A 57,671-nucleotide genomic window follows, 5' to 3' on the forward strand; every position below is an offset into this window, starting at 1 on the left:
CACCATATGGCGGGGCGCAAAATTCCCGCGCCGCCCTCGCCGGGCGGTTGATCCCGATCATCCTTTCGCATGAATGTCCGACATCGCGATATGGGAAGGCAAACGGCGACGATAACTCACGCTACACTGAACGGCATCAGTCACCGCGCCGGATATCACAGGAGACTCGCCGATGATTACGCTGGATGCGCAGCAGACCGCGCAGGCATTGCCTTATCCCGAGTTGGCCAACGCCATCGAGACGATGTTGACCGAAATGCGCAGCGGCAGCGCGCACGCACCGGAGCGGCTGGTATGCCACGTTGGCGATGGCGACGGCCGTGACGGCAGGCCGGGTGGCATCTTGCTGGTGATGCCGGCCAGCAACCGCGACATCGCCATGACCAAGCACGTCAATGTGCATGCCGGCAACGCGCGCCACGGGTTGCCCGCGATTCAGGGCGAAGTGTTGGTGTATGACGCCAATAACGGCCAGCGTCTGATGCTGCTCGACGGCCCCGTGCTGACCAGCCGGCGCACCGCCGCCGTATCCTTGCTGGCGGCTCGCAAATTCGCGCCGCGCCCGCGCGGCCCGGTATTGATCGTCGGCGCGGGCGTGCAGGCGCGCGCGCACCTCGAAGCCTTCGCGGCCGGCCTGGAGAGCCGCCACTTCATGCTCTATTCGCGCACCCGCGCGAACGCCCGGGCCCTGGCCGATCATGCCCAGACGCTGGGCGTCGAAGCCACCGTGGTCGATTCGGTCGAAGCGGGCCTGCAGTCTGCCACGGTGGTCGTTGCCGCAACCACCAGCACCACTCCGGTACTGCCCGACAGCGGCGCGATGCGCTGGCGCGACGACATCTTTATCGCCGCCGTCGGCGCGTTTCGCCCGGACATGCAGGAGCTGCCGCCGCAGTTGTGTCGCGACGCCGCGGTGCGCGGCACGCTGGTGATCGATACCTGGGAAGTCAAGCACGAGGCCGGCGACTTGCTGCACGCGGGCATCAACTGGTCGCGCGCCGTGCCGCTGGTCGACGCCGTGCTCACCCCCGACCGCTTCCGCGCCGGCGGCCCGGTCCTGTTCAAGAGCGTGGGATGCGCGCTGTGGGATCTGGCGGCGGTGTTGTGCGCGCGGCGGTTGGAGGGAAGTTCTTGACGCCGCCAGGGTCGAAGTACGCAGCGGTCTGGAGATGCCCGCTTGTTTCAGGCGTTCCCTCCAAGGGAGGCGGTGGCGCAATTTGCCGCGCATCGGAGGCCCTTCAACACCAATCGAAAGATGCTGTAGACGGTTTCTCCGGCAAACTTTCCGTCCTGAGCCGCGGTAAGAGCCACCGGGCTTGACGCGCAGCGCATCGAAGAACACCATCGGGTACAGCGGCTCAAGCGGCCGGACTGTTATCCGCTACCTTGGTCAAGACTTTTTCGGTTTGCGAGGCTCCCGGGCATGCCGGCGCTGGCAGCGAGCAGACATTCCAGAAGGACGCTGGCTGCGGCGGGCGCTCCACGAGGGTTTGGTTGCAAAACACCGATCTCGCGATGGAACGATTGCTCGCCCAATGGCACCACCCTGACCTTCTTTGGCAGAGGAAGGTTTGCGGCTGCCAAGGGAATCAGCGCTACGCCCATCCCAATGGCAACCAGATTGATCAACCCCGCGATTTCGTCGAGTTCGATCGCATCGCAAACAGTCAGCCCTTCGCGCCGAAGAAACCTCTCCACCGAGCGTCCGCCAAAGGATGTGCGCTCGTAGCGCAGGAACGGATTTTCCCGAAGGATCTTTCGCCAGTCATCGCCCTTGACTTGGTTCGGCACGAGCAGGACATAGGGCTCGCGAATCAGCGGTTGCCAGGTCATATCCTGAGGCAATCCAAACGGAGGCTTGATGATGATCGCGGCATCGATCTGTCCGGTATCGAGCGCGTCCATCAGAGAAATGGAGAGCCCCGGTATGACGTGGATTCGCAGGAAGGCAAACCGCACTCTCAAAGCGGCTAATGCACGGGGAAGCAAAGTCGCGTGGACAGAAGCAATCGCTCCTATCCTCATCATGCCGGCGACCATGGTCTCGCCAGGCAACTCCGCAAGTTTGTCGTAGAGCGCGCAGATTTCTTCGGCTCTCGGCAGTGTCGCTTGGCCTGCGGGATTCAGGATTGCCGCCCGCCCCGTGCGCTCGAACAGCGCGAATCCCAGGGACTCTTCCAGCCGCTTGATCTGGCTGCTGACCGCGGATTGGGTCAGGCCGATGCGGTCGCCTGCGGCCTGGAACGTCCCAAGTCGGCATACGGCGATGAAGGTGCGCAGTTCGGTGAGCATCGAGCATTCAGAAAATTGATGGAAAGCACAAAAATATATCGATATACATGTTCCTGGCAAGTCCGTAAATTCAACTCCTACTGGAGATATACATGAACTTACTTGCCGCCTCGTTGAACGCAGTCAAGCCATCCCCGACGCTCGAAATCGCCAAAAAGGCTGCCCAGCTGCGTCGTGAAGGGGCGGATGTGATTGGGCTTGCCCAGGGCGAGCCCGACTTCCCGACGCCGCAGCACATCGGCGTCGCCGCCAAGGATGCAATTGAACGAGGCCTCACCAGATATACCGATGTAGATGGAACTCCGGAGCTGAAAGCGGCAATTGCCCGCAAATTCCTCCGTGAAAACGGTCTGGAATACGAGCGCAGCCAAATCAGCGTCGGGGCGGGCGCAAAGCACGTGATCTTCAATGCATTGAGCGCGAGTTTGAATCCCGCCGACGAGGTGATCATTCCCGCGCCCTACTGGGTTTCCTATCCCGACATGGTGCTTCTCGCGGGAGGAAATCCCGTCGAGGTGCCGTGTGGCCCGGACCAGGGCTACAGGCTGACGGCGGCCCAACTACGCGCTGCCATCACGCCCCGCACCAAGTGGCTAATCCTGAACTCTCCCGGCAATCCCACGGGCGCCGGGTACTCGCGGGAGGAGCTCAGGGCTCTGGCCGACGTCCTTCTGGATTTCCCCAACGTCTTCATCCTGACCGACGACATCTACGAGCACCTTCGCTATGACGGCTGGGAGTTCAATACGCTGGCCAGGATTGAGTCGAAGCTGTATCCGCGGACGCTCACTGTCAACGGCGTTTCCAAAGCCTACGCGATGACCGGCTGGCGCATTGGCTACGCCGCGGGCCCTGAGCTCCTGGTTCAGGCCATGGCGAAGATCCAGTCTCAGAGCACAAGCAATCCTTGCTCGATTGCCCAGCATGCCGCACTGGCCGCCCTCGATGGTCCCATGGACTTCCTGCGCGCTCGCAATGAGGTCTTCCGGGAGCGCCGCGACTTGTGTCTCGAAGCCTTCAATGCCATCGACGGCCTCGAATGCCGCAGGCCCGAGGGCGCCTTCTACCTCTTTCCGTCTTGCTCCGGCTGGATCGGTCGAAAGACACCTGACGGGCAGCGGCTGAACAACGACATTGCCGTAGCCAGATTCCTATTGGAAAAGGCGCGGGTAGCCGTCGTTCCAGGTAGTGCGTTCGGATCGGAGGGCCATTTCCGGATTTCGTTTGCAACAGACACCGAGCAGTTGCGTCAGGCATGCAAGCGGCTTGCCGCAGCGGCCAAGCAAATCGACTAGGGGCATCAAATGGATCTGGGTCTCGAGGGGAGAAGAGCGCTGGTCCTCAGCGCCGGTGGCGGTATCGGCAGCGCGGTCGCGGTAGCGTTGGCTCGAGAGGGCGCGGAGCTATTCCTCGCGGACATCAATGAGGGTGCGCTCGCAGCTGCGGTTCGGAGGGTTGAGGATGAAGGTGGCGTCGCTCATTCGTACGTGTTCGACCTCGCTTCGCCAGAGCAGACTTCCGAGGCGATGTCCAAGATGCTTTCTGCGGCCGCTTCCATCGACATTCTGTTCAACAACACCGGAGGCCCCGCACCTGGACCAGCCGACGGGCAGCCGCGTGAGTCCTGGGAAAAGGTCTTCGGCGCCATGGTGCTTCCTGTCATCGCCATTACCGACCGGGTGCTGCCGGGAATGCGTGAGAAGGGGTGGGGGCGGATTATCACCACGACTTCCTCCGGCGTGGTCGCCCCGATTGCCAACCTTGGACTGTCCAATACGGCGCGGCTCAGCTTGCTCGGCTGGTCCAAGACGCTGGCGAAGGACGTCGCGCGAGACGGCGTAACGGTGAACGTGCTGGTGCCGGGGCGAATCGGCACAGCGCGCACGCGCTTCCTGGACGGTGTGAAGGCGAGCAGGGAGCAGCGCGACGTTTCCCTGGTGGAGCTCGAGAGCGCGGCATCCATCCCTATAGGCCGGTATGGCCGTCCTGAAGAATACGCTGACGTCGCCACCTTCCTCGCAAGTGAAAAGGCTTCCTACATCACTGGCACAGTGGTGCGCGTGGACGGTGGCCTTATCCAATCGATCTGACTCACCATTTCATGAAGGAGATCGCCATGACCCCCCTTGATCCCGCCATCGTCAAAGCGCTGTCCAATGTCACGACGGCGACCCTCACCACCATCCTGCTTAAAAAAGGCCTTCGCAACGTCTGGATCCGCGGCGCGTTTCCTCTGGCGAAGGATGTTCCCCGCGTGGTTGGCCGTGTATTCACGGTGCGCTTCGTTCCGGCACGTGAAGACCTTGCAACACTCGAGTCCTGGGCTTCGCCGAAGTCTAGCCGCGGCGCCATTGAACAGATGCCGGCGGGTTGCGTCGCCGTGGTGGACGCCATGGGCGTCAAGGATGCCGGCGTCTGGGGTGACATTCTTTGCGCCCGCATGGCCAAGCGGGGGGTGCGGGCAATGGTTACGGATGGAGTCGTACGTGATCTGGCTGGCGTGCTCGGCACCGGCCTGCCCGTCTGGTGCAGCGGTGCTGCGGCGCCGCCCTCGGTCGCAGGCCTGACCTTCGTGGACTGGCAGCAACCTGTTGCCTGTGGCGGCGTAGCGGTATTTCCCGACGACGTGATCGTGGCCGATCAGGACGGTGCCGTCCTCATTCCAAGCGCTCTGCTCGACGATATCGTCGATGCCGCCGTGGAACAGGAGCGTTTTGAAGGTTGGATCATGCAGGAGGTGAATGCAGGTGCAAGGCTGCCCGGCCTATATCCGCCAAGTGACGAAAATAAGGCGAAGTATCAAGCTGCCTGCGCGAAGGACTGAACGACGCGGATCGGCCACATCCGGGCCGGTTTATGGGTTGGAGTCTGGTGGGTTCGGGCTCGATAATCGCTCGGTTGCAAGTTTCGTTTTCCCGCGGTAAGCCTCAGTCCCGGAAAGGATGTGCATGAGATTGGTTCCAAAAAAGGCCCTTGCGGTATCGCACGTGGCATTCGAAAACCTGGGGACATTGCGCCACGTTCTGTCGGGGCGTGGCTTCGAAATCGACGAGATCGACGCGGCAACCGTCGATTGGGATGCCTTCGACGCGACGCAGTTCGATCTCGTCGTCATCCTCGGTGGCCCGTTGGGCGTCGCTGATGAGCCCTCCTATCCATTCCTCACCAGGGAAATCGCATTCATAAAGCAATGCGTCGATACGAGCGTTCCCCTGATCGGCGCCTGCCTGGGCGCGCAACTGATTGCCCGTGTGCTTGGAGCAAACGTGACGCCCATGGGTGTCAAGGAAATCGGCTTTGCAGCCGTGGAGCTGACGGAGGCCGGGCTTGAGTCTGCGTTGCACGGGCTAAGGTCTACACCGGTCCTGCATTGGCACGGCGATGAGTTTGAAATCCCCGAGGGTGCGCTTCACTTGGCCAGAACGTCGATCGGACGCAACCAGGCATTCGCATTTGGCAAGCATGTTCTTGGACTGCAGTTCCATCTCGAGGTCGAGTGCGCGGATATCGAGCGGTGGCTGGTCGGCAATTCGGGAGAGCTTGTTCAGGAAAAGATCGACCCGGCTGTCCTGCGTGCGCAGGCCCTGCGCTACGGGAACGAGTTAGCCGCCGTGTCCGCCGTGGTATTCACGCGGTGGCTCCGGGACCTGGGTCTATAGCGTCAGCACTGGCTCTGGCCGCCTAAACCCACGCCGCGCCAATCCAGGAGTTCCGGACCAGGCAGGATCAAAGGACACAATTCATGCGCAGAATAAATGTAGCAATTACGGGCTTTGGCGGCATCGGCCGCAAGGTTGCCGAACTCTTGCTCGATCGCCAGCCTCACTATCGGGCAAGGTACCAGTTCGACGTACGCGTGGTCGGTGTTTGCGGCTCATCTGCAGGCCTGATCGATGAAGCCGGCCTGGACAAAGCGCGTCTTGGCAACCGGGCCGCTTATACCAAAGGCTTGACCGGATCGGCCTTCGTCGAAAGCGTGCCTGCCGATGTCTTATTCGAATCGAGCCCAACGGACTTTCGCACCGGGGGTGCCGCGCTGTCCTATATATCGGCGGCATTGCAACGACGGGTTCACGTTATTGCCATCTCCAAAGGAGCGCTGGCATTGGCCTACACATCGCTGAGCGACGTCGCAGCGCGCCAGAAGGTCGCATTGAAGCTTAGCGGGGCGGCTGGCTCGGCGCTTCCCACCATTGATTTGCTGCAGTACAACCTGGCAGGATGCAAAATTTCCTCGGTTGCCGCGATCGTGACCGGCACCACCAACGTGATCCTCTCGGAGATGATGGACAAGGAGTGCTCGTTTGGCGAGGCACTATCGGAGGCACAGCATCTGGGGATTGCGGAGTCGGACCCCTCCCTCGATACCGACGGTTGGGATACCGCCTGCAAGATCGCCATCGTGTGCAACGCGGCATTCGGCACAGCGATCAAGGTGCAAGAAATGCCTCGACAGGGAATCAGTGGCGTAACTCTTGAAGACGTGCGACGTTGGCGAGCCGGCAATGTCATGCCGCGCCTTGTCGGGGTCATCGAATCGGTCGGCGCGACTTACGACGCCTCGGTGAGGTTGGAGCTATGCGACGAAACACACCCGTTTTTCCGGGTGCACGGAAGAAACAAGGCCATTCGCGTGTCCACCGATTTGATGGGTGACTTCGTCATCGTTGGCGGCGGCTCCAATCCCTACGGTACCGCAGGTGCGGCTCTAAAGGACTTCGAACACGTCTTGCGCGATCTGTATCGGCCCGTGGAATAGCCCGTCATCGGGCTGAACGGGGTCGAACCATCGAATTAGTGTCGGACGACTGGGCGTGGGATATCGGCCCAAGGACCGGACGGGTGACCGCGAAGGCGCGCTGCAACTCGAGTGAACACTTGAAATGGTTTCTACCGCGGCCTGCGCCCCATCAGCACGGCGCTTGAACCGACGGTCCGATTTTCAGAGGTCATGGCTCCAAAAAGCGTTCGACCAACCGCGCCCAGTATGCCGCGCCGATCGGCAGGTTCTTGTCGTTGAAGTCGTAGCCGGGGTTGTGCACCATGCAGCCGTCTTCGCCCTCGCCGTTGCCCAGCCGCAGGAAGCAGCCGGGGCGCTGCTGCAGCATGTAGGCGAAATCCTCGCTGCCCATGAGCAGGCCGGTGTGGGGCACGACCTTGTCGGGGCCCACCAGCTCCTGCGCGACCTGAATCGCGAATTCGGTTTCGCGCTCGCTGTTGACCACCACCGGATAGCCCATGATGTACTCGATCTCGGCGCTCGCGCCATAGCTTTTGGCCTGATCGTGGACCAGCTCGGTGATGCGCTGCCTGAGTTTCTCGCGCACCGCGGGGCTGAACGAGCGCACGCTCAGCTCGAGCTTGGCGCTGTTTGAAATCACGTTGTTGGCGGTGCCCGCCTGCAACACGCCGACCGTCACCACGGCCGGCTCGGTGGGATCGATGTTGCGCGCGACCACCGTTTGCAGGGCCATCACGACGCTGGCCGCGGCCACCACCGGATCGACGGTCAAATGCGGCCGCGCCGCATGCCCGCCGACTCCCTTGATGGTGATGAACACCTTGTCGCCGGCCGACATGAACGGGCCGTCGCGGAACAGGAAGGTGCCCGGCGGCATGCCCGGATGGTTGTGCATGCCGAATACGGCGTCGCACGGGAAGCGCTCGAACAGGCCGTCCTCGATCATCGCCCGTGCGCCGCTGTTGACGCCGTGCTCTTCGGCCGGCTGGAAGTACAAATGAACCGTGCCGGAAAACCGGCGCGTATTCGCCAGGTACTGGGCTGCGCCCAGCAGCATCGTGGTGTGGCCGTCGTGGCCGCAGGCGTGCATTTTGCCGGGGTGCTGGCTGGCGTAGGGCAAGCCGGTTTCCTCCACGATCGGCAGCGCGTCCATGTCGGCGCGGATGCCGATGCTGCGCTTGCCGTCGCCGGCTTTCAGGGTGCCGACCACGCCGGTCTTGCCCACCCCGGTGGTGACCTCATAACCCCATTCGCGCAGCTTTTGGGCGACCAGCGCGCCAGTTTCGACCTCTTCGTAGGCCAATTCGGGGTGCCGATGAATCTGGTGGCGGATCGCGCGCAGCGCTTCGGCGGCATCGGTCAGATCGTTCACTTCACAGAAGGATTTTTTTGCGTCCATGTCGATCGGGTCCTGGCAGGAGTCCAACAGTGGGGGGAAACGGGAACGCGCGGCGCTGGGATGTCGCGCGCCGTGATGCCCGGCATGGGGCAAGTCTAGAGATTGTCGCCTCGCTTGAGAAGCCGGCCGGCATCGGTGACGGGCAAACGCTGGACATCGTCACGATTGTGTTCTAATGTATACATTCGTGTGCAAACAGAGTCGGGTGCTGCGTCAGCGCGACGCGCCACCGCGCCCACCAGGAGATCGACGTTGAATACCAAGCTCAGCAAGCCCCGACGCGAGGGCGCGAGCAGTTCTTCGGCCGCCGGGCCGTTGGGGGAGTTCGTGTACGACCGGCTGCGCGCCGATATCCGCGAGCAGCGCCTGTTGCCGGGCACGCGCTTGCGTGAAGTCGAAATCGCCGAAAAATACGGGGTCAGCCGCACGCCCGTGCGTGAAGCGCTCAAGCGCTTGGCGACCGAAGGGTTGCTGGCGCTTAGCGCCTCGCGCGGATTCGTCGTCACCGAGTTGTCCAACAGCCACGTCATGCAGTTGTATGCGATGCGCGAGGTACTCGAGGGCGCGGCGGCGCGTTTTGCCGCCGAGCAGGCCTCGCCGCTCGAAATCCAGTCGCTGCAGCAACTCTGTGCGCAGCTGGAGCACGCCGCCACGCCCGCGCAAATGGCAGCCGGCAACCGGCGTTTGCACGACGCCATCGTCGCGGCGTCGCACAACGTTTATCTGCTGCAGGCCATGGGGGTGCTGCGCGATACGCTGGAGCTGCTGGGCACCACCACTTATTCGTCGCCCGGGCGCATGGCCACGGGTTGCCGCGAGAACGCCGAGATCGTCGAGCGCATTGCCGCGCGCGACGCGGACGGCGCCGAGCAGGCCGCGCGCCGGCATATCCATAACGCCAGCCTGCTGCGGCTGAAGATGCTGTTCGGGCAGGAACCCGCGTCTGCCCCGGACTCGGCGGCGCCGATGCGGCCCGGGCAAATTGATTGAAAAATCGGGTTTTGGGGGGCATTCAGGGATGGTAGATGTATTGGTCATCGGCGGCGGCAACGCCGCCTTGTGCGCAGCGTTGATGGCGCGCGAGGCGGGCGCCTCGGTGCTGCTGCTGGAGGCTTCGCCGCGCGAGTGGCGTGGCGGCAATACGCAGCACACCCGCAATCTGCGTTGCATGCACGACGGCCCGCAAGACGTGCTGGTCGACGCCTATCCGGAAGAGGAGTACTGGCAGGATCTGCTCAAGGTTACCGGCGGGCAGACCGACGAGAAGCTTGCGCGGCTGGTGATTCGGGCCTCGTCGAACTGCCGCGACTGGATGCGCCGCCACGGCGTGCACTTTCAGCCGCCGTTGTCGGGCGCGCTGCACGTGGCGCGCACCAACGCTTTTTTCATGGGCGGCGGCAAGGCGCTCGTCAATGCCTATTACCGCAGTGCCGAGGCGCTCGGCGTGCAGATTCGCTACAACGCGCCGGTCGATGCGATCGAGCTCGACGGCGAGCGCTTCGTGGCAGCCCGCATTGGCGACGAACGGATCGCCGCGCGCAGCTGCGTGCTCGCCGCCGGCGGCTTCGAGTCGAACCGCGCGTGGCTGCGCGAGGCGTGGGGCCAGGTCAACGGCGAATGGGTGGCCGATAATTTTCTGATTCGCGGCACGCGCTTCAATATGGGCGTGCTGCTCAAGTTCATGATCAAGGCCGGCGCCGATGCGATTGGCGATCCGTCGCAATCGCATTGCGTGGCGATCGATGCGCGCGCGCCGCTCTATGACGGCGGCATCTGCACGCGCGTCGATTGCGTGTCGCTGGGCGTCGTGCTCAATCGCAACGCCGAGCGCTTCTATGACGAGGGCGAAGACTTCTGGCCCAAACGCTACGCGATCTGGGGCCGGCTGGTGGCCCAGCAACCCGGGCAGATCGGCTACTCGATCATCGACTCCAAGGCGATCGGCCGCTTCATGCCGCCAGTATTTCCGGGCATCCAGGCCGACACGTTGGCGGAACTCGCGCAAGCCACCGGGCTCGACGTACCGACTTTCGTCAGAACAATCGAAACCTACAACGCGGCGTGCCGGGTCGGCACCTTCGATCACGCGGTGCTCGACGACTGCCACACCGAGGGCATTGCGCCGGCCAAGAGCCATTGGGCGCGGCCGATCGACACTCCGCCGTTTTACGCTTATGCGCTGCGCCCGGGCATCACGTTTACCTATCTGGGGCTCAAGACCAACGAACAGGCGGCAGTGCATTTCGACGGCAAACCCAGCCCGAACCTGTTCGTCGCCGGCGAAATGATGGCCGGCAACGTGCTCGGCAAGGGCTATACGGCCGGCGTGGGCATGTCCATCGGCACCGCGTTCGGCCGCATCGCCGGCACCCAGGCTGCACGCTCGGCCGGCCAACCCGCTACAACCTCTCATGGAGTAAGTCATGCAGTCGCTTGAGGCGCTCACCCGCGAAGCCGCCGCCCTGGGCGCCAACCAGATGCCGGCCGCATCAAGCGCTGACGAAGCGGAAGTCGGCCGCATCATGCAGATCTGCAATGCATGCCGGTACTGCGAAGGTTTCTGCGCGGTGTTTCCCGCCATGACGCACCGGCTCACATTCGCCAAAAACGACATTCACTTTCTCGCCAACCTTTGCCACAACTGCGGCGCTTGCCTGCACGCGTGCCAATATGCGCCGCCCCACGAATTCGCCGTCAATGTGCCTCAGGCGATGGCCAGGGTGCGTGTCGAAACTTACACCGACTATGCGTGGCCGGCGGCTCTGGGCGCTCTGTACAAGCGCAATGGTTTGACGCTGGCGCTGGCCGCCGCGACCGGCCTGGCGCTGTTTCTGAGCCTGGTGGCGCTGATCCAGGGGCAGTGGGCCAGCGGGCCGCTGGCCGCCAACTTCTATGCGATTTTTCCGCACGATACGCTCGCGCTCATGTTTGGCGCGGTGTTTTTGTTCGCCGTCGTCGCGCTGGGCATCGGCGTGCGCCGCTTCTGGCGCGATCAGGCGCCCGGCCCCGCGTCGGGCGGGGCCGCGGCCGAAGCCGCGCACGATGCGCTGCGGCTCAAATATCTCGATGGCGGGCACGGCCAGGGCTGCAATGAGAGCGACGACGCCTTCACGCTGGCACGCCGACGTTTCCATCATTTGACCTTCTACGGTTTTCTGTCGTGCTTTGCCGCGACCTGCGTGGCGACGCTCTATCACTACCTGTTCGATTGGCAGGCGCCGTATGCGCTCACCAGCCTGCCGGTGGTGCTCGGCACGCTCGGCGGCATCGGCCTGGTGATCGGGCCGGCAGGACTGCTGTGGCTGAATCTGCGCCGCCACCCGCTGCACGGCGACGCGCGGCAAAAGCCGATGGACCGCGGTTTCATCGCCTTGCTGCTGCTGGTCAGCATCAGCGGACTGGCGCTGCTGGCCTGGCGCGAGAGCGCGGCGATGGGCGTGTTGCTGGCGATTCATCTGGGGGCGGTGATGGCGTTATTCGCCACGCTGCCGTATGGCAAGTTTGCCCACGGCGTATACCGCGGCGCGGCGCTGCTCAAGTGGTCGATCGAGAAGCGGCATCCGCCCAGGCTGGGGGTTGGCGGTGAGTAGCGGCGAGTGGTGAACCGGCGGCGACGCGGGCATGCGCGGTGGCCGACGCGTCGGCGAGAAGGTGGACGCTACGAACATATTCGGCACGCACGAAATATTTTTAACGGAGACATAAGATGCAACAAGCAACGGGTCATCCCACCGAGAAGCAGATCTACAAGGTCGCCCTGGCCAGCATTATCGGTTCGGTCATCGAGCAATATGACTTTCTGGTAACCGGCATCATCGCCGCGACGGTCTGGGGCGATGTTTTTTTCAAGTTGCCGGGACTGGCCGCGATTGCCGCGGCCATCGCGGTGTACGGCATGGGTATCGTGATCCGCCCGCTTGGCGCATACATCTTCGGCAATCTCGCCGACCGCGTCGGGCGCAAGGACGCGATGGTCTATGCGCTGGTCCTGATGGGCGTGAGCACGCTGCTGATCGGGCTGACGCCCTCGTTCGACAGAATCGGCGTGATCGCACCGGCCCTGCTGATCGTTTTCCGGCTGGTGCAGGGCATCAGCTTCGGCGCCGAGTTCGGCACGGCCTCGACGTGGGTGGTCGAGCAGGCCGCCCGGTCGAAGTACCGCGCCTTCTGGGGCGCCTGGGTCGGCTTTGCAATCCCGCTCGGGCTGCTGCTCGGCTTCGGCTCGGTGATCGTCGTCAAGTCGCTGATGACGCACGAACAGTTTCTCAACTGGGGCTGGCGCATTTTCTTCGTGGTCGGATTCATCGTAGCCATCGTCGGCATCGTGATCCGAACCCGCACCGAAGACAGCTTCGTGTTCGAGGGCTACAAATCGAAGAGTGAACTCCTGGCCCATCCGGCCAGGCAGGTGTGGCGCGACATGCCGTTGCGCATCCTGCGCACGTCGCTGGTCAACGCCATGTTCAGCGGGGTCTTTTTCCTGAGCTTCGTGTTCGGCACCGGCTACATGAAATCGGTCGGCTTCACCGCCATGCAGGCCGAAACCATCGGCTTGATCGCCGCGGGCTTCATGCTGGTGTTCATGATCATCGGCTCGCTGCTGGCCGACAAGATCAATCGCCGCACGATCCTGCTGACCTCCGCCGTGGTGGCCTTCCTGTTCGCGATCCCGTACTTCTATTTGCTCAATACCGGCAACTTCATGCTCGCGGCGATCGCCGAGATCGTCGGCTTCGGGTTCGTGTTCGGTTTTGGCTACGGCGCGGTGCCGACCTTCTACACGGAAAATTTCCCGACCAAATACCGGGCGTCCGGTGCGAGCGCCGGCTATCAGGTGTCGCAGATCTACGGCGGCGGCCTGATTCCGATTCTGGCCGGCATGATGCTGCGCAAATACGGCATTCATCATGCTTACCTCTACATCGGTATCATGGTGATGTGCTACGCGGTGCTGGCGATTTTCGCAATCCTGGCCACGCCCGATACCAAAGGGGCCAGTCTCGAGGCGTAGCGGCATGGCCCGCGACATGATCGCGCGGGCAGTTCAACGAGTATTTGCCCAGCCGCCAGCAATCACGTCGATCGCTGGCGGCCTTTTTGCATCCCTGCTGTGCCAGGCGCCCCGGTGCGCGCGGTAGCCGGATCCCCGTAGTTTTCGCCCGGAAGCCGTAGCGGTGCTACGGAATTCGTGGGTATCGCACCGCATGCAAAAAACTACAATCGGAAGCACCATCCTGAAGACGCAGCGCAGTTGGCGAGGGCCGGAGCTGGACGCCGGGCACGATTCCTCGAGATGCGGCATCGGCGATGCAAACCTTCGCCACTGAGTTCAGGTGCCTCCTATGTGTGGAATCATTGCTTGCATCGGTGTGGCCGATCCGCTACTCGGGCCGCGCATGCTCGATGCGATCGGCCATCGCGGGGAAGACGAGCGCAGAATCGAGCGCATCGGCGAGCAATGCCTGCTCGGCATCAGCCGGCTCAGCATTGTCGATGCGCGTGGCGGCAGCCAGCCGCTGCACGATCCGGCGCGCCGCCTGCACCTGGTGTGCAATGGCGAAATCTACAACCACCGGTCGTTGCGCGACGATCTTTCGCACGAATTCGACTTCTCCTCCGATTCGGACAGCGAGGTCATCCTTGCGCTGTTTCGCAAATATGGCGCGGCATGTGCCGGTTTCCTCGACGGCATGTTCGCCTTTGTCGTGTATGACGAACTCACTGGCGACTTCCTTGCATGCCGCGATCGCTACGGCATCAAGCCGTTGTATTACGCCAGGACCCGGCGCGCCTGGTACTTCGCCTCCGAGGCCAAAGCCTTTGCCGTGCTGGATGAAGACATCGAGGCGTTCGACCTGATCGAGCCGGGTGCCCAGGTGGTTTGCTCGACACTGCAACGCTGGCACGAGCGGGCCGCGCCGCGCGCCAAATCCGTGCCCAGCGCAGCGATGGTGCGCGCGCTGCTCGAGGCGTCCGTCGAGAAGCATTTGATGGTGGACCAGCACATCGGGGTCGGCACCTTCCTGTCGGGCGGCATCGACTCGAGTATCGTCACGGCCCTGTGCGCGAAATATCGGCCCGAGACGACCGCCTTTACGGTCGGCGTGCCGGGCTCGCCGGATATCGCGGCCGCGCAGCGGGTGTGCGAGCACCTGGCGATTCCTCACGTGATCCGCTGGCTCGAACTGGATGAGGCGCGCGCCTTGCTGCCCGACGCGGTGCGCCATACCGAGTCGTTCAACCCGGCGCTGGTGCTCGAAGGCTTGATGACGATGCTGCTGGCCAAGGCGGCGCGCGAGGCTGGCGTCAAAGTCGTGCTGTGCGGCGAAGGCGCGGACGAAATATTCGCCGGGTATGGCGTGTTTCTGAACAAGAGTCCGGACGCGTTTGGCCGCTGCATGCGCCTGGCGCTGGACAATATCCACAACACCGAATGCCTGCGTCTGGACCGGGCGACGATGGCCTATTCGCTCGAAGCGCGCGTGCCGTTCCTGGACCCCGCGCTGGTCGAATACGTCACCAACCTGCCGATGGCCAGCCTGCTGGGAACGTCGGCCGGGCAGGTCGTAGAGAAAATGATTCTGCGGCAATCGTGCGAGGACCTGTTGCCGGGGGAGATCGTGTGGCGCAGCAAGATGGGCTTTTATCATGCCAGCGGCATCCTGCCCGTCATACAGGCCGTCGAAGACGAAATTCCCGATCAAGACTTCGAAGCCTGCCGGCAGGCGTATCCGGCCGCGCGGCTGCGCGACAAATTTTCGATGTTCCTGTTCATGCATTGGCAAGCGCTGTTCGGCGCTTTTGCCGGCGAGCACGCCTTCGAGAAGTTCGGCGCTTACCCGGTGCTGCAGGAAGTGTTCGACAACCGCGAGGCGATGTTCAGCGGCACCGGGGAGACCGAGCCGGCGCTGGCGTGAGGCCGGCTACAGCGGCAAGCTCGTGTCGAACTTGATCTCGCGCAGCACGACGCTGGTCTTGACCTGGGCTACCGCGGGCAGCCGGAACACATGGCTGTGCAGGAATTCGTCGTAGGCCTTGATGTCGGGCGCGACGATCTTGAGAATGTAGTCCGCCTCGCCGGTCGTGCTGTAGCACTCGGTGACCTCCGGGCAGGTGCTGATCTCCCGCTCGAATTGTTCGGTGCCGCCCTCGGTGTGACGCGTGAGCTGGATGTGGGCCAGCGCGCAGATATGAAAGCCGAGCTTCTCGCGGTCGAGCAGCACCGTGTAGCGCTGGATGACGCCGCTTTGTTCCATGTCCTTGATGCGGCGCCAGCAGGGCGTGGCTGACAATCCCACGTGTTCGGACAATTCCTGCGCCGAACGACGCGAGTCCGCCTGCAGCAGGCGCAGAATCTTGCGGGCGAAGCCATCGATAACGTTCATCTCGAAATTTGCCTTTTAGGAAAACGCTTATTTCTTATTGTGCTATTTTCTGAGTGAAAAAGTAAAAATTTTTCGCAGCACCCCGCATACACTTTCCTCATCGACGCAGCGGGCCGAGGCACGGCCGTGGCTGCCAATGACAATATTTCGCCCAAGCACCGGCGCGCCGATGCCGCCGCCCAGGGTGAGGAGAGACTCCCATGAATGCCCCCATGCGCCCCGCGGCGCTTGCCGCCACACCCCTCAAGCATGGCGCTTATCAGCTGTCCGACAATCTCGTCGCAACCCGCGGCCAGGTGTTTCTGACCGGCACGCAGGCGCTGGTGCGCATTGCACTGATGCAGCGCGCACTCGATCAGGCACGCGGCCTGAACACGGCCGGCTTCATCAGCGGCTATCGCGGCTCGCCGTTGGGCGGGGTCGACCAGCAGCTCTGGAAAGCCAAAAAGCTGCTCGAGGCGGCCAATGTGAAATTCCTGCCGGCCATCAACGAAGAGTTGGCCGGCACCGCCGTGATGGGCACGCAGCGCGTCGAGGCCGATACCCTGCGCACGGTCGATGGCGTGTTCGGCATGTGGTACGGCAAGGGGCCGGGGGTCGACCGCGCCGGCGACGCGCTCAAGCACGGCAACGCCTATGGCGCGTCCGAGCATGGCGGCGTGCTGGTGGTGGCGGGCGACGATCACGGCTGCGTTTCATCGTCGATGCCGCACCAGAGCGACTTTACGATGATGTCGTGGAGCATGCCGGTGCTCAACCCGGCCGATATCGCCGAGATGCTCGAATTCGGCCTGTATGGTTATGCGCTGTCGCGCTTTTCCGGCGCGTGGGCGGGTTTCAAGGCGATCTCGGAAACCGTCGAGTCGCGTGCCACGGTCGATCTCGACGCGGTGCGCACCGAGTGGGCGCAGCCGGTGGACTTCCATGCGCCGCCCGGCGGCCTGCACAACCGCTGGCCCGATCTGCCGAGCCTGACCATCGAAGCGCGTCTGGCTGCCAAACTCGACGCGGTGCGCCACTTCGCGCGCGTGAACAGCATCGACAAATGGATCGCGCCGAGCCCGCAAGCCGATATCGGTATCGTCACCTGCGGCAAGGCTCACCTCGATTTGATGGAGGCCTTGCGGCGCCTGGGCTTGACGGTGGCCGACCTGGAGTCCGCCGGAGTGCGCGTCTACAAGGTCGGGCTGGCGTTTCCGCTCGAACTCTCGCGCATCGACGCGTTCGTCAACGGCCTGCGCGAAGTGCTGGTGATCGAGGAAAAGGGGCCGGTGGTCGAGCAGCAGATCAAGCAATATCTCTACAATCGGATCGACCGTCCGCGCCCGCTGGTGCTGGGCAAGGCCGACACCGATGGCCGCCCGCTGCTCTCGGCGCTGGGCGAGTTGCGTCCGTCGCGCATTTTGCCGGTGTTCGCCGACTGGCTGGCGCGGCATAAGCCCGCGCTGGACCGGCGCCATCTGGTCGTCGATCTGGTAGCGCACGAGATTCTGTCGAACGAGGCCGACGGCGTGCGGCGCGTGCCGTATTTCTGCTCGGGCTGTCCGCACAACACCTCGACCAAGGTGCCGGAGGGCTCGATCGCGCAGGCCGGCATCGGCTGCCACTTCATGGCGTCATGGATGGAGCGCGATACCACCGGCCTGATCCAGATGGGTGGCGAGGGCGTCGATTGGGCTGCGCATTATCACTTCACCCAGCGCCCGCATGTGTTCCAGAACCTGGGCGACGGCACTTACTTCCACTCCGGTATCCTGGCGATTCGCCAGGCGGTGGCGTCCAAGGCGAACATCACCTACAAGATTCTCTACAACGACGCGGTGGCGATGACCGGCGGGCAGCCGGTGGACGGCAGCATTTCGGTGCCGCAGATCGCGCGGCAGGTCGAAGCGGAGGGCATCACCAAACTGGTGGTGGTCAGCGACGAGCCGGAGAAATATCAAGGCCACGAGGATCAGTTCCCGCGCGGCACCACGTTCCATCACCGCCGCGAACTCGATGACGTACAGCGCGCGTTGCGCGAGATGAGCGGCGTCACCGTGCTGATCTACGACCAGACGTGCGCGGCGGAAAAACGCCGGCGCCGCAAGAAAAACGAGTTTCCCAATCCCGACCGCCGCCTGTTTATCAACGAGGCGGTGTGCGAAGGTTGCGGCGACTGCGGCGTGCAGTCCAATTGCCTGTCGGTCGAGCCGGTCGAGACCGCGCTGGGCCGCAAGCGCCGCATTGACCAATCGTCGTGCAACAAGGATTTCTCGTGCGTGAACGGCTTTTGCCCGAGCTTCGTCTCGGTCAAGGGCGCGCAGCTCAAAAAGGCCGTCGGGGCCGCATTCGATCCGCAGGTGCTCGAGGCCAAGGTGGGCGCCCTGCCGTTGCCGGCCATCGCGCTGGACGACGCGCCCTACGACATCATGGTCACCGGCGTGGGCGGCACCGGCGTGGTTACGGTCGGCGCGCTGATCACCATGGCCGCGCACCTCGAAGGCAAGCGCGCCTCGGTGCTCGACTTCATGGGCTTTGCGCAAAAGGGCGGCGCGGTGCTGTCGTTCGTGCGCTTTGCCAGCCGCCCGGAGTGGCTCAATCAGGTGCGTATCGATACGCAGCAGGCCGATGTGCTGCTGGCATGCGACATGGTGGTGGGCGCCAGCGCCGACGCGCTGCAAACCGTGCGGCGCGAGCGCACGCGTATCGTCGTCAATACGCACGCGATTCCCAATGCGGATTTCGTGCGCAATCCCGATGCGCAATTGCACGCGGATGCGTTGCTGGCGAAAATGCGTCACGCCTCGGGCAGCAAGCCGCTCGATACGTGCGACGCGCAGGCGCTGGCCAAGCGCTTTCTGGGCGACACCATGGGCTCGAACATCGTGATGCTCGGCTTTGCGTGGCAACTGGGCCTGGTGCCCGTATCGCTCGCGGCGCTCATGCGCGCGCTCGAACTCAATGGCGTGGCGGTGGCGATGAATCAACTGGCGTTCGATCTCGGCCGCCTGGCCGCCGGCGACCCGGCGGCGCTGGAGGCCCTGATCGCGGCGCCGCGCGAAGCCGGCGAAGATTCGCTCGAGGCAATCGTCGCGCATCGGCGCGAGTTGCTCACGGCCTATCAGAATGCCGCCTATGCGCAGCGCTACAGCGCGCTGGTCGACAAGGTGCGCGCGGCCGAGACCCGCGTGGCCGGTGCCGGCACCGAGCGGCTGGCGCGGGCGGTGGCCCGGCAGTTTGCGAAGCTGTTGGCCTACAAGGACGAATACGAAGTCGCCCGGCTCTATACCGACGGCACGTTCCGTCAGGCGCTGGCCGGCGAGTTCGAAGGCCAGGCCGGGCGTGATTTCCGCATTGAGTTCCATATGGCGCCCCCGCTCATCGCCAAGCCCGGCAAGCAAGGCGGCGCACCGCGCAAAGTGACATTCGGCCCGTGGCTGTGGCCGGTGCTCGGCACGATGGCCAAATTGCGCGGTTTGCGCGGCAGCGCGCTCGACCCGTTCGGCCGCACGCTCGAGCGTCGCATGGAGCGCGAGTTGGCGGCCGACTATGCGGTGACGATCGAGCGCATGCTGGGCGTGCTGAGTTCAGACAACCTCGATGCCGCGCTGGCGCTGGCCGAGGTGCCAGCCAGGATTCGCGGATACGGTCACGTCAAACTGGCCAATCTGGCCGCCGCCAAACGCGTCGAAGCGGCGCTGGCCAAGCAACTGGGCATTGATGCCGCGCGCAGCCCGGCGGTGGCCGCCGCGCTCGCGCATGCGGCGCAGGGCGGCCTGGCCCTCAAGGGTATTCCGGTGGTCGCCTCGCGCTAGCAGGCGTCTCATGCTGGCGGCGGGGCGCAACCGCGCCGTCAGCGCTTGCCCACCATTTGTGCAGGGCGCACCCAGGCCTCGAACTGCTCGGCGCTGAGGTAGCCGAGCGCGAGCGCCGCTTCTTTGAGCGTAGTGCCCTCCTTGTGCGCCTTCTTGGCGATTTGCGCGGCCTTGTCGTACCCGATGTGCGGGTTGAGCGCGGTCACCAGCATCAGCGACTGTTGCAGCAAGGCGTCGATGCGCGCGCGGTTGGGCTCGATGCCGATTGCGCAGTGATCGTCGAAGCTGGCCGCGCCGTCGGCCAACAGGCGCGCGCTTTGCAGGAAGTTGTGGATCAGCAGCGGCTTGAACACGTTCAGCTCGAAATTGCCCATCGCGCCGCCGGTGTTGATCGCCACGTCGTTACCGAGCACCTGGCAGCACAGCATGGTCATTGCTTCGCACTGCGTAGGATTGACCTTGCCGGGCATGATCGAGCTGCCAGGTTCATTTTCCGGGATATGCAGCTCGCCGATGCCGCAGCGCGGGCCGCTGGCCAGCCAGCGCACGTCGTTGGCGATTTTCATCAGGCTCGCGGCGAGTGTCTTGAGCGCGCCGTGCGCGTGCACCAGTGCGTCGTTGGCCGCCAGCGCCTCGAATTTGTTGGGGGCGGTGACGAACGGCAGGCCGGTGTCGAGTGCGAGTTCGGCCGCCACCCGCACCGCGAATTCCGGGTGCGCGTTCAGGCCGGTACCCACCGCGGTGCCGCCCAGCGCCAGTTCGCATAAATGCGGCAAGGCGGCTTCGACGTGCCGCAAGCCGTGATCGAGCTGCGCGACCCAGCCGGAGATTTCCTGGCCCAGGGTGAGCGGCGTGGCGTCCTGCAGATGGGTGCGGCCGATCTTGACGATGTCGTCAAAGCGCCGGGCCTTGGCCGCCAGGGTATCGCGCAGCGCGCCGATGGCCGGCTGCAGCCGGCTGACCAGCGCGCCGGCGGCCGCTACGCTCATCGCGGTGGGGAACACATCGTTGGATGACTGCCCCTTGTTGACGTCATCATTGGGATGAATCAGCCGGGCCTCGCCGCGCACGCCGCCCAGCAGTTCGCTGGCGCGATTGGCGAGCACCTCGTTCATGTTCATATTGGTCTGCGTGCCGGAGCCGGTCTGCCATATCGCGAGCGGGAATTCGTCGTCGTGACGGCCTTCGGTCACTTCGACGGCGGCCGCCATGATGGCTTCGGCCTTGCGCTCGTCGAGCACGCCGAGCGCGCGGTTGACGCTCGCCGCGGCGCGCTTGACGCGCGCCAGCGCGTGCATCAGCTCGCGGGGCATTTTCTCGGTGGATATCTTGAAATTCTCCAGCGAGCGCTGCGTCTGCGCACCCCACAGATGTTCGTCGGGTACGGCGATTTCGCCGAAGGTGTCGCGCTCCATTCTGGTGGACATGGCAGGCTCCCGTTGCAATGGTTTCAGTGTAGCAAGCCCGCGCGCGGTGTGCCGGCGGCGTTCGCTCAGGCGTGCCAGACTGCCTCGATCAGCGCGAGCGCGGCGGCGACCGCCGGTTCGCCGCGGCGGCTGGCCAGGGTGATGAAGCTCAGTTCGGTCGGCACGCTGACGCCGTCGGCGATAACCAGGCCGTGCGCGTGGGCTTCGCGCAGCGCAATCGAATCGCGCAGCAGCGACAAGCCCACGCCCGACTTGACCAGATCGAGCATCGACTGCTCCTGATCGACCACGGCGACCGTCAGCGGGCTCACCCCGAGCGGCGCGAACAGCGCCGTGAGCAGCCGGTGATGCGCCGACTCGGGCGGAGTCCAGATCCACGGCAGCGCGGCCAGCTCCTTCCAGCCGCGCCGCACGATCCGCTCTTTCCAGCCGGGCGGCCCGACCACCTGATAATTGAAGGGCGTCAGGGTCACGGTGTGGAACAGATCCGATGGCTTGCCGATATAAAACCCGACATCGAGCTCGCCGCGCTGGATTTGTTGCAGCACGGTGCCCGACATGCCATGGCGCAGCTCGGTCTCGATCTGCGGGTAAGACTCCACCAGCCGTTTGAGAAAGGCCCCCAGGCGGGTGAACTCGGGGTCGAGAATCGTGCCGATGCGCAGTTTGCCGCGCACCGTCTCGCGCAGCGCCGCGGCGGCCTGGTGCAAGGCGCTCAGATCGCCCAACAGGCGCTCGACCAGCGGCAGCAGCGCCTGGCCGTCGCGCGTCAGGCTCATGCCCTGGGCGGTGCGGGTGAACAAGCTCAGGTGCAGCGCCTCCTGCAGGGCCTTGATTTGCAGGCTGACAGCCGGCTGCGTGAGATGCAGGCGGGCGGCGGCGCGGGTGAGGTTGCCCTCGTGCGCCACCGTGACGAACGCGCGCAATTGATTGAATTCCATGGCAGCGCCAATCCAGAAGAGATATAAGAAACACTTATATTGTTCTTGAGCATAAATCATTGGATTTGCCTGCGCCAGTAGGACTAGGCTTTAGCCATGAAAAAAAGCGACGGCGGCATGGGCCGATCGCTGTGGAATACGCGCCGGAATGGGCGCGAACGCACCGAGGTCGATATGAGTAACGCTGATATTCCTGTGATCAATCACTACATTGGCGGCCAGCTGCGCGCCGGCCAGAGCGGCCGCGAGGCGGACGTCTTCAACCCGGCCGAGGGCGCGGTGAGCGCGCGCGTGGCGTTGGCCAGCGAGGCCGAGGTCGATGCGGCCGTAGCCGCGGCCCGTGCCGCATGGCCGGCCTGGGCCGCGACCGCTCCGCTCAAGCGAGCCCGCATTCTGTTCAATTTCAAGGCGCTGCTCGAGCAGCACCATGACGAGCTGGCGCGGCTGATTACCAGCGAGCACGGCAAGGTGTTTTCCGACGCCAAGGGCGAAGTCACGCGCGGCATCGAGGTGGTCGAGTTCGCCTGCGGCGCGCCGCACCTGCTCAACGGCCAGCACAGCGACAACATCGGCGGCGGCATCGACAACTGGAGCCTGCGCCAGCCGATCGGGGTGTGCGCCGGCATCACGCCGTTCAACTTCCCGGTCATGGTGCCGATGTGGATGTTCCCGATTGCGCTGGCGTGCGGCAATACCTTTGTGCTCAAGCCGTCAGAACGTGATCCGTCGGCCAGCCTGCTGATGGCGGACCTGCTGCGCCAGGCCGGCCTGCCCGATGGCGTATTCAACGTGGTGCAGGGTGACAAGGTGGCGGTCGACGCGCTGCTCGCGCACCCCGATGTCGAGGCCGTGTCGTTTGTCGGCTCTACGCCGATTGCCCAGTACATTTACAGCGAGGGCACGCGGCGCGGCAAGCGCGTGCAGGCGCTGGGCGGCGCCAAGAATCATCTGGTGGTGATGCCGGATGCCGACCTCGACCAGGCGGTCGATGCCCTCATGGGCGCGGCCTACGGCTCGGCCGGCGAGCGCTGCATGGCCATCTCGGTGGCCGTGGCGGTCGGGCACGTGGCCGATGCGCTGGTCGAGCGGCTGGTGCCGCGCGTCAAGGCATTGTGCGTGGCGCCCGGCACCGATGCGCGCGCCGAAATGGGCCCGCTGGTCACCGGCGCCCACAAGGCCAAGGTCGAGGGCTATATCGCCAAGGGCGTCGAAGAAGGCGCCAAGCTGCTGGTCGATGGCCGGGGCCTGCGCGTGGCCGGGCACGAGCAAGGTTTCTTCGTCGGCGGCACGCTGTTCGACGACGTGCGCACCGACATGACGATTTATCGCGAGGAGATTTTCGGCCCGGTGCTGTGCGTGGTGCGTGTGCCCGATTTCGCCGCCGCGGTCGAACTGATCAATGCGCACGAGTTCGGCAACGGGGTTTCCTGCTACACCTCGGACGGCGGCGTGGCGCGCACTTTCGCGCGGCAGATCCAGATCGGCATGGTCGGCATCAACGTGCCGATCCCGGTGCCGATGGCCTGGCACTCGTTCGGCGGCTGGAAAAAGTCGCTGTTCGGCGATCACCATGCCTACGGCGAGGAAGGCGTGCGTTTCTATACCCGCTACAAGAGCGTGATGCAGCGCTGGCCCGACAGCATCGCCAAGGGTGCCGAATTCACCATGCCGGTAGCCAAGTAAGCATCGCTGGCGCGCGCCGCGGTGAGCCGGCGCGCGGTAACTGAGGTTCTGAAGCCGTCAGTGGATCGGGAGGGGACATGCCCAAGCATCAGGGCGCTTACGACTACATCATCGTCGGTGCCGGCACCGCCGGCTGCCTGCTGGCCAATCGACTGACGCAGGACGCCGACGTGACGGTGCTGCTGATCGAGGCCGGCGGCAAGGACGATTATCACTGGATACACATTCCGGTCGGTTATCTGTATTGCATCGGCAATCCGCGTACCGACTGGCTCTATCGCACGCAGAACGAAGCCGGCCTGAACGGGCGCGCGCTGGCGTATCCGCGCGGACGCGTGCTGGGCGGCAGCTCGTCGATCAACGGCATGATTTATATGCGTGGCCAGCGCGAGGATTACGACGGTTGGGCGGCCATCGCCGATGATGCGAGCTGGCGCTGGGACGCGGTGCTGCCGTACTTCATGCGCGTCGAGGATCACCACAAGGGTGCCAGCGAATTTCACGGCGGCGGCGGCGAGTGGCGTGTCGAAGCGCAGCGTCTGTCGTGGCGGGTGCTCGATACCTTTGTCGAAGCGGCCGCGCAAAGCGGCATTCCCGCGACCGACGATTTCAACCGGGGCGACAATTTCGGCGTCGGCTACTTCGAGGTGAATCAGCGGCGCGGCGTGCGCTGGAATGCTTCGAAGGCGTTTTTGCGGCCGGCGCGCGGGCGTCCGAACCTGACCATCCTGACCGGCGCGCAGGTCACCCGCCTGGTGTTCGCCGGCAAGCGTTGCGTCGGCCTGAACTATCGGCAAGACGGGCAGGAGTGCGGCGTCGAGGCGCGCCTCGAAGTGCTGCTGGCGTCCGGCGCGGTCAATTCGCCGCAATTGCTGGAGGTCTCCGGCGTTGGGCAGGGCGCGTTGCTGCAACAGCACGGTGTGGCGGTCGTGCACGATCTGCCCGGGGTGGGCGAGAATCTGCAGGATCATCTGCAATTGCGCACGATCTACCGGGTCGACGGCGTGAAGACGCTCAACACGCTGGCCAATCATTGGTGGGGCAAGTTGCGCATCGGCCTGCAATATGCGCTCACGCAAGGCGGGCCGATGAGCATGGCGCCGTCGCAGTTGGGGGCCTTTGCCAAGAGCGATGAATTCCAGGCGCGCGCCAATCTCCAATACCATGTGCAGCCGCTGTCGCTCGACAAATTCGGCGATCCGCTGCATACCTTCAACGCGTTCACCGCATCGGTGTGCAATTTGCGGCCGACGTCGCGCGGCAGCATCCATTTGAGCGGGCCGCACGCGCAGCAGCCGCCGACGATCGCGCCGAACTACCTGCACACCAAGGAAGACCGAGCGGTGGCCGCCGATGCCCTGCGCCTGACCCGTCGCATTCTTGCCGCGCCCGCCTTCGCGCGCTATGCGCCGCGCGAGTATTTGCCCGGGCCGGCTTACCAGAGCGACGAAGAATTGGCGCGCGCGGCGGGCAATATCGGCACGACGATTTTTCATCCGGTCGGCACCTGTCGCATGGGGCGTGCCGACGACGCCGGCGCGGTAGTCGACAGCCGCTTGCGGGTACGCGGGCTGGCGGGCCTGCGTGTGGTCGACGCCTCGGTGATGCCGACCATTACCTCGGGCAATACGAACTCGCCGACGCTGATGATTGCCGAGAAGGCCAGCGAGATGATCCGTGCCGATCGCATCGCCGCGCGCAAATAAATTCGTTGCACAAAACAGGAGACCCAGCGCGTCGAACCTTAGGATTTCTGATTGGCTGCGGGCGGTTGCAAATTTCCTGCCTCTCCTAGTGGAAATCCCGATGATTGCGATGCAACATTTGGAACACAATAGCCCTTCGCTGGCAAGGTTCGAGCAAGAGTCGCACCGTGCTGCAGCGCTCGTGACCGTCTGGGTGCTGTCCCGATAACGGTCGCGGGAGTGTCCACAAAGTAGCCGGCGGAAAATGCGCGTTGTCCGCCGAGCGCGATAAACCTATCACGTGGCTGGAGACATGACAGCAAACGACTTCATTCTAGAGACCCGAGGCCTGAGCAAGGGCTTCCGCGGTTTTACGGCTGTCAACGGGGTGAACCTGCGGGTGACGCGAGGCACGATCCATGCGTTGATCGGACCCAATGGGGCGGGCAAGACGACGTGCTTCAACCTGCTCACCAAATTTCTGGAGCCCAGCGCGGGGCAGATCCTGTTCAACGGCGAGGACATCACGCATGAGCGTCCGGCGCAGATTGCGCGGCGCGGCATCATCCGTTCGTTTCAGATCTCGGCGGTGTTCTCGCACCTGAGCGTGCTGGAGAACGTGCGGGTGGGGCTGCAGCGGCGCCTGGGCACGGCGTTTCATTTCTGGCGCGGCGGGGCCTCGCTGGCGGTGCTCGACGAGCAGGCGATGGCGCTGCTGGGCGAGGTGGGGCTGGCCGAATACGCGCACACGCTGGCCGTGGAGCTGCCGTACGGGCGCAAGCGTGCGCTGGAGATTGCCACGACGCTGGCGATGGAGCCGGAGCTGATGCTGCTCGACGAGCCCACCCAGGGCATGGGTCACGAGGACGTGGACCGGGTCACGGCGCTGATCAAGAAGGTCTCGGCCGGGCGCACGATTCTGATGGTCGAGCACAACATGAGCGTGATCGCGGGTATTTCGGACACCATCACAGTATTGCAGCGCGGAGAGATCCTGGCCGAGGGGGCCTATGCGGAGGTGTCGAAGAACCCGCAGGTGATGCAGGCATACATGGGCACGGCCGAGGCCGAGCTGGAGGGGGCGCACGGGTGAGCACGGCAAGCGAGGGCAAGGCTGGCGGCGCGAGCGCGCCGGCGCTGGAACTGGAGGGGCTGCAGGCCTGGTACGGGGAGTCGCACATCCTGCACGGGGTGGACCTGTCGGTCAATCACGGCGAGGTGGTCACGCTGCTCGGGCGCAACGGCGCGGGGCGCACCACGACGCTGCGCGCGATCATGGGCCTGACGGGGCGGCGCCAGGGCTCGATCCGGGTCGACGGGGCGGAGACGATTCAGCTGTCGACGCACCAGGTCGCGCACCGCGGCATCGGGTACTGCCCGGAGGAGCGCGGGATTTTTGCGGCGCTCTCGTGCGAGGAGAACCTGCTGCTGCCGCCGCTGGTGGGCCCGCGCGCGCAGGCGATGTCGCTCGAGGAGATCTACGCGATGTTTCCGAACCTGTACGAGCGGCGCCACAGCCAGGGCACGCGGCTGTCGGGCGGCGAGCAGCAGATGCTGGCGGTGGCGCGGATCCTGCGCACGGGGGCGCGGCTGCTGCTGCTCGACGAGATCTCGGAGGGTCTGGCGCCGGTGATCGTGCAGGCGCTCGCGCGCATGATCGTCACGCTCAAGGCCAAGGGGTACACGATCGTGATGGTGGAGCAGAATTTCCGGTTTGCCGCGCCGTTGGCGGACCGGTTCTATGTCATGGAACACGGCAGGATCGTGGAGCGGTTCGGCGCGGCCGAGCTGAGCACGAAAATGCCGGTGCTGCATGAGTTGCTGGGGGTATGAGGCCCGCAGCGCCTGGCGTGACAACAAAATCCGAGAAGGAGACTGTGGAATGAAGATGCACAAGAAGGTATTGGCGGCAGCGGTGATGCTGGGGCTGGGCGCGGGCGCGCTGCAGGCGCAGGCGGCCGGGAACCAGGTGAAGATCGGTTTTATCACCGACATGTCGGGGCTGTACGCGGACATCGACGGCCCGGGCGGGCTCGATGCGGTGAAGATGGCGGTGGCGGACTTCGGCGGCAAGGTGCTGGGCAAGCCCATCGAGGTGCTGTATGCCGATCACCAGAACAAGGCGGACGTGGCGGCCTCGAAGGCGCGCCAATGGGTTGACCGGGACGGGGTGACGATGCTGCTGGGCGGCACCAACTCGGCGATCGGGCTGGCGGTGAACAAGGTCTCGCAGGAGAAGAAGACGGTGTTCATCGACGTGGGCGGGGGCACCGATGCGCTGACCGGCGCGCAGTGCCAGCCGTACGGGGTGCACTATGCGTACGACACGGTGGCGCTGGCGCGCGGCACGGGCTCGGCGATCGTCAAGGCCGGCGGCAAGACGTGGTACTTCCTGACGGCGGACTACGCGTTCGGGCATGCGCTGGAGAGCTCGACCGCGGCGGTGGTCAAGGCCGAGGGGGGCAAGGTGCTGGGCGAGGTCAAGCACCCGCTGTCGGCCTCGGACTTCTCGTCGTACCTGCTGCAGGCGCAGGCCTCGGGCGCGCAGGTGCTGGGCCTGGCCAACGCGGGCGGGGACACCGACAACGCGATCAAGGCGGCCAAGGAATTCGGCGTGAACAAGAAGATGAAGCTGGCGGGGCTGCTGGTGTTCATCAACGACATTCACAGCCTGGGGCTGCCGACCACGCAGGGCATGTACCTGACCACGGCCTGGTACTGGAACCAGAGCGACGCCTCGCGCAAATTCGCCGAGCGCTACTACGCGAAGATGCACAAGATGCCGAGCATGCTGCAGGCGGGTGACTACTCGGCGACCATGACCTACCTGAAGGCGGTCAAGGCGGTGGGCACGACCGACTCGGGCAAGGTGATGGCCGAGCTCAAGAAGATGAAGATCGACGACATGTTCGCCAAGGGCTACATCCGCGGCGACGGGTTGATGATCCACGACATGTACCTGATGCAGGTCAAGGCGCCGGACGAGTCGAAGAAGCCGTGGGACTACTACAAGGTGGTCGCCACCATCCCGGGCGAGCAGGCCTTCACCACGGTGGCCGAGTCGAAGTGCCCGTTGCTCAAGAAGTAAGCCGGGCGGGTGTGTGAGAGACGGCGGCGGCCCCCCAATCGCGGGGGCTGCCGCCGGGGTGGGACGAGCCGCGCCGGCACTCGGTGCGGCATGAGAATCAACGAGTAATCAAGAATCGGCGATCTTCGATGGCACTGTTCGGCATATCCGCACCGGAGCTCCTCAGCCAATTGTTGCTGGGGCTGGTCAACGGTTCCTTTTATGCGATGTTGAGCCTGGGCCTGGCGGTCATCTTCGGGCTGCTCAACGTGATCAACTTCGCCCACGGGGCACTCTTCATGCTGGGGGCGATGGTCGCCTGGATGGGGGTCAACTACCTGGGGCTCAATTACTGGTGGATGCTGCTGCTCGCGCCGCTGGTGGTGGGGCTGTTCGGCGTGCTGCTCGAGCGCAGCCTGCTGCGCTGGATCTACAAGCTCGATCACCTGTACGGGCTGCTGCTGACCTTTGGCATCACGCTGGTCATCGAGGGGATCTTCCGCTCGATCTACGGGGTCTCGGGCCAGTCGTTCGATGCACCGGACCTGCTCTCGGGGGCCACCAACCTGGGCTTCATGTACCTGCCCAACTACCGGGCGTGGGTGGTGGTGGCCTCGCTCGGGGTCTGTGCGCTGACCTGGTTCCTGATCGAGAAGACCAAGATCGGGGCGTATCTGCGCGCGGGCACGGAAAACCCGAAGCTGGTCGAGGCGTTCGGGGTGAACGTGCCGCGCATGGTCACGCTGACCTACGGGTTCGGGGTGGCGCTGGCGGCGCTGGCCGGGGTGCTGGCCGCGCCGGTGATCCAGGTGCAGCCGCTCATGGGCCAGCACATGATCATCACGGTGTTCGCGGTGGTGGTCATCGGCGGGATGGGCTCGATCGCCGGCTCGATCATCACGGGGCTGCTGCTGGGGGTGGTCGAGGGCTTTACCAACGTGTTGTATCCGCAGGGTTCGGCCACGGTGGTGTTCGTCATCATGGTGCTGGTGCTGCTGGTGCGCCCGGCCGGGTTGTTTGGCAAGGAAAAATAAGGGGCGAAGATGCAACGACGTGTGCTGTACTCGATTCTGCTGCTGGGCCTGGTGGCCGCGCCCTGGCTGGGGGCCTATCCGGTGTTCGTGATGAAGGTGCTGTGCTTTGCGCTGTTCGCGTGCGCCTTCAACCTGCTGCTGGGCTACACGGGGCTGCTCTCGTTCGGCCATGCGGCGTTCTTCGGCACGGCCGGCTACATCGCCGGCTATGCGCTGCGCAACCTGGGCCTCACGCCCGAGCTGGGGCTGCTCGCGGGGGTGCTGGCCGGGGCGGTGCTGGGGCTGGTGTTCGGGCTGCTGGCGATCCGGCGCCAGGGCATCTACTTCGCCATGATCACGCTGGCGCTGGCGCAGATGATCTACTTCTTCTGCCTGCAGGCGCCCTTCACCGGGGGCGAGGACGGGCTGCAGGGGGTGCCGCGCGGCAAGCTGTTCGACCTGCTGCCGCTGGGCAATGACCTGGTGCTGTACTACGTGGTGCTGCTGATCTGCGCGGCGGCGTTCCTGTTCATCATGCGGGTGGTCCACTCGCCCTTCGGGCAGATCCTCAAGGCGATCAAGGAAAACGAGCCGCGCGCGATCTCGCTGGGCTACGACACCGACCGCTTCAAGCTGCTGGCGTTCGTGCTCTCGGCCACGCTCGCGGCGCTGGCCGGGGCCACCAACACGCTGGTGCTGGGCTTCGAGACGCTCTCGGACGTGCACTGGACGCTCTCGGGCATGGTGATCCTGATGACGCTCGTCGGCGGCCTGGGCACCCTGTTCGGCCCGGTGCTGGGGGCGCTGATCATCGTGCTGCTGCAAAACAAGCTCGGCGACATCGGCATGTGGCTGGCCAACCTCACCGGCATCGCCTGGTTCCAGTCCCTGGGCGAGTCCGTGACCATCGTCATCGGCCTGATCTTTATCCTCTGCGTGCTCGCCTTCCGCCGCGGTATCGTCGGCGAACTGGTGGCGCGCAGCCGGCTATTGCGCGCGCCGTGACGGGCATCGAGGCGGATCGCCCGGATTATTGTCAGGATTGGAGGCTGCGGCCGTTTTTTCACCAGATTCGAACAAAAATAGGGGTAAATGCTAACTTGTGGTGCGTTATGCACCAGACTAAGATTGTCCCCAGTTCGCGACACAGCATTTAGAGGGGCCGGGAACGAGGAGACAATAAGCACGTAATGTGCAGATATGAAGCGCTGTTGGAGTGATCTCCAACAGCGCTTTTATTTTGTCCGTTCGGTTTTGCGCCCGCGCCATTGCATAGCCAGCACCGCCACGCGCTAGGGGAAATGATGGACTTGCCCGCCGCGCGCCTTCGCACTAAGATGGACTCCAATTTGCCGACTCGTCGGTCGGCTAATGACAATGATTAATCCATGCTTTTGCGAGGAGACTTTATGAACAGGAAGCTGTTGGGGGCAGTGTCGGCCGTGGCGTTGCTGGCGGGTATTTACGGCGGCGCGGCACAGGCGCAGGTCAAGATCGGTGTGACGTTGTCCACCACCGGCCCGGCGGCCTCGCTGGGGATTCCCGAAAAGAATACGATCGCGCTGTTGCCGCGGGAAATCGACGGCAAGTCGGTGCAGTACATCGTGCTCGACGACGCGACAGATACCACCACGGCCGTCAAGAATATGCGCAAGCTGACGTCGGAAGATCACGTGGATGCGGTGATCGGCTCGACGGTGACGCCGAACGCGCTGGCCATGATCGACGTGGCGGCCGAAACCCACACGCCGGTGATTTCGCTGGCTGCCGGCGCGGCAATCGTCGAACCGGTGGACGCCAAGCGGCGCTGGGTGTTCAAGGCCCCCCAAAACGACATTCTGATGGCCACCGCGATTGCCCAGCACATGGAAGATCATGGCGTGAAGACAGTCGGCTTCATCGGCTTCTCGGATGCTTACGGCCAAGGCTGGTATCGTGAGTTCACCAAGGCGGCCGAATTGCACAAGCTGAAGATCGTCGCCAACGAGCAATACAGCCGCAACGATACGTCGGTAATCGGCCAGGTGCTCAAGCTCATGAGCGCGCACCCGGACGCCATCCTGATCGCCGGTTCGGGCACGCCCGCCGCGTTGCCGCAACGCACGCTCAAGGAGCGCGGCTACAAAGGTGTGATCTACCAAACGCACGGGGTTGCCAACAACGACTTCCTGCGGGTGTGCGGCGCCGATTGCAATGGCACCTTCCTGCCGGCCAGCCCGTTGCTGGTGGCCGATCAGTTGCCGGCCAGCAATCCGGTGAAGAAGTCGGCTGAAGTCTACAAAAAAGCCTACGAGAAGATGTATGGCGCGGGCAGCGTCTCGACCTTCGGTGGCCATGCGTGGGATGCCGGCCATATGCTGCGCGAGGCGATTCCGGTGGCGCTGAAAAAAGCGAAGCCGGGCACCGAGGCATTCCGCGCGGCGTTGCGTGATGCGTTGGAAAATATCAAGAACATGGACGGCACCGCGGGCGTTTTCAATATGAGCACGACCGACCACAACGGCCTGGACCAGCGCGGCCGCGTAATGGTCGAAATCGTCAACGGCAAGTGGAAGCTGGTGAACTGAGTGCCGTGGGCCGCCGCCGCGCCGGGCGGCTGGCGGCTGCCCTCGCGTGCTGAACGAACGGGCCTCGCGCCCGTTTTTTTGTGCCGCTGGCATGGCGGTGAACGCCTCGGGATTGTCTGACAGTCGATTTTGTGAGACACAGTGACGGGTGGTTTTATTTGCCGCAATCATTTGTTATCACTTGCCGAGGAATCCATGTCAGGCGAATTCGAGCATCGCAATCTGGGAATGTTGCTGCTGCAGGCCCGCGAGTCCGTGATGGGACTATTTCGACCGGTGCTCAAGCAGTTCTCGCTCACGGAGCAGCAATGGCGCATTATTCGCGAACTCAACGAGAGCGAGCAGGGCGAGATGGAGATTGGCCAGATCGCCCGCGAATGCTGCATTCTCAGCCCGAGCCTGTCGGGCATGCTCGAGCGCATGGAACAAGGCGGTCTGATTCAACGGCATCGCGACGCATTGGATCAACGCAAGGTGCGGGTCTCGTTGACCTCCAGCAGCCGCCAGCTGGTCAAGCAAATCAGCCCGCTGGTGGACGCGCGATACCGGGAGATCGAGGCGCGCATCGGCAAGCAGGCGCTCGCGCAGGTGTACGAAATGCTCGACGGCATCACCGCCAGCCTGCCGCGGCCCGAGCCCGAAGCGCCCGCTCCCAAGAGGCGCGCCGCGCGCCCGGCCGGCACCCCCGTGCAGCCAAAGCCGTCGGATCAGTGATAGCCCGAATTTGCTCTATTCATAATTATTTTTACAATCCGTAATTCTTTGCCGCCAAGCGGTGCGGGCTGGCCAGTTGCGGTGTGGCGTTGAGTGCAGTTCTAAAGAGGTGTGAGACAAGCATGGATCTATCGATTGCAGCCATTCTTGCGCAAGATGGCATCACCACCGGTGCCATTTACGCGCTGCTGGCGCTGGCGCTGGTGCTGGTTTTTTCTGTCACGCGCGTCATTTTCATTCCGCAGGGCGAATTCGTTTCGTATGGCGCACTGACGCTGGCGGCTCTGCAAACCCAGAAATTCCCGCTGACGAGCTGGATGTTGCTGGCGCTGGGCATCGCCACGCTGATCGTCGAGGTTGGCGCGACGCTGCGCCACCCGGAGCAGCGCAAGCGGCTCGGGCGGCTGCTGCCGGTGCTGGTGGCGAAGTATTTGATCTTTCCGCTGGCGGTGTTTGCGGTGACGCGCGCGCTGGCCGGGCGCGACCTGCCGATGCTGGTGCAGATTGCATTGACGCTGCTGATCGTCGTGCCGATGGGGCCGATGCTGTACCGCCTGGCGTTCCAGCCGGTGGCCGAGGCCAGCACGCTGCTGCTGCTGATCGTGGCGATGGCGATGCACTTCGCCATGACGGGCTTGGGTCTGGTGATGTTCGGCGCCGAAGGCTCGCGCACCCAAGCGTTTTCGGATGCCAATTTCAACTTTGGTTCGCTGATGATTTCTGGCCAGAGCCTGTGGGTGCTGGCGGTGAGTGCAGTAATGATCGTCGCGCTGTATTTCTATTTCGACCGGTCGATTTCGGGCAAGGCGCTGCGGGCGACCGCCGTCAATCGGCTGGGCGCGCGCCTGGTCGGCATCGGCACGGTGCAAGCCGGGCGCCTGGCCTTTACGCTGGCCGCGGCCCTGGGCGTGCTGTGCGGCATTCTGATTGCGCCGATCACCACGATCTACTACGAATCGGGTTTCCTGATCGGTCTCAAGGGCTTCGTCGGCGCCATCATCGGCGGTTTGCTGAGCTACCCGATGGCCGCGGCCGGCGCCGTGCTGATCGGCGTGCTGGAGTCCTTTTCGTCTTTCTGGGCCAGTTCTTACAAGGAGGTCATTGTCTTTACCCTGATCATTCCGGTCCTGCTGTGGTTGTCGTTGACCCGGCCGCACGCGGAAGAGGAAGAGGAATAAGACCAGGGAGACCATGACAATGAAAAACAAGTTCTTTTGGATATTTTTGGTGGTGATGGCGTTGCTGCCGGTGATGCCGGCGCCGGTGCGTGTGCCGGAATACTGGGTGACGCTGCTCAATTACATCGGGCTGTACAGCATCGTGTCGATCGGCCTGGTGCTGCTCACCGGTGTGGCCGGCATGACCTCGTTCGGGCAGGCAGCGTTCGTCGGCCTGGGCGCGTATGCCACCGCTTACCTGAGCTCCACCTATGGCACCTCGCCGTGGATCGGGCTGGCCGCGGGGATCCTGATTACGGTGATTGCCGCGTTGGCCATCGGCGCGGTGACGATGCGCCTGTCGGGACACTTCCTGCCGCTTGGCACGATTGCCTGGGGGCTGGCGCTGTTCTACCTGTTCGGCAACCTGGATTTTCTGGGCAAGTATGACGGCCTGAACAATATCCCGGTGCTCAAGCTTTTCGGCTTTTCTCTGCAGTCCGGCCGGCAGATGTATTACCCGATCTGGGTGGTGGTATTGCTGGCCGTGGTATCGGCGCAAAACCTGCTGAACTCGCGGCCGGGCCGGGCGATCCGCGCGCTCAAGGGCGGCGGCGTGATGGCCGAGGCGATGGGCATTCACACGGGCTGGATGAGGGTGGTGGTGTTTGTCTACGCAGCCATTCTCGCGGCCATTTCGGGCTGGCTGTATGCCTATTTGCAGCAGGCGGTGAATCCGACGCCGTTCAATCTGGATCACGGCATCGAGTATCTGTTCATGGCCGTGGTGGGGGGCGTCGCGCATGTTTGGGGGGCGGTGCTCGGCGCTGCGATCCTGACGATTCTAAAGGACTACTTACAAAATGCGCTGCCGCAGCTGCTCGGTACCAGCGGGAATTTCGAGAATATTGTCTTCGGCATCCTGATGGTTTTGCTGTTGCAGTATGCGCGTGACGGCGTGTGGCCGTTCTTCCGCAAGTTTTTCCCCGCACGGCAGCTGGCGCGCGCGCCGCAACAGGCCGAGGCGCTGGGGCGGCGCGACAAGCCGGCGCCGGGCGAGGTGATTCTGGACGTGCGCGCCGCGCGCAAGGAGTTCGGCGGGCTGGTGGCGGTCAATGACGTGAGCTTCCAGGTCAAGGCCGGGGAAATCGTCGGGTTGATCGGCCCGAACGGCGCCGGCAAATCGACGACCTTCAATCTCGTCACCGGGGTGCTGCAGGCCACCAGCGGCGAAATCACTTTCCATGGCGAGCGCATCGATAAGCTGGCTTCGCGCGAGATCGTCAAGCGCGGCATCGGGCGAACTTTCCAGCACGTGCGGCTGCTGCCCACCATGAGTGTGTTGGAGAACGTGGCGATCGGTGCGCACCTGCGCGATCGGCAGGGGTTGCGGCGGCGTCCGCAGGGCGGCGTCTGGTCGAGCGTTTTGCGGCTGGACCGCGCCGAGGAGGCGATGCTCATGCATGAGGCGGCCAGGCAGATCGAGCGTGTCGGGTTGGGCGAGCATATGTACGAGGAGGCGGGCAGTCTGGCGCTCGGTCAGCAGCGTATCCTCGAGATCGCCCGCGCGCTGGCATGTGATCCGACCTTGCTGCTGCTCGACGAGCCCGCGGCCGGGTTGCGTTACAAGGAGAAGCAGGCCCTGGCGGAACTGCTGCGCAAGCTCAGCGACGAGGGCATGAGCGTGCTGCTGGTCGAACACGATATGGACTTTGTGATGAATCTGACCGATCACCTGGTGGTCATGGAATTCGGCACCAAGATTGCCGAAGGCCTGCCGGAAGATGTGCAGAAGGATCCGGCGGTGCTGGAAGCTTATCTCGGAGGGGTGGAGTAATGGCGGACGCGATTCTGGAGGTCAAGGGCCTGTCGGTATCTTACGGCAAGGTCGAGGCGCTGCACGATGCGCATCTGCGGGTCGAGGCCGGGCAGATCGTGACGGTCATCGGGCCTAACGGCGCCGGTAAGTCCACCATGCTCAACGCGATCATGGGTGCGTTGCCGCGTACTGGCTCGAGCCGCGGCGAAGTTCTCTACCTGGGTGCAGACGTGTCCGCCGCCGGCATCGAGACCCGCGTGGCGCAGGGAATGTGCCTGGTTCCCGAAAAGCGCGAGCTGTTCGGGACGATGAGCGTCGAGGACAATCTGCTGCTGGGCGCCTATCGTCGCAAGCGCGCGGGAGAGAAGAATTTTCTCGACCAGATGGAGGTGGTGTACGGATTGTTCCCCCGCCTGGAGGAGCGGCGGCAGCAGCAGGCGGGCACATTGTCCGGCGGTGAGCGGCAGATGTTGGCGGTCGGCCGCGCATTGATGGCCAAGCCGAAGCTGTTGATGCTCGATGAGCCCAGTCTGGGCCTGGCGCCGCTGATCGTGAAGGAAATCTTTCACATCATCAGCGATCTGCGCAAAACCGGGGTGGCAACCCTGCTGATCGAGCAGAATGCCCGCGCGGCGCTACAGGTTGCCGATTACGGCTACGTGATCGAGACCGGCGAGTTGGCGTTGGAGGGATCGGCCAAGGAGTTGGCCGTAAATCCAAAAGTGATTGAAACCTATCTGGGGCTGGCCAAGAAGGCTGCCTGACGACGCGGCCGCTTCCCTCGGGCACGCCCGAGGGGAGGCCGCTAAGGACCGGTACCCCATCAAGCCGGGCTGGGCCGATAACCTGTCAGCAGGTAAGCGATGAGCTCGCGTACGCCGACAATGGCTCGGCCGAACGGCAGTGACTCCGAACCCCGGAAGAACAACCCGCGATTCACCTCGCCGCGCAGGGCGGCGGCAAGATGGCGGTCAATGCAAAACTGGCCGAATTTTGCGAGCCCATCGCGCAAGCCGCAAGCCGAGAGGCAGTTCAAACCGCTCGAGCATCGGTCGATGCCGGCTTTCGCTTTTTCCTTGAGCCGTGTCTCTTTATTCAGGTAACTGGTCAGCCAGGGCGTTTTGACCGCACGTGCGGGCAAGCCAGCGACGCTGGTCAGCGTTACGATATCTTCGGGCTCGGCTTCGGCGAGCACGGCCTTGAAATTCGGGTGTGCATCGCATTCCTGCGTCACGGCGAATGCGGTGCCGAGCTGGACGCCAGCCGCGCCCATGGCCAGGCTGGCAAGCACCTTCTCGTGGCTCTGGATACCCCCGGCGACGATCAGGGGGATTTGATCTCGCGCCAGCCCCAGTGAATCGAACAGGGCGAATGTCGCCTCGATCACGCTGGAAAATTCGAATCGAGCGTCGTTGAGGTCATCGAGGTGCGCTGCGCCCAAATGGCCGCCGGCGTGCCCCGGATGTTCGATGACGATGGCGTCCGGCAAACGGCCTTTTTTCATCCATTTTTTCAGGACGATAGCGATGCCCCGACTGTCCGACAGGATGGGCACCAGTGCGACGTCGTACCCCTGAGTGAGTTCGGGCAGATCGAGGGGGAGGCCGGCACCCATTACGATCGCGTCGGCGCCGCTTTCGCAGGCCTGACGCACATAGTCTGCGTGTGCTGCCACTGCTTTCATCACATTTACGGCGATCATGCCCTCGCCCTGTGCGAGTCGACGGGCAACTTGAATTTCGCGATCCAGCGCTACCAGGTTGGCTCGATCCAGTTTGGCCTGGTCGCGCGTGCGCCCCAATTCCGCGAGCAGGTCAGGGTGGTGGTGGCGCAGATCGACGCTGGCAATGGTGCCCATCGCTCCCAGGCTGGCGACCGTGCCGGCCAGGCGGTGCGCGGAAATGCCGACGCCCATGCCGCCTTGCACGATCGGAAGGAGTTCCCGACCCCGAATTTTGAGCGGGGCGAGTGAGTGAGGAAGGTCCATAACACCTCTGCAATTGGAAAGCCGAATGAACCGGCAGTCTGGCACGACGCAGGACACGATGAATTGAGCTAGGTTAAACATTATGTGTTTCACGTGAAACATCCGGCCTGTTGGCGCCGGGCGGAGTGAATGCGCGAGACATTAGCGGCTATAATTCGTCCATTGTGCTATTTGAAGGTTTGCTGCGCTGCGGCGGGATGCTATGTTTTATCCAACGGAATTCGATGTGATCGTTGTGGGCGGTGGCCATGCGGGCACCGAGGCAGCGCTCGCCTCCGCGCGCATGGGCTGTAAAACCCTGCTGCTGACCCACAATATCGAGACGCTTGGGCAGATGAGTTGTAACCCGTCGATCGGCGGCATCGGCAAGGGTCATCTGGTGAAGGAGGTCGATGCACTGGGTGGGGCGATGGCCGCGGCAACCGACGAGGGCGGCATACAGTTTCGGATCCTCAATTCGTCGAAAGGTCCGGCGGTTCGCGCCACGCGGGCTCAGGCCGATCGCGTCCTATACAAACAGGCAATTCGTCGTCGCCTGGAAAATCAGCCCAATCTTTGGCTTTTTCAACAGTCGGTCGACGACTTGATGGTGGAGGGCGACCGCGTGGTCGGCGCCGTTACCCAGGTCGGTATTCGGTTTCGCGGCCGTGCCGTGGTGTTGACGGCGGGTACGTTCCTCGATGGGAAAATCCACGTTGGCTTGGATAACTACACCGGCGGGCGTGCGGGCGACCCGGCCGCCGTCTCCTTGTCGGCCCGCCTGAAAGAGCTCAAGTTGCCCCAGGGGCGGCTCAAGACGGGTACGCCACCTCGCCTCGATGGGCGGACCATCGATTTCTCGGGTCTGGAAGTGCAGCCCGGTGACGCTGACCCTGTACCGGTTTTCTCGTTTCTTGGCCGCGCGGACCAACACCCGCAGCAAATGCCTTGCTGGGTAACGCACACCAATGAGCGCACGCATGACATCATTCGCGGTGGCTTGAGCCGTTCGCCGATGTACACGGGGGTGATCGAAGGAGTCGGGCCGCGCTATTGCCCTTCGATCGAGGACAAGATTCACCGGTTTGCCGAGAAGAATGCCCATCAGATTTTCCTGGAGCCGGAAGGGTTGTCGACCCACGAGTTCTATCCGAACGGCATTTCGACCAGCCTGCCGTTCGATGTGCAACTGGCACTTGTGCATTCGATGAAAGGGCTGGAGAACGCTCATATTCTCCGGCCCGGGTACGCAATCGAGTACGACTACTTCGATCCGCGCGGTTTGCGGCAGTCGCTTGAAACGAAAGTGATTGGCGGTCTGTTTTTCGCCGGCCAGATCAACGGCACGACTGGTTACGAAGAGGCGGCGGCACAGGGATTGCTGGCGGGCATCAATGCAGCGCTGCAAGTGCAGGGGCGCGAGGCGTGGTGCCCGCGACGCGACCAGGCCTATCTCGGCGTGCTGGTCGACGATTTGATCACGCGCGGCGTCTCTGAGCCCTATCGGATGTTCACCAGCCGAGCCGAATATCGCCTCTCGCTGCGCGAAGATAACGCCGATATGCGCCTGACGGAAATCGGCCGCGAGCTCGGTTTGGTCGACGACGTCCGGTGGGACGCATTTTGCCGCAAGCGCGATGCTGTTTCACGTGAAACAGAGCGGCTGAAATCGACGTGGGTCAACCCGAAGCAGTTGCCGGCAGAGGACGCGGTGCCATTGCTGGGCAAGGCGATCGATCACGAATACACGCTGGCGGATCTGCTGCGCCGCCCGGAAGTGAGCTATGCAGCCTTGATGGCGCTGCAGGGCGGCCGATTCGCGGCGCCGGAGCCGCTCGCCGACGACCCGGTTATGGCGGGGCAGGTGCGCGAGCAAATCGAGATCGGTATCAAGTATCAGGGCTATATCGACCGCCAGGCCGATGAGATCGAACGTAAGGAAGCCAACGAGCATACGCGTTTGCCCGATGGGATTGACTACAACGAAGTGCGCGGCCTTTCGTTCGAGGTGCGCCAGAAGTTGATCCAGCATCGCCCGGAAACGCTTGGGCAAGCCTCGCGTATATCGGGTGTGACGCCAGCGGCCATTTCCTTGTTGCTGGTTCATCTGAAGAAGGGTTTGGGGCGCCGCTCGGGAGCGTCCAATGGTCAACAGGCTGCCTGAGGCATTGCGTGACGGTACAAACGAAATCCGGTTCGATGACTGAGGCCGCTTCGCGCGACGCGCTGGCAATTTTGCTGCGAGACGGCGCGGCCGTGCTTGGCGTAACCCTCACCAGTGCGCAGCAAGCCAGTCTGCTCGATTATCTGGCGTTGCTCGCAAAGTGGAATGGCGTCTACAACCTGACGGCTATTCGCGAGCCGCGCCAGATGTTGATTCAACACGTCCTGGACTCTCTGGCAATCGTGCCGCACCTGGCGAAGACGCCAGTTCGGCGGGTGCTCGACGTCGGTTCCGGTGGTGGCTTGCCCGGGGTGGTGCTGGCGATCGCCCGACCCGACTGGCAAGTGACGCTGAACGATATCGTGCACAAGAAGACCGCTTTTCAGCTTCAGGCCAAAGTGGCGCTGAGACTGGATAATCTGTCGGTGGTCACCGGGCGGGTTGAGACGCTGCGGCCGGGCGTCGAGGTGGCCGGGCTGTTTGATGCGATCGTGTCGCGCGCCTTCGCCGAGTTGGCCGATTTTGTTTCCCTGGCGGGGCCTCTCTTGGCGCCCGGTGGCACACTTTGGGCCATGAAGGGTGTGCTGCCGACTCAAGAGATTGGTGCCTTGCCGGCGGGATGGTGTGTGGAAGATGTGGTGCGTTTGACGGTGCCGCAGTTGGATGCGGAGCGCCATTTGGTCGCTGTACGGAGGGACGCGTGAGGGCGGTGTGGGCGGTGTGGACGGGCGTGGTGGTGTGCGCATTGGCGCTGTGGTCGGCGCTGGCTCTGCCCGCGCAAGCCGCGCCAGCGTCTGCTGTGGCGTCGGCGGCGGTGTCGGTGCACCCGGTGGATGCCGTCGACATGGCGCGCCTTCAGGGCAAGTGGTACGAGATTGCGCGCTATCCGAATTTTTTCGAGCGGCGGTGTGCCCGTTCAGTGACCGACGATCTGAAGCTGTTGCCCAATGGGCAGCTGCATATCATCAATCTCTGCAAAAAAAGCGATGGCAGCAGCGACAGTACCTCGGGTCTGGCGCGCCCGGCTGGCGCTACGCCAAACGTTGCCCGCTTCGAGGCGAGTTTTGCGCCGCCGTGGCTGAATTGGGTTCCCTGGCTTTGGAATGACTTTTGGGTGGTCGCGCTCGACTCCGATTACCACTATGTGGCGATTGCCAATCCATCCCGGGATCATTTGTGGATTCTGTCGCGTACGGCGAAGCTCGACGCCGATTCGTACCATCAGGTTGTCGCGCAATTGCGTGCGCAGAATTTTGATATCGACAAATTGGTATTGACCCCGCAACCCTAGCAGGTTGGTGTTGACGGCATCGCAGGGGTCCGGCATCCGCCGGCCCGATCAGCAGACGAGAGGACGAAGGCGCAATGGCGAAGATTTTCTGCGTGGCCAATCAGAAGGGCGGAGTTGGAAAGACCACCACCACAGTGAACCTGGCGGCGGGCTTGGCTACGCATGGTCAGCGTGTTCTGCTGGTGGATCTCGACCCGCAGGGTAATGCCACGATGGGCAGCGGCATCGACAAGCGTTCGCTGGAGAAGAGCGTCTACGAGGTGTTGATTGGCATGGCGGACGTGGCCGAAGGACGTCAACGTTCGGAGTCGGGCAAGTACGACGTGCTGCCCGCCAACCGGGAGCTGGCCGGGGCGGATATCGATCTGGTGAGCCTCGAGCATCGTGATATGCGGCTCAAGCGAGCGCTGGCGGCCGTGGACGATGCCTACGATTTCATCCTGATCGATTGTCCGCCGACGTTGTCGCTGCTCACGCTCAACGGCCTGTGCGCGGCGCACGGGGTGATCATTCCGATGCAATGCGAATATTTCGCGCTCGAGGGCCTGTCCGATCTCGTCAACACAATCAAGCAGGTGCATGCGAATCTGAACCGGGATCTGAAAGTGATCGGCCTGCTGCGGGTGATGTTCGATCCGCGCATTACGCTGCAGCAGCAGGTTTCCGACCAGCTCAAGGCGCATTTTGGCGACAAAGTATTCAATGCAATTATTCCGCGCAATGTGCGGTTGGCCGAGGCGCCCAGTTACGGCATGCCCGGCGTGGTGTTCGATCCGTCGTCGCGGGGCGCGCAGGCCTATCTCAAGTTCGGCGCGGAAATGATCGAACGTATCGAATCTATGTAAGCGCTGCCGGCGCGTGAATGGAATAACTATGGCAACGAAAAACAACGCACTCAAGAAGAAAGGCCTGGGTCGTGGCCTCGAAGTCCTGCTCGGTGGCGGCAATGACGATGCGGCCGATGGCGCCGCGCCCGACGGCGCGCCTCATGTGCTTGCGCTGGACCAGCTCCAGCCCGGCAAGTATCAGCCGCGGACCCGCATGGACGAGGGCGCGCTGCAGGAGCTGGCGGCCAGCATTCGCGCGCAAGGGTTAATGCAGCCGCTGCTTGTCAGGAAAGTGAGCGCTGACAAATATGAAATCATCGCTGGCGAGCGGCGCTTTCGCGCTGCACATATCGCCGGCCTCTCGGATGTGCCAGTGCTGGTGCGCGAGGTGCCGGACGAAGCCGCCGCGGCGATGGCGTTGATCGAAAACATTCAGCGCGAAGATCTCAATCCGCTGGAAGAGGCGCAGGGGATTCAGCGGCTGCTCGACGAGTTCGGCTTTACGCATGAGCAGGCCGCCGAGGCGGTCGGACGCTCGCGCAGCGCGGTCTCCAATTTGCTGCGGCTGCTTAATCTGGCGCAACCAGTCCAGACGATGCTCCTCGCCGGCGATCTCGATATGGGGCACGCGCGCGCCTTGCTGGCGGTGGATGCAGCCACGCAAATCACGCTGGCCAATCAGGTCGTCAACAAGCGCCTGTCGGTGCGCGATGCCGAGCGCATCGTCAACGCGTCGCTCAAGCCGGCGCCGCAGCGCTCGGCGCGGCGTCCGGCCGAAGAGGGCGGGCGAGACGTGACGCGGCTCGAGGAGGAGTTGTCGGACATGCTCGCGTCGACCGTCAAGATCAAGGTGGGTCGCAAGGGGCGTGGGCAACTGATGATCGAGTTCGGCAGTCTCGATGCACTCGATGGCATCCTGGCGCGCTTGAGCGTCAATTAAAAATCGACATGCCAATTCGAGGTGGGCAATGCGCGGCCAAGCCGTGACGGCCTCGTGCCGCGTGGCCGCGACGCTGCTCAGGCGCCCCTGGATCGTGCTGCGGCGCGACCCGGTGCTGGCGGTGCTGTTGCTGGCGCTGGCAGTCCTGCAGCTCGGATGGCCGAGGCCTTGGGCATCGCTGCCCGGGTTGGTCGACTGGCAAACGATACTGACCCTGACCGGGCTGCTGTGGCTGACCAAAGCTGTGGAGCTTTCCGGTTTTCTTGACTGGCTGGCCCAGCGGCTGGTGCGGCGCTTGCGAAACGAACGGATGCTGGCGCTTCTGATGGTGGGATTCGCCGCTGGCCTGGCCACCTTGCTGACCAATGACGTTGCGCTGTTCGTGGTGGTGCCGCTGGCCCTCTCGCTGACCCGGATTGCCCCGCTGCGCATCGAGCGGCTGATTGTTTTTCTCGCGCTGGCAGTCAATGCCGGCTCGGCCTTGACGCCTCTGGGCAACCCGCAGAATCTGTTCCTCTGGCAGGCCAGCGGCGTGAGTTTTGCGCTGTTCGTCGCATGGATGGCGCCGCTGGCGGCCGGCCTGATGTTGCTGCTGCTGGCGCTGACTGCCTGGGCGTTCGATGCCAGGCCTCTCCAGCTGAGCGAGCGCGGTGCGCGCCACGATGTCGCGTGGCGGCATTTTGCCTTGCTGGCGGCGCTGTTTGCCGCGTTCATCGTGCTGACCGATCACCACCTGGTGATATGGGCTTGTTCGCTGGCCGGCGCGGGGTGCCTGGCGTTGCAGCGGCGCGCGCTGCGTTCGATCGACTGGCTCTTGCTGCTTATCTTCGTTCTGATGTTCGTGGTGTTGCGCCTGCTGGCGGGCTTGCCCCAGGTTCACGCCCAGCTCGGCCGCATCGACCTGTCCGTCGCGTCGCATGTCTATTGGAGCGCGGCGTTGGTCTCGCAGGTTATCAGCAATGTGCCGGCGGCGATTCTGCTCGCCGAATACAGTCACCAGTGGCGCGTGCTTGCCTATGGCGTGAGCGTCGGCGGGTTCGGTTTCGCGGTGGGATCGCTGGCGAATCTGATCGCATTGCGCATGGCAGGAACCGCGCGCATATGGTGGAAATTTCATATAGTCTCCATTCCCTTTTTCATTGCGACTACTCTGATTGGGTTGGGTGTGCTGCGATTCGTCGGCTGAAATCGGCGCTTCAATATGTCGCGGCACGATGCAGCTGTCGCAGGTTCTCGCTGGCAAGGCCGCGCAATGCCGCGTCGCAGCAGGGTTTTTGACGTTGCCCGGCATTTGGCGCCAAATCGGTGCGCGCATTGCACAAGTTCGGCGAAATTGTCCAATCGTTTGATTGACTGCGACTGGTAACTTCCCGTAAAATCTCGCGGATTTATCTGCTTGTTGAGCCCGATGTTTTGTGAAAGCCGGGCGGGGAAGGGAGCTTAACCATGGCCGATCGTCAGCGGTCTGGTGCGCAGCCGACACCGCGCCAACATGACCCGGTAAGTACGGATATGCGAGACGACGAGCAGGAGCAAAAGATCGTTCCGCTTACGCGAGCGGAGGCCGAGCGCCTCTTCGGCCCCAATGTGAGCCGCCCGTCTCGCGTTACTCCATTCAGGGTGATTACCGCCCAGGTAATTGTGTCGCTGCTGGTGACATTGGTATGGTGGGCGCTGTCGGCATCGCCGCGAAATGCGGCGGTCTCTGCTTGGCTGGGCGGAATGGTTGGCTGGGTGCCAGGGGTGTTTTTCGCCCTGCGGCTGAAAGTATCGCGTGATCGCCTCACCGTGTCCTCGCTAGTGATTGGCGAGGCGATCAAAGTAATGACGACGATTGCGCTGTTTGTGGCGATCGCGACGCTGTACCCGGCGGTTCATTGGGTAGCGTTGCTGACCACATTCGTGCTGGTGCTCAAGGCCCATTGGCTGGCACTGGCCATCAAGTAGCGGCATACCGCTCGTGCAGGTCGTCGCGGAGTCGGATTTTCATAATTGGGTGTTTGATCGCTATGTCAGTAGAAGCCGGAATGGAAGGGCCGAATCCGTCGGAATATATCGCGCACCATTTGCAACATTTTGCGAATGCGACGCAGACGAGCATCATCGATTTCCACATCATCAACTGGGACACCTTGTTCTGGTCGGTGACGACCGGCATCATCGCGTGCCTGTTCCTGCTGCTGGCCGCGCGCAAGGCAACCTCCGGTGTGCCGAGCCGGTTCCAGGGCGCCGTCGAAATGCTCGTGGAGATGGTCGAAGATCAGTCGAAGAGCATTGTGCACGGCAACCGGACCTTCATCGCGCCGCTGGCGCTGATCGTGTTCGTCTGGGTGTCGCTGATGAACTTCCTCGACCTGTTGCCGGTTGACCTGCCGGGCCGCATCATCCAGTGGGTCGGTCTGGGCAACATCATCACGCATCATCGGATCGTGCCGACGGCCGATCTGAACGGCACGCTCGGCATTTCGTTCGGCGTGCTGATCCTGATGCTCTATTACAGCTTCAAGATCAAAGGTCCCGGCGGGTTCATGAAAGAACTCTTCACGGCGCCGTTTGGCAATCACTTCGCGCTGTGGCTGCCGAATCTGCTGCTTAACGTCATCGAATTCCTGGCCAAGACCATCTCGCTCGGCATGCGGCTGTTCGGCAACATGTACGCCGGCGAACTGCTGTTCCTGTTGATCGCGCTGCTCGGCGGCCTCTGGACCTTCGGGGCGAACCTGACGTTCCTGGGTTTCGTGGGCAATGTGATCGCGGGTCTGGCGTGGTCGATCTTCCACATCCTGATCGTGTTTTTGCAGGCGTTCATCATGATGATGCTGACGCTCGTATATATCGGCCAGGCGCACGATCATCATTGATGATCTGGCGCTTGCCGAAGATGAATCGTTTTGAGTTTTTCGAATTCAGGTTTTTTCAAGTTTCAAGTCTCTAACCAAAAGGAGTAATCATGCAAGCTTTCATCGCCAACATCCAGGGTTTGACCGCCATCGGCATCGGCATCATCATCGGCCTGGGTGCTGTCGGCGCCTGTATCGGTATCGGTTTGATGGGCGGCAAATACATTGAAGCCGCCGCGCGTCAGCCCGAATTGATGAATCCGTTGCAAACCAAGATGTTCTTGTTGGCCGGTCTGATCGACGCGGCATTCCTGATCGGCGTGGGCGTGGCAATGCTGTTCGCGTTTGCCAACCCGCTGCTCTCGAAGCTCGCTTCCTGAATTTCTTTCGGCTGCCGCGCAAAATTGTGCGGCCACTGGACATGACGGCGCGCCCAAAATTAGATCTGACTAATGCCGGGTGCGCTGTTTCGCCAATCGACAAGCAACACCGAAAGGAAACACCGTGAACATTAACGCAACACTGCTTGCGCAAACCGTCGTGTTTCTGATCCTGGCCTGGTTCACGATGAAATTCATCTGGCCGCCGCTGATCAAGGCTATCGACGAACGCGCGAAAAAAATCGCTGACGGGCTTGCGGCCGCCGAGAAAGGCCAGGCCGACCTCGAGCTCGCCAGCAAACGGGTCGACAAGGCACTCGCGGAAGCCCGCGCGGAAGGCGCTCAGCGCATTTCCGAGGCGGAAAAGCGCGCTCAGGCCGTCGGTGAGGAAATCAAGCAGAACGCCCAGGCCGAAGCCGCCCGGATCATTGCCGCCGCAAAGGCAGAAGCCGAACAGCAGGCGATCAAGGTTCGCGAGTCGCTGCGTGGCGAAGTCGCCGCGTTGGCGGTCAAGGGAGCCGAGCAGATCCTGCGACGCGAGATCGATGCCAAGGCGCACGCCGAGCTGTTGAACCAACTCAAGGCAGAGCTCTGATCATGGCTGAACTTGCAACCATTGCCCGCCCGTATGCCGAAGCCCTGTTCCGCGTGGCGCAGTCCGGTGACGTGAACGCCTGGTCGGAACTGGTCCGCGAGTTGGCCGCGGTTGCCCAGCATCCCGACGTGCAGGCCCTGGCAGACAACCCGAACGTGACGCATGAGCAGGTGGTCGAGGTAATCCTTGCCGCGCTGAAATCGCCGGGCAACGCCATGCTGCGCAACTTCATCGTCGCCATGGTCGAAAACGACCGTCTGTCGGTGATGCCGGAAGTGGCGCAACAGTTCGAGGAGCTCAAGAACGCCAGCGCTGGTTCCGCCGATGCGCTCATCACCAGTGCATTTGCGCTGGACGATGCGCAGCTCCGGGAGTTGGTCGCGGCGCTCGAGCACAAGTTCGGCCGCAAGCTGCATGCCAGCGTGACGGTCGACCCGTCGCTGCTGGGCGGTGTACGAGTGGTGGTGGGCGACGAAGTGCTGGACGCTTCGGTCCGTGCCCGCCTGGCGAATATGCAAACGGCGCTGACGGTGTAGCGAGCTACGCCAAGACGGCAAGAATTGAATATCAGGAGCACATATGCAACTCAATCCCTCTGAAATCAGTGAGCTGATCAAGAGCCGGATTCAAGGTCTCGAGAGCAGTGCCGAGATTCGCAATCAGGGCACCGTCCTTTCCGTGACGGACGGCATTTGCCGTATTCATGGCCTGTCCGACGTGATGCAGGGCGAAATGCTCGAATTCCCGGGCAACACCTTCGGTCTGGCGCTCAATCTCGAGCGCGATTCCGTGGGTGCGGTGATCTTGGGTGAATACGAGCACATTTCCGAAGGCGACACGGTCAAGTGCACCGGCCGCATTCTGGAAGTGCCGGTCGGTCCCGAGCTGGTCGGCCGCGTGGTCAACGCGCTGGGTCAGCCGATCGACGGCAAGGGTCCGATCAACGCGAAACTGACCGATCCGATCGAAAAGATCGCGCCGGGCGTGATTTGGCGTCAATCGGTGTCGCAGCCGCTGCAAACCGGTCTCAAGTCGATCGACGCGATGGTGCCGATCGGCCGCGGTCAGCGTGAGCTGATCATCGGCGACCGCCAAACCGGCAAGACGGCGGTGGCAGTGGATGCGATCATCAACCAGAAGGGCAAGGGCGTCACGTGTATCTACGTGGCGGTCGGCCAAAAGGCCTCGTCGATCACCAACGTGCTGCGCAAGCTCGAAGAGCACGGTGCGATGGAGTACACGATCATCGTGGCGGCCACTGCTTCCGAATCGGCCGCGCTGCAATTCATCGCGCCGTATGCCGGCTGCACGATGGGCGAATACTTCCGCGACCGCGGCCAGGATGCGCTGATCATCTATGACGATTTGACCAAGCAAGCCTGGGCCTATCGCCAGATCTCGCTGCTGCTGCGTCGCCCGCCGGGTCGCGAAGCCTACCCTGGCGACGTGTTCTACCTGCACTCGCGTCTGCTCGAGCGCGCCGCGCGCGTCAACGAGGAATACGTCGAAAAGTTCACCAACGGCGAAATCAAGGGCAAGACCGGTTCGCTCACCGCGCTGCCGATCATTGAAACGCAGGCCGGTGACGTGACGGCGTTCGTGCCGACCAACGTGATTTCGATTACCGACGGGCAGATCTTCCTCGAGACCGATTTGTTCAACGCCGGTATCCGTCCCGCCATCAACGCCGGTATTTCGGTGTCGCGCGTGGGTGGCTCGGCGCAGACCAAGGTCATCAAGAAGCTCTCCGGCGGGATCCGTACCGACTTGGCGCAGTACCGCGAATTGGCGGCATTCGCGCAGTTTGCCTCGGACCTCGACGAAGCCACCCGTCGCCAGCTCGAACGCGGTCGCCGCGTGACCGAATTGCTCAAGCAGCCGCAGTATCAACCGCTGCAGGTGTGGGAGCTGGCCGTGTCGCTGTTCGCCGCCAACAATGGGTATCTGGACGATCTCGACATCAAGTCCGTGCTGCCGTTCGAACGCGGTCTGCGTGAAGCCCTCAAGACCAGCCATGGCGCGCTGATCGCCCGCATCGAAGAGACCAAGGATCTCTCGAAGGACGACGAAGCCGCGCTGCACGCTGCGATCAAGGACTTCAAGAAGACGGGCGCTTACTGATTCGGTTGAAGACGATTCATATTCAACGGACCAGCGGGAGAGCGGCGCATCGGCAGCATCGACGGCCGCTCTTCATATAAGGAGTAAGCAATGGCGGGAATGAAGGAAATTCGCGGCAAGATCAAGAGCGTGCAAAACACGCGCAAGATCACCAAGGCCATGGAAATGGTGGCGGCGTCGAAAATGCGCAAGGCGCAGGAACGCATGCGCCATGCTCGGCCCTACGCCGACAAGGTGCGCACGATTGCGGCCCATATGAGCCAGGCGAACCCGGAATACCACCATCCGTTCATGGTGCGTAATTCGGACGCCAAGGCCGCGGGCATCATCCTGGTGACCACCGACAAGGGGCTTTGCGGTGGCCTGAACACCAACGTGTTGCGCGCCGTGATTGGCAAAATGAAGGAAATCGAAAGCGCCGGCCTGGCGATCGAGGCCACCGCCATTGGCGGCAAGGGGTTCGGTTTCATGGGGCGGATCGGTGCGAAAGTCGTGTCGCACGTCGTGCAGTTGGGCGATACGCCGCATCTGGAGCGAATGATCGGTGCCGTCAAGGTGCAACTCGATGCCTACGCCGCGGGCAAGCTGAACGCCGTCTATCTGGCCTACACGCGCTTCATCAACACGATGAAGCAGGAGCCGGTGATCGAGCAGCTGTTGCCGTTGCCGGAGCAGCCTGCGGGCGAGGACGGCAAGGCGGCCGTCAAGACGTCGCATGCGTGGGACTACATCTACGAGCCGAACGCGAAGACCGTGGTGGACACGCTGCTGGTGCGCTATGTCGAGGCCCTGGTGTATCAGGCGGTGACGGAAAACATGGCGTCCGAGCAATCGGCGCGGATGGTGGCAATGAAGGCGGCCTCCGACAACGCCAAGACCGTCATCAACGAACTGCAATTGATCTACAACAAGGGCCGACAAGCCTCGATCACCAAAGAGCTGGCCGAGATTGTGGGCGGCGCGGCGGCAGTCTGACATTGACATGCCTCCGGGCGAAATGAATTCAAGTATCTAAAGGAAAAGCGATGAGTACTGCGATGGTAGAAGGCAAGATCGTACAGTGCATCGGCGCCGTGATCGACGTGGAATTTCCGCGCGGCCACCTGCCGAAGATCTACGACGCGCTCATTATGGATGGCTCGGAGTTGACGCTCGAAGTGCAGCAGCAGTTGGGCGACGGCGTTGTGCGGACCATCTGTTTGGGCTCCTCGGAAGGGCTGCGCCGCGGCATGATGGTCAAGAGCACCGGCAAGGGCATCACCGTGCCGGTCGGTCAGGCCACGCTGGGCCGCATCATGGACGTGCTGGGTCGGCCGATCGACGAAGCCGGCCCGATCCCCCAGGACAGCCAGCGTGAAATTCACCAGAATGCACCGGCATTCGACGAACTGGCGCCGTCGACCGAACTGCTCGAGACGGGCATCAAGGTTATCGATCTGATCTGCCCGTTCGCCAAGGGCGGCAAGGTGGGTCTGTTCGGTGGCGCCGGGGTGGGCAAGACCGTCAACATGATGGAGCTCATCAACAACATCGCCAAGGAGCACGGCGGTTACTCCGTGTTCGCCGGCGTGGGCGAGCGTACCCGTGAAGGGAACGACTTCTACCACGAAATGAAAGACTCCAACGTGCTCGACAAGGTCGCGCTGGTGTACGGGCAGATGAACGAGCCGCCGGGCAACCGCCTGCGCGTCGCGCTGACCGGTCTGACGATGGCCGAGCACTTCCGTGACGAAGGTCGCGACGTGCTGTTCTTCGTCGACAACATCTACCGCTACACGCTGGCCGGCACCGAAGTCTCGGCGCTGCTGGGCCGGATGCCTTCGGCCGTGGGCTACCAGCCGACGCTGGCCGAAGAAATGGGCCGTCTGCAAGAGCGCATTACCTCGACCAAGACCGGTTCGATCACGTCGGTGCAAGCCGTCTACGTGCCTGCCGATGACTTGACCGACCCGTCGCCGGCGACCACCTTCGGTCACTTGGACGCCACCGTCGTGCTCTCGCGTGACATCGCTTCGCTGGGTATCTACCCGGCGGTCGATCCGCTCGACTCGACCTCGCGCCAGATCGACCCGAACGTCATTGGCGAAGAGCACTATGGTGTGACGCGCGGCGTGCAGGCCACGCTGCAGCGCTACAAGGAACTGCGCGACATCATCGCGATTCTGGGCATGGACGAACTGTCGCCGGAAGACAAGCTGGCGGTGGCTCGTGCCCGGAAAATCCAGCGTTTCCTGTCGCAGCCGTTCCACGTGGCCGAAGCGTTCACTGGCGCTCCGGGCAAGTACGTCCCGTTGAAGGAAACGATTCGCGGCTTCAAGATGATCGTCGATGGTGAGTGCGACCACCTGCCCGAGCAGGCGTTCTATATGGTCGGCACGATCGACGAAGCCTTCGAGAAAGCCAAGAAACTGCAGTAATCGATTGAGTGTCCGCCTGAACAAGGCGCACAGGTGACTCACGAAGGCGCCGGCGAATGATCCAACTCTGCCGGCGCCGCCTGCACCAAACTCAACGGGAGCAATCATGGCAACCATTCATATAGACGTCGTCAGCGCGGAAGACGAGCTCTTCTCCGGTGAGGCCCGTTTTGTGGCCCTGCCGGGCGAGGCCGGCGAACTGGGCATTCTGCCCGGACACACGCCGCTGATCACGCGTATCAAGCCGGGCGCGGTGCGTATCGAGACTGCCTCGGGCGAAGAAGAGTTTGTTTTCGTCGCCGGCGGTATTCTCGAAGTCCAACCCGACAGCGTGACGGTGCTGGCCGATACGGCCATGCGCGGCAACGACCTGGACGAAGCGAAGGCTGCCGAAGCCAAGCGTCGCGCCGAGGAAGCGCTTGCCAACAAGGGGTCGAACATCGAGTATGCGAAAGCCCAGGCTGAGTTGGCCGAGGCGGTCGCGCAACTCGCGACGATTCAGCGGTTCCGCAAGAAAAAAGCCTGACGTAACGAGCGCCTCACAGGCGCGCGTCAGCAAAGACAAAAGGCAGCTTCGGCTGCCTTTTGTCTTTTTGGTGCGAAGCGTGATGTCCATCGGGCCACGCTCATGCGTGAACTGACGGGAGCACCGTCTTGACAATTCGAGACATCGGAAAACTCCGATGCGCGTGAGTCCCGCGCGCGCCGCAGCTCGCACTACACACCGGCACCCCAGCCGATTCACTCCGAGACGCCACCATTGATTGGCATGACTAAATAGGAATACGCATTAGGAAAATGCCGTTTAGTCGCACTATTTAACTGGAATCGTCCTAAAGTCGGTGACGTGTAATCGTTGCTATCTTCCGCAGGCCAAGCGCTCGGGAAGCGCGCAAGGCGTTTCCTGGAAAAGTTCACGCTCAACGAAAATGGTCGACGGGATGATGTCTTTGATCGAGAGGCGGTCACGCCTGCTGAAAATTTGCACCCAGTGGTGCGTTGACACGATCCGGAGTCGCTCAATCCGGGGGCTGTTACCGGGCATCTTGCTCGCCGTCGGGCTGGCCATGGGGGCGTCGTCGGCTTCTGCGGTGAAAGTCGAGCAAATCGGCGATCTGGCGCATTCCACGGCGGCGAATCCGGCCCAATTCAACATTGGCGACCTGATCCATGTGGCCATGACCTGGCGCCATAACTCGTGGGGCTTCGAATCCTGCTATTTCTCGGTGATCGCGCCCGGCGATGGGGCGTCCTACGGATTCAGCGACATCAACGGCAGTTGCGATCGGCGCGACTATCCCGACGGTCGGGTGCCAAAACGGGGCTATGAGGTGATCGATACGGCGAAACCCCTTTATGCGGGCGAGCTGTCCTTGAATTTGGTCCCCGGCCAGACGTACGAGGCGGTAACGGAAATTTATCCGTGGCGCAACACCGAGCCAGGCGTGAGTTCACGATACTTCAAGATCCGTCCGCTCTCCGGTGGCGTGTCTACCGCCACACCGCACAAACACGTCCAGGGGCGCGTCGACATCACCGGCGCGTGGCGGGGTAACGGCGCGACCGGCACCGTCAAGGCCTGGTACAAGAAAGATGGGGTCGGCCCCTACATTCTGGCCGGTCAGGGTTTGGGGTGGTTTTCCGTCTACAACTTGCCCGCCGGACGCCAGACGTTGGAGTTTTACGTCTATTACGACGGCAAGTTTGAAACCTATGTCGGCAGTAAAACTGTCGACGTCCTCGCTGGGGGTGTCACGGCGCTGCGCCTCGAAGACAAACGGCTGCGGGTAAATGGCTGGGTTGACGGAGGTGTGAAACAAATAAAAATGGAGACGGTATGGCCGAATTCGATCGACCTCGGTACCTGTGCGGTCAGCGATGGTAAATTTTCGTGCCTGTCCGAGAAAGCATTGAGGGCCAGTTGGCACGACATAAGAATCACCGCCAGCCGGGGCAGCACGGACCTCATTCTTCTCAACCGGCAGCACATCGACGTCACGCCCAGCGCGCGCTGGGCTGACGACAATCCCGGCATCAGGCTGCAAGGTCAGCCATTCAGGCTCGCCGTGGACAAGGGCGAGGAGGCAACGCACCTGCAGGCCTATTGGCGACGAGGCGAAAAGGGTCTTTGGCACGTCAGCGGAGACCTCAAGCTTGGCAGTGACCGCAGCGTGGTTCTCCCCGATACTGCGGATTGGCTGCCAACCGACCGATCGCAGTACATGGTCATATTCTGGGTCAGGCGGGGTAGCGCAAACTGGTCACCGGATTCGGAGATTCGCAGCTTTCAAGTGAAGCCGTTGCCGCCAGAGTGGAGCAAGCCGCCCGCCGGCTCGGCGCCGGGACGCAAAGTCAGCGTCACGCTCAGGCCGCCGCCAGGCGTCGACGTCGTGCAGCCGCAATGGCGCCGTGAGGGCGGTGACTGGACAGACGGCCAAGCGGTTGCGCTGCAAAACACGCGAACCCAGGACCATACGATCGCGATCGCCGAATCGGCCGCGTGGTCGAGTGGGCACTACGACATCCGTCTGCGCGTGCGCAAGAACGAGGGCCTCTGGTCGGAGCCGTCCGAGGCAAAATCCGTCGTCATGCGCCCGTCGAGTCCCGCAGAGGTGTTCCGGGACAGTACGCTGACGGTATTCGATCAACACGGCAAGCCGCTGATGGGTGGTGCGAATGTCACGGTTGGCGACCAAATCACTTATCGTCTGAAACTGGCGGCCGCGTCTGCCGCCGAGCAGATCGACCTGTCGCTGAGTCTGGCCGGCGCGACGCAACTGCAAGGGCAGGCGGGTACGCTGCGCTATCGGGCCGCGCTGAGCGATCCGGGCGACGGCGCGAAGCCGATCGACACCACGCGGCTCAACAAAGGCTGGACCGGCGCGGGAGCGGCGTTCGGGGCGACCACGCGTTTGCTGGTCAGCGGGGAGGACGCGCCGGGCATGCTGGCGGGCAAACACGCGGTGATCGACATACCGGTGACGGTGTCGCGGCCGGGCCAGATCCCAGGAGTGAAGGTGATCGCGCGCGGACACAGCGGTGGGCAGCCGCTGGCGGGGCAGCACGAGATCGCGGCGCTCGATCTCAGGGCGGTGATGCCCAGGCCGCAATGGGTGTGGCCGGCAACCGACAGCGAGGAATTGCTGGCGGGCCAGACGCTGCACATCCGCGGGCAAACGCACCCGAGCGCCGATCACGTCAAATTCCGGTGGCGCGACTGGCGCGACGGCCAATACCACAGCACAAACGATATTCCCATTGAACCCGACGCGAACGGTCGATTCGACGTCGAGCTGCCGGATGCCAAGGCGTGGGTGCCCACCGCAAGCGGCGAAAGCTACCAGCTCAAATTCCTCGTCAGCAGCGCAGGCTACGCATCAGCCTGGACTGGCGTGCGCCACCTGCGGGTGCGCTCCGGGGCGGGCGTGTTGGGCGGGAGTTCATTGACTGTCTACCGGGGTGACCGGTCATTGAGCGCGAACGCGGGCGTGGCCGCCGGCGAGACATTGACGTTGCGCCTGCGCATGCAAAGCTCGCACACGGCGTTGGGGCTGCAATGGTCGCTGGTCTTGCCGGCGGGTCTGGAGAAAGCGGGCGCACCGATGTACCGTGCCGACCTGAGTGATCAGGGCAGGCCGCCGCTGATCGGCGGGTTGGTGCAAATCGGGACCGGCACGCTCAACGGCCAATGGCGGGGCACGGGAGGCGCGTTTGGGGTGAGCGCGCAGCTGCTCGACCCGGTGCAATCGCTGCTGGGCCTGGTGGGAGGCAAGCACGCGGTGCTCGACATCCCCGTGCGGGTCAAGGCCGAAGCGCAAGGCGCGATTCTGGTCAAGGCGGCGGGCCGCGCCACGCTGGTCAGCCAGCAGGATCTGGCCGCGCCGCCGTTGCTGGTCGCCAAAGTCCCGGGCCAGGGGGCGATGACGGCCGCGCTGGCGCCAACTGCCGAAGGCGACAGGCAGCCGGGCGAGGCACTGACCTACCGGGTCACGCTCGTCGCGCTCAAGGCGCTCGACGGCGTGCAACTGCAATACCGCCTGCCGGCTGGCCTGAAGCAACACGGCACGCCGGTGTTCGACGCGCAAAGCGATCTGCAGCAGGGGCTCGAGGCTGCCTGGGACGGCTCGCCGCGGCACGACGCATTGCTGGCGGCGGGCACGGCGCTCGAGGCGGGGCGCCGGATCATCGTCAACATTCCGCTGCAGGTCGCGCCGGAGGCGGTCGACAGCCGCATCGACAGTCGCATCGAAGCGGCGGCGGGCAATGTTGCGGGCACCGTCGAGGCCCGCCATGCCTTGCGCGTGGTGCCGGACAAAGAGGCGGACAACGGCCCGTTGCGGCTGAGAACGCTGGTCGACAAGGGCGATGCCAAGCCCGGCGAGACCTTAGCCTACACGATCGAATTCATGAACCGCTCGGACCAGCCGCTGCACGAGTTGGCGATTCACGAGGTCGTGCCGGAGCACACCACGCTGGTGCCGCAAAGCGCGGTGTGCAAGCAGATGCCGGCGGCGCTGGCATGCCGGGTGGCGACGCTCGATGAGGCACACGGCACGAGCGATCCGACGCCAATACGCTGGACATTCTCGGGACGTCTGCTGCCCGGCGAGCAGGGCTCGGTCGGCTTCAGGGTGCGCGTCGAGCACTGAGTCGGGCCGGCCGGCGGGCCGCGCCCCTGGCAAATACAGGATCGGAAATCCGGACCTTCCCTGATCCTCGTCAAGCTATTTTTACGTTAACGTAAACGTCAAACAACCTAGGCAGGCTATGCTTGATACGAGCATGGCTGAATCCGCCCTGTCCGGCATTCGGGCAGGGCGGGTGCCACAGAAAAATACATCGCACTTGCCCGCGCGCCATCGTGGCGGCCGGCCCCTGCTGTTATTGGAGGAGACGCAGTATGGATCAAGAAAATGCCGGCTTGGCGCCGCGTAACGGCCTATCCTACGTCAAGGGCGATACCACGGTGCCGCTCTCGGAGGCGACCATCCCGCAATTATTGGCGCAGAGCGTGCAACGCTATCCCGAGCGGCCGGCGGTGGTGTTTCGCGAACAGCAAATCCGCTGGAACTGGCGCGAGTTCAGCCAGGCGGTCGATGCCCTGGCGCTCGGCCTGCACCGGCTTGGCCTGCGCAAGGGCGATCGGCTCGGTATCTGGTCGCCCAACCGGGTCGAGTGGTTGGTTACGCAATTCGCCACCGCGCGCCTGGGAATCATTCTGGTCAATATCAATCCGGCCTATCGGCTTGCCGAGCTCGAGTACGCGCTCAACAAAGTCGGCTGCAAAGCCATCATCGCCGCCGAATCGTTCAAGACCTCGCAATATCTGGCGATGCTGCAGACCCTCGCGCCAGAACTGGCGCAATGCGAAGCTGGGCAACTGCATGCGCAGAAGCTGCCCGACTTGCGTATCGTGATCCGCATGGGCGAGGCCCGCACGCCCGGCATGTTCAACTACGACGACATTGTCGCGGGCACGGCCAACCCAGCGGTCGGCGAGCTCGATGCCATCACCGCGACGCTCGATGCGCACGAAGCCGTCAACATCCAGTTCACCAGCGGCACCACCGGCAATCCGAAGGGCGCCACGCTCACGCACCACAATATCGTCAACAACGGCCGCTTCATCGCGATGGCCATGCGCTTCTCCGAGCAAGACAGCCTGTGCATCCCCGTGCCGCTTTACCACTGCTTCGGCATGGTGCTGGCGGTGCTGGCCTGCGTGAGCACCGGCGCCAATATGGTGTTTCCCGGCGAGGCATTCGATCCGGCCGCCACCATGCGCGCCGTGGCGCAGGAGCGTTGCACCGCCCTGCACGGGGTGCCGACCATGTTCATCGCCCAGCTCGATCACCCCGATTTCTCCAAGTACGATTTCTCGTCGCTGCGCACCGGCATCATGGCCGGCTCGCCCTGCCCGATCGAAACCATGAAACGGGTGATTTCGCAAATGCACATGAGCGAAGTCACCATTGCCTACGGCATGACGGAGACCAGCCCGGTTTCGTTCCAGAGTTCGACCGACGATCCGCTGGAAAAACGAGTCACCACCGTGGGCCGCGTGCAGCCTCATCTCGAGGTCAAGCTGGTCGATGCCAGCGGGGCCATCGTGCCGGTCGGCGAAAAAGGTGAACTCTGCACGCGCGGCTACTCGGTCATGCTCGGCTACTGGGACGACGAAACAAAAACGCGCGAGGCCATTCGCGATGGCTGGATGCATACGGGTGACCTGGCCACCCTGGACGAGGCGGGTTACTGCAATATCGTCGGGCGGGTCAAGGACATGCTGATCCGCGGCGGCGAGAACGTCTATCCGCGCGAAATCGAGGAATTCCTGTTCCGTCACCCAAAGATCCAGGCGGTGCAGGTATTCGGCGTGCCCGATCCCAAATACGGGGAGGAGGTCTGTGCCTGGGTGGTCCTCAAGCCGGGCCAGAGCGCCA

48 protein-coding genes (2 of these 48 only partly in view) are annotated in these 57,671 nt (G+C 63.3%); 42 read left to right on the plus strand and 6 right to left on the minus strand.

Translation table 11 applies throughout. The features are described 5' to 3' along the window. Both PATSB16_RS18945 and PATSB16_RS18950 read left to right on the plus strand, forming a co-directional pair. Positions 1 to 51, plus strand: the 3' end of a protein-coding gene (locus PATSB16_RS18945) for a cytochrome c (RefSeq protein WP_047215564.1). Its footprint begins 855 nt before the window's first position; only the last 51 of its 906 coding nucleotides appear in the window; the start codon falls outside the window, past its left edge; the stop codon is at positions 49 to 51. A 121-nt stretch (positions 52 to 172) separates the two neighbouring features. Continuing rightward, positions 173 to 1,135 (plus strand): delta(1)-pyrroline-2-carboxylate reductase family protein, encoded by a 963-nt coding sequence (locus tag PATSB16_RS18950; RefSeq protein ID WP_047215565.1) that lies wholly within the window; start codon positions 173 to 175, stop codon positions 1,133 to 1,135. Positions 1,136 to 1,374: 239 nt separating this feature from the next. Here PATSB16_RS18950 and PATSB16_RS18955 read toward each other — a convergent pair whose 3' ends face one another. Beyond that, positions 1,375 to 2,292 (minus strand): LysR family transcriptional regulator, encoded by a 918-nt coding sequence (locus PATSB16_RS18955; RefSeq protein WP_047215566.1) that lies wholly within the window; start codon positions 2,290 to 2,292, stop codon positions 1,375 to 1,377. 92 nt (positions 2,293 to 2,384) lie between these two features. Here PATSB16_RS18955 and PATSB16_RS18960 point away from each other — a divergent pair, with 92 nt between their 5' ends. From PATSB16_RS18960 to PATSB16_RS18980, 5 genes are all read left to right on the plus strand, one after another. Further along, entirely contained in the window at positions 2,385 to 3,587 is a 1,203-nt protein-coding gene (locus tag PATSB16_RS18960; protein WP_047215567.1) for a pyridoxal phosphate-dependent aminotransferase, read from the plus strand. 9 nt (positions 3,588 to 3,596) lie between these two features. Beyond that, positions 3,597 to 4,382, plus strand: coding sequence for an SDR family oxidoreductase (locus PATSB16_RS18965; RefSeq protein WP_047215568.1), 786 nt, complete (start codon positions 3,597 to 3,599; stop codon positions 4,380 to 4,382). Positions 4,383 to 4,408: 26 nt separating this feature from the next. Further along, positions 4,409 to 5,116 (plus strand): ribonuclease activity regulator RraA, encoded by a 708-nt coding sequence (locus tag PATSB16_RS18970; protein WP_156884508.1) that lies wholly within the window; start codon positions 4,409 to 4,411, stop codon positions 5,114 to 5,116. A 124-nt stretch (positions 5,117 to 5,240) separates the two neighbouring features. Then, complete coding sequence (locus PATSB16_RS18975) at positions 5,241 to 5,951, plus strand: glutamine amidotransferase (protein ID WP_047215570.1); 711 nt, start codon at positions 5,241 to 5,243, stop codon at positions 5,949 to 5,951. Between the two features lie 83 nt (positions 5,952 to 6,034). After that, the gene (locus PATSB16_RS18980; RefSeq protein ID WP_047215571.1) at positions 6,035 to 7,051 is read left to right on the plus strand and encodes a homoserine dehydrogenase; all 1,017 of its coding nucleotides are present in this window, start codon (positions 6,035 to 6,037) and stop codon (positions 7,049 to 7,051) included. Between the two features lie 190 nt (positions 7,052 to 7,241). On the opposite strand, the gene PATSB16_RS18985 is transcribed toward PATSB16_RS18980, so the two are convergent. Beyond that, a complete protein-coding gene (locus tag PATSB16_RS18985; protein ID WP_047215572.1) occupies positions 7,242 to 8,432 on the minus strand; it encodes a M20 aminoacylase family protein in 1,191 nt (396 codons plus the stop codon). Positions 8,433 to 8,684: 252 nt separating this feature from the next. Between PATSB16_RS18985 and PATSB16_RS18990 the strand changes: the two genes are divergently transcribed. From PATSB16_RS18990 to PATSB16_RS19010, 5 genes are all read left to right on the plus strand, one after another. Beyond that, a complete protein-coding gene (locus tag PATSB16_RS18990) occupies positions 8,685 to 9,422 on the plus strand; it encodes a GntR family transcriptional regulator (RefSeq protein ID WP_047215573.1) in 738 nt (245 codons plus the stop codon). Positions 9,423 to 9,450: 28 nt separating this feature from the next. After that, the gene (gene tcuA / locus PATSB16_RS18995) at positions 9,451 to 10,869 is read left to right on the plus strand and encodes an FAD-dependent tricarballylate dehydrogenase TcuA (protein ID WP_047215574.1); all 1,419 of its coding nucleotides are present in this window, start codon (positions 9,451 to 9,453) and stop codon (positions 10,867 to 10,869) included. Continuing rightward, the gene (tcuB, locus tag PATSB16_RS19000) at positions 10,856 to 12,022 is read left to right on the plus strand and encodes a tricarballylate utilization 4Fe-4S protein TcuB (protein ID WP_047215575.1); all 1,167 of its coding nucleotides are present in this window, start codon (positions 10,856 to 10,858) and stop codon (positions 12,020 to 12,022) included. The genes tcuA and tcuB overlap by 14 nt, the downstream gene beginning before the upstream one ends. Positions 12,023 to 12,138: 116 nt before the next feature. Then, positions 12,139 to 13,443 (plus strand): MFS transporter, encoded by a 1,305-nt coding sequence (locus PATSB16_RS19005; protein WP_047215576.1) that lies wholly within the window; start codon positions 12,139 to 12,141, stop codon positions 13,441 to 13,443. A gap of 331 nt (positions 13,444 to 13,774) precedes the next feature. Continuing rightward, positions 13,775 to 15,349 carry an asparagine synthase-related protein gene (locus PATSB16_RS19010; protein ID WP_052892751.1) on the plus strand — a complete coding sequence of 525 codons (1,575 nt, stop codon included), beginning with the start codon at positions 13,775 to 13,777 and terminating at the stop codon, positions 15,347 to 15,349. Positions 15,350 to 15,355: 6 nt separating this feature from the next. Here the strand turns inward: PATSB16_RS19010 and PATSB16_RS19015 are convergent, their stop codons facing one another. Next, a complete protein-coding gene (locus tag PATSB16_RS19015; RefSeq protein WP_047215577.1) occupies positions 15,356 to 15,817 on the minus strand; it encodes an Lrp/AsnC family transcriptional regulator in 462 nt (153 codons plus the stop codon). A 212-nt stretch (positions 15,818 to 16,029) separates the two neighbouring features. Here PATSB16_RS19015 and PATSB16_RS19020 point away from each other — a divergent pair, with 212 nt between their 5' ends. After that, positions 16,030 to 19,614 (plus strand): indolepyruvate ferredoxin oxidoreductase family protein, encoded by a 3,585-nt coding sequence (locus tag PATSB16_RS19020; RefSeq protein WP_156884814.1) that lies wholly within the window; start codon positions 16,030 to 16,032, stop codon positions 19,612 to 19,614. Positions 19,615 to 19,652: 38 nt separating this feature from the next. Here PATSB16_RS19020 and fumC read toward each other — a convergent pair whose 3' ends face one another. Together fumC and PATSB16_RS19030 are read right to left on the minus strand one after the other, a co-directional pair. After that, complete coding sequence (gene fumC / locus PATSB16_RS19025) at positions 19,653 to 21,041, minus strand: class II fumarate hydratase (protein WP_072628568.1); 1,389 nt, start codon at positions 21,039 to 21,041, stop codon at positions 19,653 to 19,655. A 65-nt stretch (positions 21,042 to 21,106) separates the two neighbouring features. Next, a complete protein-coding gene (locus PATSB16_RS19030; protein ID WP_047216757.1) occupies positions 21,107 to 21,982 on the minus strand; it encodes a LysR family transcriptional regulator in 876 nt (291 codons plus the stop codon). Positions 21,983 to 22,156: 174 nt separating this feature from the next. Here PATSB16_RS19030 and PATSB16_RS19035 point away from each other — a divergent pair, with 174 nt between their 5' ends. The 12 genes from PATSB16_RS19035 to PATSB16_RS19090 all read left to right on the plus strand — a co-directional run bounded on the left by PATSB16_RS19035 (position 22,157) and on the right by PATSB16_RS19090 (position 36,451). Then, a complete protein-coding gene (locus tag PATSB16_RS19035; protein ID WP_047216758.1) occupies positions 22,157 to 23,665 on the plus strand; it encodes a CoA-acylating methylmalonate-semialdehyde dehydrogenase in 1,509 nt (502 codons plus the stop codon). Positions 23,666 to 23,742: 77 nt separating this feature from the next. Then, positions 23,743 to 25,371, plus strand: a complete 1,629-nt coding sequence (locus PATSB16_RS19040; protein ID WP_047215580.1) for a GMC family oxidoreductase — start codon at positions 23,743 to 23,745, stop codon at positions 25,369 to 25,371. A gap of 292 nt (positions 25,372 to 25,663) precedes the next feature. After that, positions 25,664 to 26,443, plus strand: a complete 780-nt coding sequence (locus PATSB16_RS19045) for an ABC transporter ATP-binding protein (RefSeq protein ID WP_047215581.1) — start codon at positions 25,664 to 25,666, stop codon at positions 26,441 to 26,443. Further along, positions 26,440 to 27,183 carry an ABC transporter ATP-binding protein gene (locus PATSB16_RS19050; RefSeq protein ID WP_047213933.1) on the plus strand — a complete coding sequence of 248 codons (744 nt, stop codon included), beginning with the start codon at positions 26,440 to 26,442 and terminating at the stop codon, positions 27,181 to 27,183. The genes PATSB16_RS19045 and PATSB16_RS19050 overlap by 4 nt, the downstream gene beginning before the upstream one ends. A gap of 55 nt (positions 27,184 to 27,238) precedes the next feature. Then, on the plus strand, positions 27,239 to 28,438 hold the full coding sequence (locus PATSB16_RS19055) for an ABC transporter substrate-binding protein (protein WP_047216759.1): 1,200 nt from the start codon (positions 27,239 to 27,241) through the stop codon (positions 28,436 to 28,438). Between the two features lie 128 nt (positions 28,439 to 28,566). After that, positions 28,567 to 29,451: a branched-chain amino acid ABC transporter permease gene (locus PATSB16_RS19060; RefSeq protein WP_047213934.1), complete on the plus strand. Its 885-nt coding sequence runs from the start codon at positions 28,567 to 28,569 to the stop codon at positions 29,449 to 29,451. Between the two features lie 9 nt (positions 29,452 to 29,460). Continuing rightward, a complete protein-coding gene (locus tag PATSB16_RS19065) occupies positions 29,461 to 30,435 on the plus strand; it encodes a branched-chain amino acid ABC transporter permease (RefSeq protein WP_047215582.1) in 975 nt (324 codons plus the stop codon). A gap of 404 nt (positions 30,436 to 30,839) precedes the next feature. After that, entirely contained in the window at positions 30,840 to 31,997 is a 1,158-nt protein-coding gene (locus tag PATSB16_RS19070; protein WP_047215583.1) for an ABC transporter substrate-binding protein, read from the plus strand. Between the two features lie 195 nt (positions 31,998 to 32,192). Then, a complete protein-coding gene (gene hpaR, locus PATSB16_RS19075; protein ID WP_072628569.1) occupies positions 32,193 to 32,711 on the plus strand; it encodes a homoprotocatechuate degradation operon regulator HpaR in 519 nt (172 codons plus the stop codon). Positions 32,712 to 32,833: 122 nt separating this feature from the next. Continuing rightward, the gene (locus tag PATSB16_RS19080) at positions 32,834 to 33,889 is read left to right on the plus strand and encodes a branched-chain amino acid ABC transporter permease (RefSeq protein WP_047215584.1); all 1,056 of its coding nucleotides are present in this window, start codon (positions 32,834 to 32,836) and stop codon (positions 33,887 to 33,889) included. A gap of 19 nt (positions 33,890 to 33,908) precedes the next feature. Further along, on the plus strand, positions 33,909 to 35,705 hold the full coding sequence (locus PATSB16_RS19085) for a branched-chain amino acid ABC transporter ATP-binding protein/permease (RefSeq protein ID WP_052892752.1): 1,797 nt from the start codon (positions 33,909 to 33,911) through the stop codon (positions 35,703 to 35,705). Beyond that, positions 35,705 to 36,451: an ABC transporter ATP-binding protein gene (locus tag PATSB16_RS19090; protein WP_047215586.1), complete on the plus strand. Its 747-nt coding sequence runs from the start codon at positions 35,705 to 35,707 to the stop codon at positions 36,449 to 36,451. The genes PATSB16_RS19085 and PATSB16_RS19090 overlap by 1 nt, the downstream gene beginning before the upstream one ends. A 59-nt stretch (positions 36,452 to 36,510) precedes the next feature. Here the strand turns inward: PATSB16_RS19090 and PATSB16_RS19095 are convergent, their stop codons facing one another. Beyond that, the gene (locus PATSB16_RS19095) at positions 36,511 to 37,674 is read right to left on the minus strand and encodes an NAD(P)H-dependent flavin oxidoreductase (protein ID WP_047215587.1); all 1,164 of its coding nucleotides are present in this window, start codon (positions 37,672 to 37,674) and stop codon (positions 36,511 to 36,513) included. Positions 37,675 to 37,876: 202 nt separating this feature from the next. On the opposite strand from PATSB16_RS19095, the gene mnmG reads away from it, so the two are divergent. The 17 genes from mnmG to PATSB16_RS19185 all read left to right on the plus strand — a co-directional run. Continuing rightward, the gene (gene mnmG, locus PATSB16_RS19100) at positions 37,877 to 39,817 is read left to right on the plus strand and encodes a tRNA uridine-5-carboxymethylaminomethyl(34) synthesis enzyme MnmG (RefSeq protein ID WP_047215588.1); all 1,941 of its coding nucleotides are present in this window, start codon (positions 37,877 to 37,879) and stop codon (positions 39,815 to 39,817) included. Between the two features lie 71 nt (positions 39,818 to 39,888). Beyond that, positions 39,889 to 40,521 (plus strand): 16S rRNA (guanine(527)-N(7))-methyltransferase RsmG, encoded by a 633-nt coding sequence (gene rsmG, locus PATSB16_RS19105; protein ID WP_237170382.1) that lies wholly within the window; start codon positions 39,889 to 39,891, stop codon positions 40,519 to 40,521. Further along, the gene (locus tag PATSB16_RS19110; protein WP_052892753.1) at positions 40,518 to 41,108 is read left to right on the plus strand and encodes a lipocalin family protein; all 591 of its coding nucleotides are present in this window, start codon (positions 40,518 to 40,520) and stop codon (positions 41,106 to 41,108) included. Before rsmG ends, PATSB16_RS19110 begins: the two co-directional genes overlap by 4 nt. A 74-nt stretch (positions 41,109 to 41,182) precedes the next feature. After that, positions 41,183 to 41,953 (plus strand): ParA family protein, encoded by a 771-nt coding sequence (locus PATSB16_RS19115; protein WP_047215590.1) that lies wholly within the window; start codon positions 41,183 to 41,185, stop codon positions 41,951 to 41,953. Between the two features lie 28 nt (positions 41,954 to 41,981). Next, positions 41,982 to 42,875: a ParB/RepB/Spo0J family partition protein gene (locus PATSB16_RS19120; protein ID WP_047215591.1), complete on the plus strand. Its 894-nt coding sequence runs from the start codon at positions 41,982 to 41,984 to the stop codon at positions 42,873 to 42,875. Positions 42,876 to 42,903: 28 nt separating this feature from the next. Beyond that, on the plus strand, positions 42,904 to 44,061 hold the full coding sequence (locus PATSB16_RS19125) for an SLC13 family permease (RefSeq protein WP_047215592.1): 1,158 nt from the start codon (positions 42,904 to 42,906) through the stop codon (positions 44,059 to 44,061). A 260-nt stretch (positions 44,062 to 44,321) separates the two neighbouring features. After that, positions 44,322 to 44,822: an ATP synthase subunit I gene (locus PATSB16_RS19130; RefSeq protein ID WP_047215593.1), complete on the plus strand. Its 501-nt coding sequence runs from the start codon at positions 44,322 to 44,324 to the stop codon at positions 44,820 to 44,822. Positions 44,823 to 44,884: 62 nt separating this feature from the next. Further along, complete coding sequence (atpB, locus tag PATSB16_RS19135) at positions 44,885 to 45,736, plus strand: F0F1 ATP synthase subunit A (RefSeq protein ID WP_047215594.1); 852 nt, start codon at positions 44,885 to 44,887, stop codon at positions 45,734 to 45,736. A gap of 89 nt (positions 45,737 to 45,825) precedes the next feature. Then, complete coding sequence (gene atpE, locus PATSB16_RS19140; protein ID WP_047215595.1) at positions 45,826 to 46,095, plus strand: F0F1 ATP synthase subunit C; 270 nt, start codon at positions 45,826 to 45,828, stop codon at positions 46,093 to 46,095. 124 nt (positions 46,096 to 46,219) lie between these two features. Then, positions 46,220 to 46,690, plus strand: coding sequence for a F0F1 ATP synthase subunit B (locus PATSB16_RS19145; protein WP_047215596.1), 471 nt, complete (start codon positions 46,220 to 46,222; stop codon positions 46,688 to 46,690). 2 nt (positions 46,691 to 46,692) lie between these two features. Then, positions 46,693 to 47,226 carry a F0F1 ATP synthase subunit delta gene (locus PATSB16_RS19150; RefSeq protein WP_047215597.1) on the plus strand — a complete coding sequence of 178 codons (534 nt, stop codon included), beginning with the start codon at positions 46,693 to 46,695 and terminating at the stop codon, positions 47,224 to 47,226. Positions 47,227 to 47,269: 43 nt separating this feature from the next. Further along, entirely contained in the window at positions 47,270 to 48,811 is a 1,542-nt protein-coding gene (atpA, locus tag PATSB16_RS19155; protein ID WP_047215598.1) for a F0F1 ATP synthase subunit alpha, read from the plus strand. 90 nt (positions 48,812 to 48,901) lie between these two features. Beyond that, positions 48,902 to 49,786, plus strand: coding sequence for a F0F1 ATP synthase subunit gamma (gene atpG, locus PATSB16_RS19160; protein WP_047215599.1), 885 nt, complete (start codon positions 48,902 to 48,904; stop codon positions 49,784 to 49,786). A gap of 62 nt (positions 49,787 to 49,848) precedes the next feature. After that, positions 49,849 to 51,228, plus strand: a complete 1,380-nt coding sequence (atpD, locus tag PATSB16_RS19165; RefSeq protein ID WP_047216762.1) for a F0F1 ATP synthase subunit beta — start codon at positions 49,849 to 49,851, stop codon at positions 51,226 to 51,228. A 106-nt stretch (positions 51,229 to 51,334) separates the two neighbouring features. Continuing rightward, entirely contained in the window at positions 51,335 to 51,754 is a 420-nt protein-coding gene (locus PATSB16_RS19170) for a F0F1 ATP synthase subunit epsilon (protein ID WP_047215600.1), read from the plus strand. Positions 51,755 to 52,319: 565 nt separating this feature from the next. Next, positions 52,320 to 55,877, plus strand: a complete 3,558-nt coding sequence (locus tag PATSB16_RS19180) for a DUF11 domain-containing protein (RefSeq protein ID WP_156884512.1) — start codon at positions 52,320 to 52,322, stop codon at positions 55,875 to 55,877. A gap of 251 nt (positions 55,878 to 56,128) precedes the next feature. Continuing rightward, on the plus strand, positions 56,129 to 57,671 hold the 5' portion of the coding sequence (locus PATSB16_RS19185) for an AMP-binding protein (RefSeq protein WP_047215603.1). 173 nt of this gene lie beyond the right edge of the window; only the first 1,543 of its 1,716 coding nucleotides appear in the window; it begins with the start codon at positions 56,129 to 56,131; its stop codon lies off the right edge, out of view.

It is taken from the genome of Pandoraea thiooxydans, from assembly GCF_001931675.1.
In the GTDB taxonomy this organism is placed as follows: Bacteria; Pseudomonadota; Gammaproteobacteria; order Burkholderiales; family Burkholderiaceae; genus Pandoraea; species Pandoraea thiooxydans.

Excerpts from the sequence above, each read along its gene's own strand:
- atpA (WP_047215598.1), top strand. The coding sequence starts at position 47,270 with ATGCAACTCAATCCCTCTGAAATCAGTGAGCTGATCAAGAGCCGGATT.
- fumC (WP_072628568.1), bottom strand. The coding sequence starts at position 21,041 with ATGTCCACCAGAATGGAGCGCGACACCTTCGGCGAAATCGCCGTACCC.
- PATSB16_RS19070 (WP_047215583.1), top strand. The coding sequence starts at position 30,840 with ATGAACAGGAAGCTGTTGGGGGCAGTGTCGGCCGTGGCGTTGCTGGCG.
- PATSB16_RS19015 (WP_047215577.1), bottom strand. The coding sequence starts at position 15,817 with ATGAACGTTATCGATGGCTTCGCCCGCAAGATTCTGCGCCTGCTGCAG.
- PATSB16_RS19150 (WP_047215597.1), top strand. The coding sequence starts at position 46,693 with ATGGCTGAACTTGCAACCATTGCCCGCCCGTATGCCGAAGCCCTGTTC.
- PATSB16_RS18955 (WP_047215566.1), bottom strand. The coding sequence starts at position 2,292 with ATGCTCACCGAACTGCGCACCTTCATCGCCGTATGCCGACTTGGGACG.
- PATSB16_RS19115 (WP_047215590.1), top strand. The coding sequence starts at position 41,183 with ATGGCGAAGATTTTCTGCGTGGCCAATCAGAAGGGCGGAGTTGGAAAG.
- PATSB16_RS18975 (WP_047215570.1), top strand. The coding sequence starts at position 5,241 with ATGAGATTGGTTCCAAAAAAGGCCCTTGCGGTATCGCACGTGGCATTC.
- tcuB (WP_047215575.1), top strand. The coding sequence starts at position 10,856 with ATGCAGTCGCTTGAGGCGCTCACCCGCGAAGCCGCCGCCCTGGGCGCC.
- PATSB16_RS18950 (WP_047215565.1), top strand. The coding sequence starts at position 173 with ATGATTACGCTGGATGCGCAGCAGACCGCGCAGGCATTGCCTTATCCC.
- PATSB16_RS19045 (WP_047215581.1), top strand. The coding sequence starts at position 25,664 with ATGACAGCAAACGACTTCATTCTAGAGACCCGAGGCCTGAGCAAGGGC.
- PATSB16_RS19080 (WP_047215584.1), top strand. The coding sequence starts at position 32,834 with ATGGATCTATCGATTGCAGCCATTCTTGCGCAAGATGGCATCACCACC.
- PATSB16_RS18970 (WP_156884508.1), top strand. The coding sequence starts at position 4,409 with ATGACCCCCCTTGATCCCGCCATCGTCAAAGCGCTGTCCAATGTCACG.
- PATSB16_RS19085 (WP_052892752.1), top strand. The coding sequence starts at position 33,909 with ATGAAAAACAAGTTCTTTTGGATATTTTTGGTGGTGATGGCGTTGCTG.
- PATSB16_RS18960 (WP_047215567.1), top strand. The coding sequence starts at position 2,385 with ATGAACTTACTTGCCGCCTCGTTGAACGCAGTCAAGCCATCCCCGACG.
- PATSB16_RS19005 (WP_047215576.1), top strand. The coding sequence starts at position 12,139 with ATGCAACAAGCAACGGGTCATCCCACCGAGAAGCAGATCTACAAGGTC.
- PATSB16_RS19035 (WP_047216758.1), top strand. The coding sequence starts at position 22,157 with ATGAGTAACGCTGATATTCCTGTGATCAATCACTACATTGGCGGCCAG.
- tcuA (WP_047215574.1), top strand. The coding sequence starts at position 9,451 with ATGGTAGATGTATTGGTCATCGGCGGCGGCAACGCCGCCTTGTGCGCA.
- PATSB16_RS19010 (WP_052892751.1), top strand. The coding sequence starts at position 13,775 with ATGTGTGGAATCATTGCTTGCATCGGTGTGGCCGATCCGCTACTCGGG.
- PATSB16_RS19030 (WP_047216757.1), bottom strand. The coding sequence starts at position 21,982 with ATGGAATTCAATCAATTGCGCGCGTTCGTCACGGTGGCGCACGAGGGC.
- hpaR (WP_072628569.1), top strand. The coding sequence starts at position 32,193 with ATGTCAGGCGAATTCGAGCATCGCAATCTGGGAATGTTGCTGCTGCAG.
- PATSB16_RS19065 (WP_047215582.1), top strand. The coding sequence starts at position 29,461 with ATGCAACGACGTGTGCTGTACTCGATTCTGCTGCTGGGCCTGGTGGCC.
- PATSB16_RS19120 (WP_047215591.1), top strand. The coding sequence starts at position 41,982 with ATGGCAACGAAAAACAACGCACTCAAGAAGAAAGGCCTGGGTCGTGGC.
- PATSB16_RS19170 (WP_047215600.1), top strand. The coding sequence starts at position 51,335 with ATGGCAACCATTCATATAGACGTCGTCAGCGCGGAAGACGAGCTCTTC.
- PATSB16_RS19060 (WP_047213934.1), top strand. The coding sequence starts at position 28,567 with ATGGCACTGTTCGGCATATCCGCACCGGAGCTCCTCAGCCAATTGTTG.
- PATSB16_RS19095 (WP_047215587.1), bottom strand. The coding sequence starts at position 37,674 with ATGGACCTTCCTCACTCACTCGCCCCGCTCAAAATTCGGGGTCGGGAA.
- atpD (WP_047216762.1), top strand. The coding sequence starts at position 49,849 with ATGGTAGAAGGCAAGATCGTACAGTGCATCGGCGCCGTGATCGACGTG.
- atpE (WP_047215595.1), top strand. The coding sequence starts at position 45,826 with ATGCAAGCTTTCATCGCCAACATCCAGGGTTTGACCGCCATCGGCATC.
- PATSB16_RS18965 (WP_047215568.1), top strand. The coding sequence starts at position 3,597 with ATGGATCTGGGTCTCGAGGGGAGAAGAGCGCTGGTCCTCAGCGCCGGT.
- PATSB16_RS19130 (WP_047215593.1), top strand. The coding sequence starts at position 44,322 with ATGGCCGATCGTCAGCGGTCTGGTGCGCAGCCGACACCGCGCCAACAT.
- PATSB16_RS19040 (WP_047215580.1), top strand. The coding sequence starts at position 23,743 with ATGCCCAAGCATCAGGGCGCTTACGACTACATCATCGTCGGTGCCGGC.
- PATSB16_RS19020 (WP_156884814.1), top strand. The coding sequence starts at position 16,030 with ATGCGCCCCGCGGCGCTTGCCGCCACACCCCTCAAGCATGGCGCTTAT.
- atpG (WP_047215599.1), top strand. The coding sequence starts at position 48,902 with ATGGCGGGAATGAAGGAAATTCGCGGCAAGATCAAGAGCGTGCAAAAC.
- PATSB16_RS19125 (WP_047215592.1), top strand. The coding sequence starts at position 42,904 with ATGCGCGGCCAAGCCGTGACGGCCTCGTGCCGCGTGGCCGCGACGCTG.
- PATSB16_RS19055 (WP_047216759.1), top strand. The coding sequence starts at position 27,239 with ATGCACAAGAAGGTATTGGCGGCAGCGGTGATGCTGGGGCTGGGCGCG.
- PATSB16_RS18985 (WP_047215572.1), bottom strand. The coding sequence starts at position 8,432 with ATGGACGCAAAAAAATCCTTCTGTGAAGTGAACGATCTGACCGATGCC.
- atpB (WP_047215594.1), top strand. The coding sequence starts at position 44,885 with ATGTCAGTAGAAGCCGGAATGGAAGGGCCGAATCCGTCGGAATATATC.
- mnmG (WP_047215588.1), top strand. The coding sequence starts at position 37,877 with ATGTTTTATCCAACGGAATTCGATGTGATCGTTGTGGGCGGTGGCCAT.
- PATSB16_RS19090 (WP_047215586.1), top strand. The coding sequence starts at position 35,705 with ATGGCGGACGCGATTCTGGAGGTCAAGGGCCTGTCGGTATCTTACGGC.
- PATSB16_RS18980 (WP_047215571.1), top strand. The coding sequence starts at position 6,035 with ATGCGCAGAATAAATGTAGCAATTACGGGCTTTGGCGGCATCGGCCGC.